The sequence below is a fragment of the Pseudomonas sp. PA-6-3C genome, from assembly GCF_021605825.1.
GTDB lineage: Bacteria > Pseudomonadota > Gammaproteobacteria > Pseudomonadales > Pseudomonadaceae > Aquipseudomonas > Aquipseudomonas edaphica.
Map to the genome: position 1 here is coordinate 168797 of NZ_WKDV01000003.1, position 55620 is coordinate 224416.

Annotated in this window: 61 protein-coding genes (2 of these 61 only partly in view); 11 read left to right on the forward strand and 50 right to left on the reverse strand. The window is 53.6% G+C overall.

The window, feature by feature from the left end:
* Positions 1–568: the 5' portion of an alpha/beta hydrolase family protein gene (locus tag GIW48_RS03920; protein WP_017135976.1), read on the reverse strand. It extends 188 nt beyond the left edge of the window; only the first 568 of its 756 coding nucleotides appear in the window; the start codon lies at positions 566–568; the stop codon falls past the left edge of the window.
* On the reverse strand, positions 558–1667 hold the full coding sequence (locus tag GIW48_RS03925) for a DUF3182 family protein (RefSeq protein ID WP_236460140.1): 1110 nt from the start codon (positions 1665–1667) through the stop codon (positions 558–560). Before GIW48_RS03925 ends, GIW48_RS03920 begins: the two co-directional genes overlap by 11 nt.
* A 249-nt stretch (positions 1668–1916) precedes the next feature.
* Between GIW48_RS03925 and GIW48_RS03930 the strand changes: the two genes are divergently transcribed.
* The gene (locus GIW48_RS03930) at positions 1917–2480 is read left to right on the forward strand and encodes a cysteine hydrolase family protein (RefSeq protein ID WP_236460141.1); all 564 of its coding nucleotides are present in this window, start codon (positions 1917–1919) and stop codon (positions 2478–2480) included.
* Positions 2481–2500: 20 nt separating this feature from the next.
* On the opposite strand, the gene tam is transcribed toward GIW48_RS03930, so the two are convergent.
* Positions 2501–3262: a trans-aconitate 2-methyltransferase gene (tam, locus tag GIW48_RS03935; RefSeq protein WP_138449351.1), complete on the reverse strand. Its 762-nt coding sequence runs from the start codon at positions 3260–3262 to the stop codon at positions 2501–2503.
* A gap of 102 nt (positions 3263–3364) precedes the next feature.
* Between tam and GIW48_RS03940 the strand changes: the two genes are divergently transcribed.
* Positions 3365–4273 (forward strand): LysR family transcriptional regulator, encoded by a 909-nt coding sequence (locus tag GIW48_RS03940; RefSeq protein ID WP_236460142.1) that lies wholly within the window; start codon positions 3365–3367, stop codon positions 4271–4273.
* A 413-nt stretch (positions 4274–4686) separates the two neighbouring features.
* Here GIW48_RS03940 and GIW48_RS03945 read toward each other — a convergent pair whose 3' ends face one another.
* Positions 4687–4956 carry a helix-turn-helix domain-containing protein gene (locus tag GIW48_RS03945; protein WP_236460143.1) on the reverse strand — a complete coding sequence of 90 codons (270 nt, stop codon included), beginning with the start codon at positions 4954–4956 and terminating at the stop codon, positions 4687–4689.
* A gap of 84 nt (positions 4957–5040) precedes the next feature.
* On the opposite strand from GIW48_RS03945, the gene GIW48_RS03950 reads away from it, so the two are divergent.
* The gene (locus tag GIW48_RS03950; protein WP_236460144.1) at positions 5041–5490 is read left to right on the forward strand and encodes a hypothetical protein; all 450 of its coding nucleotides are present in this window, start codon (positions 5041–5043) and stop codon (positions 5488–5490) included.
* Between the two features lie 771 nt (positions 5491–6261).
* Here GIW48_RS03950 and GIW48_RS03955 read toward each other — a convergent pair.
* The 3 genes from GIW48_RS03955 to GIW48_RS03965 all read right to left on the reverse strand — a co-directional run bounded on the left by GIW48_RS03955 (position 6262) and on the right by GIW48_RS03965 (position 7483).
* Positions 6262–6615, reverse strand: a complete 354-nt coding sequence (locus tag GIW48_RS03955; RefSeq protein ID WP_236460145.1) for a hypothetical protein — start codon at positions 6613–6615, stop codon at positions 6262–6264.
* A complete protein-coding gene (locus tag GIW48_RS03960; protein WP_236460146.1) occupies positions 6605–6943 on the reverse strand; it encodes a hypothetical protein in 339 nt (112 codons plus the stop codon). The genes GIW48_RS03955 and GIW48_RS03960 overlap by 11 nt, the downstream gene beginning before the upstream one ends.
* A 207-nt stretch (positions 6944–7150) precedes the next feature.
* Complete coding sequence (locus GIW48_RS03965; protein ID WP_236460147.1) at positions 7151–7483, reverse strand: hypothetical protein; 333 nt, start codon at positions 7481–7483, stop codon at positions 7151–7153.
* Between the two features lie 574 nt (positions 7484–8057).
* Here GIW48_RS03965 and GIW48_RS03970 point away from each other — a divergent pair.
* Complete coding sequence (locus GIW48_RS03970; protein ID WP_236460148.1) at positions 8058–10343, forward strand: restriction endonuclease; 2286 nt, start codon at positions 8058–8060, stop codon at positions 10341–10343.
* 623 nt (positions 10344–10966) lie between these two features.
* The gene (locus tag GIW48_RS03975; RefSeq protein WP_236460150.1) at positions 10967–12100 is read left to right on the forward strand and encodes an HNH endonuclease; all 1134 of its coding nucleotides are present in this window, start codon (positions 10967–10969) and stop codon (positions 12098–12100) included.
* Between the two features lie 357 nt (positions 12101–12457).
* On the opposite strand, the gene GIW48_RS03980 is transcribed toward GIW48_RS03975, so the two are convergent.
* The 3 genes from GIW48_RS03980 to GIW48_RS03990 all read right to left on the reverse strand — a co-directional run bounded on the left by GIW48_RS03980 (position 12458) and on the right by GIW48_RS03990 (position 15825).
* Positions 12458–13741 (reverse strand): hypothetical protein, encoded by a 1284-nt coding sequence (locus GIW48_RS03980; protein WP_236460152.1) that lies wholly within the window; start codon positions 13739–13741, stop codon positions 12458–12460.
* 119 nt (positions 13742–13860) lie between these two features.
* A complete protein-coding gene (locus GIW48_RS03985) occupies positions 13861–15174 on the reverse strand; it encodes a PDDEXK-like family protein (RefSeq protein ID WP_236460153.1) in 1314 nt (437 codons plus the stop codon).
* A gap of 393 nt (positions 15175–15567) precedes the next feature.
* Entirely contained in the window at positions 15568–15825 is a 258-nt protein-coding gene (locus tag GIW48_RS03990; protein WP_236460155.1) for a hypothetical protein, read from the reverse strand.
* A gap of 117 nt (positions 15826–15942) precedes the next feature.
* On the opposite strand from GIW48_RS03990, the gene GIW48_RS03995 reads away from it, so the two are divergent.
* The 4 genes from GIW48_RS03995 (at position 15943) to GIW48_RS04010 (ending at position 20665) form a co-directional block, all read left to right on the forward strand.
* The gene (locus tag GIW48_RS03995) at positions 15943–16815 is read left to right on the forward strand and encodes a helix-turn-helix transcriptional regulator (RefSeq protein ID WP_236460157.1); all 873 of its coding nucleotides are present in this window, start codon (positions 15943–15945) and stop codon (positions 16813–16815) included.
* A 135-nt stretch (positions 16816–16950) separates the two neighbouring features.
* Entirely contained in the window at positions 16951–17982 is a 1032-nt protein-coding gene (locus GIW48_RS04000; RefSeq protein WP_236460159.1) for a hypothetical protein, read from the forward strand.
* 12 nt (positions 17983–17994) lie between these two features.
* Positions 17995–19593: a hypothetical protein gene (locus GIW48_RS04005; RefSeq protein ID WP_236460160.1), complete on the forward strand. Its 1599-nt coding sequence runs from the start codon at positions 17995–17997 to the stop codon at positions 19591–19593.
* Positions 19594–19945: 352 nt separating this feature from the next.
* Positions 19946–20665 carry an SDR family oxidoreductase gene (locus GIW48_RS04010; protein WP_236460161.1) on the forward strand — a complete coding sequence of 240 codons (720 nt, stop codon included), beginning with the start codon at positions 19946–19948 and terminating at the stop codon, positions 20663–20665.
* A gap of 220 nt (positions 20666–20885) precedes the next feature.
* Here GIW48_RS04010 and GIW48_RS04015 read toward each other — a convergent pair whose 3' ends face one another.
* Positions 20886–21662 (reverse strand): class I SAM-dependent methyltransferase, encoded by a 777-nt coding sequence (locus GIW48_RS04015; RefSeq protein ID WP_137220439.1) that lies wholly within the window; start codon positions 21660–21662, stop codon positions 20886–20888.
* 105 nt (positions 21663–21767) lie between these two features.
* On the opposite strand from GIW48_RS04015, the gene GIW48_RS04020 reads away from it, so the two are divergent.
* Entirely contained in the window at positions 21768–22661 is an 894-nt protein-coding gene (locus GIW48_RS04020) for a LysR family transcriptional regulator (protein WP_137220440.1), read from the forward strand.
* 318 nt (positions 22662–22979) lie between these two features.
* On the opposite strand, the gene GIW48_RS04025 is transcribed toward GIW48_RS04020, so the two are convergent.
* The 7 genes from GIW48_RS04025 to GIW48_RS04055 all read right to left on the reverse strand — a co-directional run bounded on the left by GIW48_RS04025 (position 22980) and on the right by GIW48_RS04055 (position 33620).
* The gene (locus GIW48_RS04025) at positions 22980–26078 is read right to left on the reverse strand and encodes a TrlF family AAA-like ATPase (RefSeq protein ID WP_236460162.1); all 3099 of its coding nucleotides are present in this window, start codon (positions 26076–26078) and stop codon (positions 22980–22982) included.
* Positions 26079–26328: 250 nt separating this feature from the next.
* Entirely contained in the window at positions 26329–26778 is a 450-nt protein-coding gene (locus GIW48_RS04030; protein ID WP_236460163.1) for a hypothetical protein, read from the reverse strand.
* Positions 26778–28778, reverse strand: a complete 2001-nt coding sequence (locus tag GIW48_RS04035) for an integrase (RefSeq protein WP_236460164.1) — start codon at positions 28776–28778, stop codon at positions 26778–26780. Before GIW48_RS04035 ends, GIW48_RS04030 begins: the two co-directional genes overlap by 1 nt.
* Positions 28771–30318, reverse strand: a complete 1548-nt coding sequence (locus GIW48_RS04040; RefSeq protein WP_236460165.1) for a site-specific integrase — start codon at positions 30316–30318, stop codon at positions 28771–28773. Before GIW48_RS04040 ends, GIW48_RS04035 begins: the two co-directional genes overlap by 8 nt.
* The gene (locus tag GIW48_RS04045) at positions 30315–31559 is read right to left on the reverse strand and encodes a tyrosine-type recombinase/integrase (RefSeq protein ID WP_236460166.1); all 1245 of its coding nucleotides are present in this window, start codon (positions 31557–31559) and stop codon (positions 30315–30317) included. Before GIW48_RS04045 ends, GIW48_RS04040 begins: the two co-directional genes overlap by 4 nt.
* A gap of 129 nt (positions 31560–31688) precedes the next feature.
* On the reverse strand, positions 31689–32216 hold the full coding sequence (locus GIW48_RS04050) for a single-stranded DNA-binding protein (RefSeq protein WP_017135971.1): 528 nt from the start codon (positions 32214–32216) through the stop codon (positions 31689–31691).
* 9 nt (positions 32217–32225) lie between these two features.
* Positions 32226–33620 (reverse strand): MFS transporter, encoded by a 1395-nt coding sequence (locus GIW48_RS04055; protein ID WP_236460167.1) that lies wholly within the window; start codon positions 33618–33620, stop codon positions 32226–32228.
* Positions 33621–33798: 178 nt separating this feature from the next.
* On the opposite strand from GIW48_RS04055, the gene uvrA reads away from it, so the two are divergent.
* Positions 33799–36633 (forward strand): excinuclease ABC subunit UvrA, encoded by a 2835-nt coding sequence (gene uvrA, locus GIW48_RS04060; RefSeq protein ID WP_026013597.1) that lies wholly within the window; start codon positions 33799–33801, stop codon positions 36631–36633.
* A 65-nt stretch (positions 36634–36698) separates the two neighbouring features.
* On the opposite strand, the gene bfr is transcribed toward uvrA, so the two are convergent.
* The 32 genes from bfr to fusA all read right to left on the reverse strand — a co-directional run.
* Positions 36699–37163: a bacterioferritin gene (bfr, locus tag GIW48_RS04065; RefSeq protein WP_015886133.1), complete on the reverse strand. Its 465-nt coding sequence runs from the start codon at positions 37161–37163 to the stop codon at positions 36699–36701.
* A gap of 155 nt (positions 37164–37318) precedes the next feature.
* A complete protein-coding gene (locus tag GIW48_RS04070) occupies positions 37319–38758 on the reverse strand; it encodes a catalase (RefSeq protein ID WP_419789518.1) in 1440 nt (479 codons plus the stop codon).
* 247 nt (positions 38759–39005) lie between these two features.
* The gene (gene rplQ / locus GIW48_RS04075; RefSeq protein ID WP_017135967.1) at positions 39006–39392 is read right to left on the reverse strand and encodes a 50S ribosomal protein L17; all 387 of its coding nucleotides are present in this window, start codon (positions 39390–39392) and stop codon (positions 39006–39008) included.
* Between the two features lie 41 nt (positions 39393–39433).
* Positions 39434–40435 carry a DNA-directed RNA polymerase subunit alpha gene (locus tag GIW48_RS04080; protein WP_003176403.1) on the reverse strand — a complete coding sequence of 334 codons (1002 nt, stop codon included), beginning with the start codon at positions 40433–40435 and terminating at the stop codon, positions 39434–39436.
* 22 nt (positions 40436–40457) lie between these two features.
* The gene (rpsD, locus tag GIW48_RS04085) at positions 40458–41078 is read right to left on the reverse strand and encodes a 30S ribosomal protein S4 (RefSeq protein WP_003210056.1); all 621 of its coding nucleotides are present in this window, start codon (positions 41076–41078) and stop codon (positions 40458–40460) included.
* Positions 41079–41096: 18 nt separating this feature from the next.
* Positions 41097–41486 carry a 30S ribosomal protein S11 gene (gene rpsK / locus GIW48_RS04090; RefSeq protein ID WP_002555466.1) on the reverse strand — a complete coding sequence of 130 codons (390 nt, stop codon included), beginning with the start codon at positions 41484–41486 and terminating at the stop codon, positions 41097–41099.
* Positions 41487–41516: 30 nt separating this feature from the next.
* Positions 41517–41873 carry a 30S ribosomal protein S13 gene (gene rpsM, locus GIW48_RS04095; protein WP_003210063.1) on the reverse strand — a complete coding sequence of 119 codons (357 nt, stop codon included), beginning with the start codon at positions 41871–41873 and terminating at the stop codon, positions 41517–41519.
* A 129-nt stretch (positions 41874–42002) separates the two neighbouring features.
* Complete coding sequence (gene rpmJ / locus GIW48_RS04100; protein ID WP_002555468.1) at positions 42003–42119, reverse strand: 50S ribosomal protein L36; 117 nt, start codon at positions 42117–42119, stop codon at positions 42003–42005.
* Between the two features lie 28 nt (positions 42120–42147).
* Entirely contained in the window at positions 42148–43476 is a 1329-nt protein-coding gene (gene secY / locus GIW48_RS04105; protein WP_017135965.1) for a preprotein translocase subunit SecY, read from the reverse strand.
* The gene (rplO, locus tag GIW48_RS04110; protein WP_003176407.1) at positions 43477–43914 is read right to left on the reverse strand and encodes a 50S ribosomal protein L15; all 438 of its coding nucleotides are present in this window, start codon (positions 43912–43914) and stop codon (positions 43477–43479) included.
* A gap of 3 nt (positions 43915–43917) precedes the next feature.
* Complete coding sequence (gene rpmD / locus GIW48_RS04115) at positions 43918–44094, reverse strand: 50S ribosomal protein L30 (protein ID WP_003176408.1); 177 nt, start codon at positions 44092–44094, stop codon at positions 43918–43920.
* 2 nt (positions 44095–44096) lie between these two features.
* Positions 44097–44597, reverse strand: coding sequence for a 30S ribosomal protein S5 (gene rpsE, locus GIW48_RS04120; protein ID WP_003176409.1), 501 nt, complete (start codon positions 44595–44597; stop codon positions 44097–44099).
* 3 nt (positions 44598–44600) lie between these two features.
* Positions 44601–44951, reverse strand: coding sequence for a 50S ribosomal protein L18 (gene rplR / locus GIW48_RS04125; protein ID WP_236460168.1), 351 nt, complete (start codon positions 44949–44951; stop codon positions 44601–44603).
* Positions 44952–44961: 10 nt separating this feature from the next.
* Positions 44962–45495, reverse strand: a complete 534-nt coding sequence (gene rplF / locus GIW48_RS04130) for a 50S ribosomal protein L6 (protein ID WP_003176412.1) — start codon at positions 45493–45495, stop codon at positions 44962–44964.
* A 12-nt stretch (positions 45496–45507) separates the two neighbouring features.
* Positions 45508–45900 carry a 30S ribosomal protein S8 gene (gene rpsH, locus GIW48_RS04135; protein ID WP_010566853.1) on the reverse strand — a complete coding sequence of 131 codons (393 nt, stop codon included), beginning with the start codon at positions 45898–45900 and terminating at the stop codon, positions 45508–45510.
* 208 nt (positions 45901–46108) lie between these two features.
* A complete protein-coding gene (rpsN, locus tag GIW48_RS04140; protein ID WP_003176414.1) occupies positions 46109–46414 on the reverse strand; it encodes a 30S ribosomal protein S14 in 306 nt (101 codons plus the stop codon).
* 13 nt (positions 46415–46427) lie between these two features.
* Positions 46428–46967: a 50S ribosomal protein L5 gene (gene rplE, locus GIW48_RS04145; RefSeq protein WP_003176415.1), complete on the reverse strand. Its 540-nt coding sequence runs from the start codon at positions 46965–46967 to the stop codon at positions 46428–46430.
* 20 nt (positions 46968–46987) lie between these two features.
* Positions 46988–47302, reverse strand: a complete 315-nt coding sequence (rplX, locus tag GIW48_RS04150) for a 50S ribosomal protein L24 (protein WP_003176416.1) — start codon at positions 47300–47302, stop codon at positions 46988–46990.
* Positions 47303–47313: 11 nt separating this feature from the next.
* On the reverse strand, positions 47314–47682 hold the full coding sequence (gene rplN, locus GIW48_RS04155) for a 50S ribosomal protein L14 (RefSeq protein WP_002555479.1): 369 nt from the start codon (positions 47680–47682) through the stop codon (positions 47314–47316).
* Positions 47683–47705: 23 nt separating this feature from the next.
* Positions 47706–47972, reverse strand: coding sequence for a 30S ribosomal protein S17 (gene rpsQ / locus GIW48_RS04160; protein ID WP_003176419.1), 267 nt, complete (start codon positions 47970–47972; stop codon positions 47706–47708).
* Positions 47973–47974: 2 nt separating this feature from the next.
* Positions 47975–48166, reverse strand: a complete 192-nt coding sequence (gene rpmC, locus GIW48_RS04165) for a 50S ribosomal protein L29 (RefSeq protein WP_002555481.1) — start codon at positions 48164–48166, stop codon at positions 47975–47977.
* Complete coding sequence (gene rplP, locus GIW48_RS04170; RefSeq protein WP_003232424.1) at positions 48166–48579, reverse strand: 50S ribosomal protein L16; 414 nt, start codon at positions 48577–48579, stop codon at positions 48166–48168. Before rplP ends, rpmC begins: the two co-directional genes overlap by 1 nt.
* A 12-nt stretch (positions 48580–48591) precedes the next feature.
* Positions 48592–49278 carry a 30S ribosomal protein S3 gene (rpsC, locus tag GIW48_RS04175; RefSeq protein ID WP_003176422.1) on the reverse strand — a complete coding sequence of 229 codons (687 nt, stop codon included), beginning with the start codon at positions 49276–49278 and terminating at the stop codon, positions 48592–48594.
* Positions 49279–49291: 13 nt separating this feature from the next.
* Positions 49292–49624 (reverse strand): 50S ribosomal protein L22, encoded by a 333-nt coding sequence (gene rplV, locus GIW48_RS04180; RefSeq protein ID WP_003103908.1) that lies wholly within the window; start codon positions 49622–49624, stop codon positions 49292–49294.
* An 11-nt stretch (positions 49625–49635) separates the two neighbouring features.
* Positions 49636–49911, reverse strand: a complete 276-nt coding sequence (gene rpsS, locus GIW48_RS04185) for a 30S ribosomal protein S19 (RefSeq protein WP_002555486.1) — start codon at positions 49909–49911, stop codon at positions 49636–49638.
* A gap of 16 nt (positions 49912–49927) precedes the next feature.
* Positions 49928–50752 (reverse strand): 50S ribosomal protein L2, encoded by an 825-nt coding sequence (gene rplB / locus GIW48_RS04190; protein WP_003176423.1) that lies wholly within the window; start codon positions 50750–50752, stop codon positions 49928–49930.
* Between the two features lie 14 nt (positions 50753–50766).
* Positions 50767–51066, reverse strand: a complete 300-nt coding sequence (gene rplW, locus GIW48_RS04195) for a 50S ribosomal protein L23 (RefSeq protein WP_002555488.1) — start codon at positions 51064–51066, stop codon at positions 50767–50769.
* Positions 51063–51665, reverse strand: coding sequence for a 50S ribosomal protein L4 (gene rplD / locus GIW48_RS04200; RefSeq protein ID WP_017135963.1), 603 nt, complete (start codon positions 51663–51665; stop codon positions 51063–51065). Before rplD ends, rplW begins: the two co-directional genes overlap by 4 nt.
* A 12-nt stretch (positions 51666–51677) precedes the next feature.
* A complete protein-coding gene (gene rplC / locus GIW48_RS04205) occupies positions 51678–52313 on the reverse strand; it encodes a 50S ribosomal protein L3 (RefSeq protein WP_003194649.1) in 636 nt (211 codons plus the stop codon).
* An 81-nt stretch (positions 52314–52394) separates the two neighbouring features.
* Complete coding sequence (rpsJ, locus tag GIW48_RS04210; RefSeq protein WP_003186070.1) at positions 52395–52706, reverse strand: 30S ribosomal protein S10; 312 nt, start codon at positions 52704–52706, stop codon at positions 52395–52397.
* 159 nt (positions 52707–52865) lie between these two features.
* Complete coding sequence (gene tuf, locus GIW48_RS04215; RefSeq protein ID WP_003176426.1) at positions 52866–54059, reverse strand: elongation factor Tu; 1194 nt, start codon at positions 54057–54059, stop codon at positions 52866–52868.
* A 30-nt stretch (positions 54060–54089) separates the two neighbouring features.
* Positions 54090–55620, reverse strand: the 3' portion of a protein-coding gene (gene fusA / locus GIW48_RS04220) for an elongation factor G (protein ID WP_010206921.1). The gene runs 575 nt beyond the window's last position; only the last 1531 of its 2106 coding nucleotides appear in the window; the start codon falls outside the window, past its right edge — the gene reads right to left on this strand; the stop codon is at positions 54090–54092.

Here is a 55620-nt window from a genome sequence, read left to right on the forward strand (position 1 = left end):
GCACATGGTCGTCGGTTTCCGACTCGACGATCAACACATCACCGCTGAACTTGGCGCAGGCATGCAGGGCGCGATTGGTCTCGGCGTGTACCAGGGTGCTGCGGTAATCCATCAGGTCGGCCTTATCCAGATCGCGCTTGGGCTTGAGCCACTCCTGGTCGCGATACAACGCCGGCACGCGCAGCGCCAACCAGCGTACCGGGCGCAATGAGGTGAGAATCGCCGCCAGATAGCCGCCATAACTGGTGCCCACCACGGCCACGGCCGAGGTGTCGATGGCAGGGTGTGAGAGCAGCCGATCATAGGCCGCCAGCAAATCGCGCAGGTTGTCTTCACGGGTGACGCGGGACAAGGGAATGCCGGTGCCGGCGTGGCCGCGCAGGTCGAAGGTCAGGCACACGCAGCCTAAGCCCGCGATGCCTTTGGCGCGCTCCAGGTCGCGTTCCTGGCTACCGCCCCAGCCGTGCACAAACAACACGCCGGGGACTTTGGATTTTGGACTCAGGAAGGTGCCGCTCATCTGTTCGTCGTCGATATCGATCGCAATGCTTTCGCTTCTAGCCGTCATAAGATTTAACCGTCACATACTTGAGAAGAAAGTCGCTGTTTTCGGCCGGGCCGCGATACACCTCAATAGCGTGCGCCGGCAGCGGTTGGTCCACATAGGCCTCTACCGAGGACACATGAATCGCCCGCAGGCCGGGGTTATTGATAAAGCTTTGCAGCGCGGCGACTTCCGCGCTGCTGGCCCCACCCATGCGCCAGGATTGTTCGAGCACGCCGCTACGGCGTTGGCCGTCACTGTCCAGGCCTTGGGCAATGTCGTAATTGCGCCGCGAGGCATAGAAACCAGGGTAGGCCTCATCGGCGGCACTGTCGAAGACCTGGGCTTGTTGGATGGCTTCGCGCACATCGTCGGGCAAATCGAGCTCAAGCAGGTCGTCATAACCACCGGGCACTACCAGCAAGGTCGAGCCGCCGTAAACCTCTTCACCGTGCCCGTCCTGGGTGAGGTATTGCTCGCCGCAGTAGCTGATCACGTGATCGCCGATAAAGCTCTGGCCTACGCTATGGGTGGTGACGTCGTGCAGATCCTGCTCCAGCACTACGCCGTCGTTGAACAGCTGCGCCGCTTCGGGTCGCGCCAGCAAAGCCTCGAATGCGTCGAGGCTGTGGATAACTTCCTGGCCGCGTCCGGCACAGGCATGCACCGGTTTCATGCGAATCGGCCCGCTGTAGAGCAAGCGCGTGGCGGCAGGCAATGCGTCTTCAAGGGCAAACACGCTGAGCCCGTCGAGAACAACCGTGCGCACACGCTCACAGAACGCTGGCGACCAGCCTTCAGGCGCCGTGGCGTCAGGACTTAGCAGGCCGTGGGTGATCGCTTTGGTACAGATGAATGCGTGATCGACATAACCGCCCCACAGATCTTCCGGCCCTTTGATATTAAGCGGTCGCGCTTGAGCGGGGCCGACCAGGGTTTGGGTGGGTAACACATACAAGTCGAGACCGGCGTGTAACTGCGGGTCATAGCTGCCGCCGAATTTAAGCCCAAGGATCTGCGCCAGCCAGCGCGCGAGGGCGCGATTGGTTTCGACTTCATGCTGCGGCGCCCCTTCTCTTGTGGAGTGGGCGACTACGCGTTTTTTGCGTTGAATCGGGGTCATGCGTCCCCCTTGGCGATCCTGCCATGTGTGTGCGAGGAAGGTTGCATGGATCACGCCAAGGCAAGGCTGGGGAGGATGGCCGTTAAATCAAACAGTTACTGACACAGCGATGGCACTAGGCCTGTTTTATTCTGCACGACAGGGGTTTAAACGGACGGTGTTCTGCACGACGCCTCCATCAAAGCTGCTGCGTGGATGGCGACGGGCCAGCTAAGATGCAAGGCACTGCCAACCATCATAAGGACACCCATGGCCAAGCAAGCGCTCATCCTCATCGATATCCAGAACGATTACTTCCCCGAGGGCAAGTGGCCGCTCGATGGCGTGGAAGCCGCGGCGGACAAGGCCGCGCAGGTGCTGCAGGCGTTTCGCCAGGCGGGCAACGCCGTTGTCCATGTGCGCCATGAGTTCACCAGCGAAGACGCGCCCTTCTTCACGCCAGGCTCCGAGGGCGCGCACCTGCATGCCAAGGTACTCAACGAGGGTAATGAGCCGGTGGTGCTTAAACACTTTGTGAACGCGTTTCGCGGGACAAACCTGCGCACCGTGCTGGAACAACGCGCCATCACTGACGTGGTGGTGGTCGGCAACATGAGCCATATGTGCATCGACGCTGTGGTGCGGGCCGCGGCGGACCTGGGCTACAAGGTCACGCTGATTCACGACGCCTGCGCAACCCGCGACCAGACATTCAATGGCCAGGTGATTGCGGCCGCGCAGGTGCACGGCGCTTATATGGCATCGCTGGCTTTCGGGTATGCCAGCGTGGTGTCGACGGATGAATACTTGAAGGCGCAAGCGGCGGCGCAATGACCACCGCTTGTTTGCGGCCCTCAGCGGGTTGCGATGATGAACAGACGCGGAAAAGGCAGTAATACAGTGCCGTCAGCCAGGGCCGGGTAAGCCTGGGTAATACGCGCCTGGTATTGCTGTAGGAATGCGGCTTTTTCGCTATCGGTCAACGGTGCAAGAAACGGCCGCAATGCAGAAGCCTTGAACCACTCCACCACCGCCCCGTGATCGGCCAGCGGGTGTTGATAGGTGGTGCGCCACACGTCGACGGTGCTGCAATGTTTGCTCAGCAGCTCGTAGTAGTAACTGGCGGTGTGCCGCTCATTGTGTTTGACCGCTCCGATCTTTGCCGCCCACGGGCCATCTGCCGCCACTTCGCGGGCCAGCCGGTGGGCAGGTTCGTCGAGGTTGTCCGGGGTTTGTACGGCGAGGGTGCCGCCGGGTGTCAGTTGGTCGAGCAGATGCGGATAAAGCGTGGCGTGGTCAGGTAACCATTGCAGGGACGCGTTGGCGAGGATCACATCGAACTTCTGGCCTGGGTTCCAGGCGGCGATGTCTGCCAGCTCGAAACTCAGTTTCGGCAAACGCTTGCGGGCGTCGACCAGCATGTCGTCGGAGCTGTCCATGCCCGTAACGTGCGCCTGCGGGAAACGCTCGGCCAACACTTCAGTGGAATTGCCAGGGCCGCACCCCAGGTCGACGGCGCTACGCACATCGGTATTGGGAATGGCCGCGACCAAGTCACGGACCGGGCGGGTGCGTTGCTGTTCAAACATCGTGTATTGCTTGGCAGACCAGGTCATCGCGGCTTTCCTTCTTTGTTAGCGGTGACCACAGCCTAAGTCTTGTGAGCCATGAGAACAAATGCCAGGATTGGCAAACTCCCATACCTTGAAAGTATCCTTATGTTGGAGCTTCGCCAGCTTAAAGCCTTCGTGGCTATTGCCGAGGAAGGCTACATCACCCGCGCTGCGGAACGCCTGGGCATGCAACAACCACCCTTGACGCGCTTGCTGCAGAGTCTTGAAACGCAATTGGGTGTGGTGTTGATGGAGCGCCTGCCCCGCGGCGTGCGCCCAACCACTGCCGGCCTCGCGTTGCTGGACGAGGCGCGTGACATCCTGGCGCGGGCCGAGGGTGTGGCCGACGTGGTGCGCCGTGCCGCCCGGGGTGAACGGGGCCGACTCGCTATCGGCTTTACCAGCTCGGCGGCATTGCACCCGTTTGTGCCCAGCGTGCTGCGGCGGTTTCGCGAGGCCTTTGTGGGTGTCTCGGTGGTACTGGAGGAAGCGGGAACCGGCGAACTGCTGGACGCGCTGGTGCAGGAAAAACTGGATGCCGCGTTTATCCGCTCACCGCTCAGTGGCACGCAACAGTTGCAGGACGAACCGATCCTGGTGGAGCCGATGCTGCTGGCGCTGCCGACCGATCACCCGCTGGCACTCGACGCTGGAGGCCCCCTACCCTTGGCGGCGCTGGCGGATGAAGCCTTCGTGCTCTATCGCCGTCGCGTGGGGCTGGGTTTGTATGACGCCATTCTGGTGGCCTGCCGTGAAGCGGGGTTCAGCCCGCAAGTGGTGCAGGAGGCGCCACGCATGACAGCGACCTTGAGCCTTGTGGCTGCGGGGCTTGGCGTCTCCATCGTGCCCGCCTCCATGCAGCGGCTGCGCGGCGATGGCATTGTTTATCGCGAGCTGACCGAGTGCCAGAGCCTGGTGGCGCCGTTGCATTTGGCCACGCGTATTGGCGACAGCTCAGCGGTATTGCGCAGGTTCAAGGAGATGGTGGTCACAGCGGCCGCGACAGAGGCTTGATCACAGGCATTAAAAAACCCCCGAGACTTTCGCCTGCGGGGGTTTTGCTCGTTCCGGGCCTGGGACCTTAGAACGGGAAAGGACAGCTGAGACCACCAATGTAAAATTTTGCCCCGTCACCCTTGGCATTTATGAGCGAATAATTATCATATTCGCGTGAAAAATGTAAAGAAATGACGACTTAGCCCACAAAAAATTTACTTACTTTTCTTTCTATCCGCTCTGAGGCTAGCAATTTAAGAATCCCGGAGTAACCCCGCATTGATACAACTCTGAAGCGGAGGTAGCTCATCTAGTGAGCTAGGGGTAGCTCATCCGTGAACGCTACCGTTCACGGATGAGCGATAGCGCTAATTAAACATATGGAGCAGAACGCTTTTTGCAGAGGCGCGTATGCCAAAACTCCCAAAAACTCACTTAAGCTGAGTCTTGACCTCTTGTAGCAGAGCGTCCTGCGCCTCTATACCGCCCTCCCGAGTATATACAGCAACCAGCAACGTCACAGGATGCACGCCAATCACGGCGGCAAGATCCTCTAGCTTTTCCAAGGTAGGGCACTTAAGGCCACGCTCCAACGTACTGAGATAAGTCCGACTGCTAACCAAGGAAAAATCTTCCTGAGTGAGCCCCTTCTCAATTCGCATGCGCTTCAAGGTGAGACCGAAGGCTCGCTTCAATTCCATGGTTTCGTCCCACAAAACAGAAGATAAAGCGCTAGCGAGCTCTATAGAGCTACAATCTATAGGACTCATTCATGGAGCTTAAGCATGTTTCGTACGCATACCTCCACCTTGCTGGGATCGCCCGCCGTCGAGAGCGACTGTTTTTTTTGGGGGTGCATCGAGCACAGTCTCGCCTTGCCATGGTTCTATGTCACTCTTATAGGCCATGAAACCCAGACGACAACAATGCTTCAGGTGATGGACCCTAAGATTTTCATTGAATTATTGGAGCAACATCAAAAATCACTACAGATAAAAAAAGTGCAACTTGTCACTCCACCGCACATAAATGGCGGATCACTTTGGCAAATGGAAAAGCTTTTAGAGTTCTCTTACTGCCATGATTTAAAACTAGGCAGCTTTGAGCTTTATAAAGTCGAAGGCTGTTGCTTTTATACAACTCTAGAGCGAGACCAAACGCTCGACGTTGCCAGCTTAGAGAAAACTATAGTATACCGCAGATCAATGCTACAACGTAGAGCACCAACACATTGAGTGACCTCTTACAGGATACCTCCGCAAAAAACATCAGCTGCCAAAACCACAATACAAAGTTTAGCCACCTAACGCATCAGCAATTCTTCGACGGGATGATGCGTTTTTCTCGAAGCCGTGCCCGCATCCAACTTCCGTCCTTTCGCATCTCCGACCTTAAGGAAACTAGCTCTTCAGACGTGAGTATCGAAATTTGTCCGTAGATCGCATGGTTAATCCGAGCTATCGTAGTAATACCAACAGAATTAAAACAGCTTGAAACCATAAACAAAGAAAAGCCCGTTTGGCAGACTATTTGGGTCTGCGATAGCTTTCGCGCAGCAAGCAAAACAATATATGCATTGCATAATCCACGTACTGAATAATCATTTATTCCAGAATCCGGAGATAATTCGGAAAGCTGGGTAAGGCTTAGAACTATGATATTCCTCATACGTCCCCTTCAAAACACATGTTATAGCAGGTTCAAATCTCTTGATCGCACACTGCACCACCTATTGGTTCAAGAATAGCATCATCCGATGAGATCTATGTTGTAGCATTGGACCTAGTAGCTAGCGAACTCAACAGCCATCAATATCCTGCTTCTGTAGGCTGGAATGCGTCAAGCAATAGCAGCAGGTTCCTAGCAATTTTCAGCGGAGGGAGGGTACTCATGTACTCGTTATGGGGAGGATAGCTGAAAGGTACTACATTCGATTGGCGGCTTACGCGAAGTGTCCTCCCGGTTGCTACTGTAAATTTTGGCAACCGGGACGGCTCCTGTTATCTCTACTGTGCAGCGACAGTCTGCAACGGTTGGCGTTGTAAATTGTTAGCCGCAGCAATAATCATACTCTGTACGATTGCCGGAGAGGTCAGACCGACTTGGAATGCGAGAACAGAACTAATCTTGTCACCGTTAGCCAAGTAGATCAGCAGAACTATTGTCCCGAGGCTTGGCAAAACCAATAACAAAAATACAAACCAGATCGTATAGCGCCCCCACGAGAGCTTGTTCTCCGGCGCTCGATTGAAATGCTCGGCGGCCTTCAACCCAAAAAGAACTAAGCCACCGACACTAGCAATAAAAAAAAGCGTACTATGAGTTTGAAAAATTTCCAACAAGGATTGCTCAGCTGGCATCTTCTAGGCTCACCTGATTGGTAGAAAAGAAGTCGATAAACTTATCTTTCAAAGATGCTTTTTCTTTAAAGTTACTTTTGGTAGTCAGTAACAACTGCCCCTTACCATTTCGACGAGGATAGACTTTTACGTACATACGAAGATCTTTGTCATGTACGATCACATCAACAACCTGTCTCGGCGCAATATGCACTTCCTTGGCTATACCGCTCACAGTCCGCGCAATGTAATCTTTATTATTTAAAGCGCGCAGAATTTTTTCGCGAAGATCTTTCGCTGTAGTCACGCTTGCTTTCGTAGCTTTTTTTTTCGCAGCCCTATTCGTCATCGGAGTACACCTGAAAGTTCCAACTGCCACCTAAAGAGGGCAATCGATGTGTCTGATGGCTTTTTATCAGTACACGAGCCACCCTACCTCTTACGCAAGCAGAAGACAAGCTGGGATCAAGGACCGTTCGCTCCTTAAAAAGCCTGAAGACTACAATGCAGCATGTGTTGGAATACCCGATAGGTCGCTAGCCTCGTGAAAGCCCACCTACATCGATTTAATCGACACCACTTCCACAAATCGGAATTTTCTCTTTGCCGCCCTAGTAGCTTCTTGCTCAGCTAGGAGGGTACTCAACGTATCGGCCTCATGGATCAGTTCCTGCGTTTTGCCTTCAAATTCATTTCCCACCCGTAGCGTGACCCTCAGCCTGGGCGTGAATGATTTCGCGACCTTCTTTTTTTCCATCACATCCGCTGGCTGCTCGACCACGATATTCGAGAGAGACTTTTGCACCTGGGGCGGGCTGTCCTGAGTAACACGTTCGCCGGCACCGAATAGCGCCCAGCGCATCTCTTCTTCAGTTAAATCTTGGTTCATTCCAATTCTCTGGGGAGGGATATTATGAGTAGCTAGCACGATTCTCAGCAGGATGAGTCCCTACGTGAGTCTTAGGCATCCGGCCTAACTCAAATCGGCGTCAGCTGTGACTTCTGCCAAGCAGTAAACCAGACCAATCACACGGGACCAGGTAACCGCCAGCTCAGGCGCTGGCGAATTGGCCCAGGTGATTAATATTCGGACTGCGGTTGGCTGAGACTATGTCCGGATGGGATTACCATGCTGCCTAAGTAATAACATGGTCCTTGCATCCATCCGAATTCTCTCTAGACCGAAATAGGCCTGTTGGATCTAGTAACGTGGCTAAGATTTCAGTAGAGAAATTCAATCGATTTGACGTCATTTAATAACCTCTTGCTGCCCTGAACATCGTTGTAGTATCAGGTGGCAGCGCGAAATCGTCGATCCTCCGGGTACTCCGCCTCGCCTCCTAACCCACGCACCATGCTGATCGCATCCGGTTAGGTTCCACGGCAAAGGTACATGTGGATGATCTTCTGTCTGACGAGTATTAGTGACCTGACCTTGGCGCGGATTGGAGTAATGATGCAGCATGAGCTACGACTTCAGAAATCTCTCATCGGCGGATTTTGAGGATCTCGTCCGGGACCTCATCGGAAAAGAAGAAGGGCTTCGCTTTGAGGCATTCTGCGCAGGCCCAGATGGTGGTATTGACGGTCGGCACGCGCACGCCAGCGGGAACGTTGTTCTACAGGCGAAGCATTATGAAGGTTCGCCGTTCAGCAAATTAACGGCGGCTATGAAGCGTGAACGCTCTTCAATCGATAGGCTGGCTCCTACCCGCTACATACTCGCGACCTCCTGTAGGTTTACTCCGCTTGGCAAAAACAGGCTCTCCCCACTCATAGGGCCGAGTCTGAAATCTGAGGCGGATATTTTTGGTCCGGAAGACCTCAACGGTCTTCTCCGGAAGTACCCAGACATCCTCAAGTCACACATCAAACTCTGGCTCTCAGGTGTGGGTGTTTTGGAGCGGGTCGTACATGCAGCGGCCCATACCTTTGCAGCGTTAACACGTGAAGACATCGAACAAAAGGTTCGTGTCTACGCTTCAAACCCCAGCTTCGACGAATCACTGGCTACGCTTGAAAAGCATCGGCTTCTCATCATATCCGGGCCGCCGGGCGTCGGCAAAACCACACTGGCCGAGATGCTTTGCTACACCTTTCTAAGCGAGGAGTGGGAGCTTATTCCCATCCGTAGTCTGGAAGACGGCTTCGCCGCCATTACCGACAGCAAGAAGCAAATATTTCTTTTCGATGACTTTCTTGGAAAAGTCGCCCTCGATCGACAAGCTTTGGCGCATAAAGATTCTGACCTTGCACGTTTCATGAGCCGCGTACGTCGCTCACCGAATGCCCGTTTTATTCTGACAACGAGGGGTTATATATTTGAGGAAGCACGCAGAGTCTCTGAACATCTTGGTGATCAGCGCCTCGATGTGACGAAGTACGTACTCGATGTTGGCATCTATACTCGTCGAATCAAGGCGCGGATTCTCTACAATCATCTTTTCGTGTCAGAGACACCGCAGTCGCATATCCGGGCGTTACTGGAAAGTAAGAGGCTCCCGGAAATCGTTGATCACAAGAACTATAACCCACGTGTCATCGAGGCAATGACCGATGCATTCCGCGTTGGTGACATTGAACCCGCCAACTATCCCGCTGCCTTTATCGGCGCCCTGAACAATCCAAGCCAGATATGGGACACCGCTTTCCGAACGCACATTGATCATCGGTGCAGGCATCTACTGATGGGGATGTTTTTCCTCTCAGAATACGGGGTTTCAATCACGACTCTTCGCTCATCTTTCGATACCCTGCACACCTCGATGAGCACGTCCTACGGCCTGACACACGGCCCTAAAGACTTCGAAGAAGCCCTTCATATTCTGGAAGGTAGCTTCGTCAATGTCGTCAACATCGACGGACCAACGGTTTCTTTTCTCAACCCTTCGCTCAAAGACTATCTCTCAACCTACCTGTTGGACACAGATCTCCTTATTCGCCTTGTCCCCACGGCGATCTCAATCGACTGGCTGTCGAGCCTTTGGGACTTCGCGCATCCGTCTGGGCTTAGCGAGGCCGACCAAGCGAAGATCGCCAGAGCCTGCGCTGAAATGGTCGAGATGATCGAAAAGCGCCCGAACTGGCGCCCGCGAGCCGGTGACGCCCGCTCACTTGAATACAATGACGCCGCAAACTCCAGGCGGCTCCGGATGCTGATGGATTGGTGGGAGATCACTGACGACAGGCGGTTTGCCGACAGCATCATCAAGATCGCGCGCAATCCACAGCAGGGCTTCAGTGCATGGTCAGATGGGGAGGCTCTGATCGAGTTCTGTTCTATGCGGGACGGTAGGGGTTGTGGCCGGCCGTTCATTTATGAAGCCGAATTCCTAGAGCTCATCGAAAAGGCGCTGACCGACGCCATACGGTGGAGTTCAAGTGACATGCTCTCCACCCTTGTAGATGCAGTGGACGCTGCGAATGGGCTGCCCGACAGCATTACTTGTGCCTTGCAGACTGCTGTGCTCGAAGAGTTCGAGGATAACGCTAGTCGCATTCGCGAGGATGATAGCGAGTCCTCCCTATCGGACCGGATCGATGCCTTGAAAAAGTTCGCGCCGCGTTTTGGTGTGCTGGAAGCTGAGTTGAATAGCGCCGTCTCAGCCATCGAGGATCGCATAGGCGAGATTGAAGAGCGAAGCAGTCGCGCCTCCTCTCCGGGTATCCCGTCGTCTAGCAAGCGGGACGGGGAAAAGTTTGACGACCGTGCTCTTCGAGACCTTTTTACCCCTCTCCTTGATCGCTAGTCCTGCTCCGCGGAACAGGCGCGTCGCCCTTCGCTCACGAATTGTGCGAAGTTGCATAGACTTGACCACCCATTTGCATTCGACTTGACCAGTCGTTTGCATCGGATTTGACCAGCACACTGGGTGGCCTTGATCGGCAAAAAACGGCCAAAAGCGGACGCTCGACTTGTTCCGCTTTCCCGAATCTCGTTCAGTAAAAAGCCTATACCCAAGCGTCAGTCCCACGTGTGACGTAGGTCTGCACAAACACGCCCACCTCTGCTGTCATATTCCACCGGTGACACAGAGGACACCGCCCACCAGGTCTGGCGGCGCACGTGTACGCAGTGTTGTAGCCCACCTGTGGGAGGTGCGGGGGCTGAGCAACCAGCAGTGGGGGAGCTAGGATCGTCTCCTTAAGTCGATTGTGCGGGCACAGAGCGGTGTGCCCCTTCGTACAAGTCGCATCTATTTGTGCGTAAATGCGACCACCTCACCAGTGTTTCTTTGTGACTATAACCGGACCCGATGCAGAGGAGGCTTGGTGGCCCTGCTCGGTTAGTGCATCCTTCAAACAAGAAAGCGCTGGTTGCGGGAAACACCTCCGAACCATCAATAAGCCCCTTATCCTTGAGGAGTACGCGTTGGACAATTTGCAGGTCCCCTCCGAAGTACAACCCGAAACCAAGTGTATGTATTGCTGGATATTGAAGCCTGCGAGCGACATGACCTTGGAGCATGCGATTCCTCAGAGCTTGGGCGGTGCACAGACCCCCCAACGCTACAAAGTCCGAGCGGCATGTCGTAAGTGCAACAGCAGCTTGGGGTTGCACGTCGATGCGAGCTTCGAAAAGTCATGGTTGCCCTCTATCGCCTTGGGTGAGGCCGCCCGACACCTCTCCAAAACAAACGACAAAGTCGTACCTCCCTTGGTGTGCACAGGCATTATCCATCTCGACATCCCGGGGCTACTCGAAACCGAAGTCTGTGAATGGTGGACTGGATCTCAGGCCGAGCACGTTATCCTGATCCGTCCCGTTGACGAAGAACGCTACTGGTACATGGGCGGCAACCCCATCGCTTTAAAGCAGGTATCGGCGAATGCGAGGGCATACTATTTTTTCAATGAAAACGCCGATCCGAATCGCTCATTGTTAGAATTCAAAGAGTCGTTCAAGCGTCGGAAGGTGAGAAAAATCTCAGGCACCACGGTCGACGGGATATCACTGGCTGATTACGGCTTTTCGCCTCCCGACGAGGCTGACTCCACAGCCGTTGAATGGATATGGAACAACGTATTTTCAGGGGAAAACATAGAAGGAGCCGTGCCGTTTAATTCGGAGTTTGATACCCGTTTTATGTGTAAACTCGCATTGGCCGTGGCGTATTGCGAGTTCGGCGAAGGGTATCTCGAAACCGATTATGCGAAATTACTGCATGCGGGACTATGGCATCGTGGGGAGGGCGAGGCTCCAGATATTCCTGGGGCACGCCCTTCCAACGCGCCAGTCGACGAAACTCTCAAAAAATTCACCTGCGACCCTGGTGCAGTGTCCTTACTGATCATGCCAGCAGGGGAATATTTGCAATTAACCCTTAACATTCATCAAAAACACACCTGGACAATCGCAATCGCGGCAAAGTCTGAATTAACCGCTGAAGAATTTGGGCGTTTCACAGATGGCAAGCTATTGATGCTATCCGGTCCAACTCACTCCTCCTATGAAATCGATTTTCCTGATTACCTATCCCGTCGACTTCATCCCGAAGGGGTGTAAGTAAAAAAGCCCAGTCATGGGGTTTTTTCATATCAGAAGGTGGTTGGTTCGGCGAAGGATCGGATCACGGCCATGAAATCGCGCTGCGGGCCAATTTTGCCGAGTGCCAGCCAACGCCTGTCCGGCAGATGGTCGTGCGTCCTGGCGAACTCGCAGCATTAGAGTTTCTCGAAGGCCAGGGTGTTGCCCTCGTTCATCAGGTCGATTCGACTTGAGAAAGTTTCGGGTAGATGGCGATTTTGCTGTATTGATTGTCTACGGTGAAATTTGCACTGACTTGCCCACCTATTTTCATTCGATCTGACCAGCCATTTGCATCGGTTTTGTCCAGACCGCTTCACGACCATAACCCCCCCATCACATCAGCAGCTTACGCACTATATTTTCTTCTGTGTTCTTCTCAATAGCGATGAAATTCTTCAGAAGGTGCTCGTCCACAGATGCTGTAGTCGGGTGGTTATATCCTTGGTGTGTCCCGGCAGAGAAGAACGCGGGAGATCCGGGCACACAGTCAACAACAGACCTCGCGCTTGCTAAATCCCCGTGATGGGGAACAATTACCGCACTGTAGATCTCGCTGAGCAGTTCCTGAATGCCCGTATTGGCATCGGTAGCAAACCGATGATAAGCGTAATCACCTGGGGCTAAGGCAAGCTTGCCGCCTTTGTAGAACGTAGTAACCAAGCATTGGCCATTGCTGTCTGAGTGGCTAGGATCGCTCCGATAAATGCGAAGAAAAGCGTCTGCGGCAAGCCTTATGAAGGTGTCACTTACTTGAACAATTTTTTTCTTAATATTTTTGTCATTGAAAACTGGTGGCCGATCACCTGAAGGTACGTAGATGTTTTTAATTTTATTCCTCAGCTTCGTATCCCACGCTAGAATTCTCCAATGATCCGAATCAAAGTGCGACATTAGGAGGTTTAGCTCCTTCAATTTGTCCGTCACAAGGTGTAGATCGTTACTCAATGTAGGGTATTTAGGCCGAAGGACCGGTTTTCCTGCCCCCATATCAAGAAGCATTCCCCACGTGCCGTCGTGAACTATTGAGCACATTCCCTGACCTACATGAAATGACTCTAATACGAAGTCGCCACCGAAATATTTATCCTCCAAGCGCAGATCCAATGAAGCGGTTTGCGGGTTATCCACAATCCATTGTCCGGACGAGATCAGAGATGATCTTATAGAGGAAAGCGACTGGTTTGGTGGCCTGACGTCCAACCCTGGCTCCTCAACAACTCCAAGCTCTTTTATTTCAAAATATCTAGGTGGATCCTCCGAAAATGTTGAGTAGAGGTAGTTTCGCGCATAATTACTCGGTTCGATGCGTAATGCATACCATCGATTGTGTTGCTCTGGGAGGCTCTCGAAAGCATATATAAAATGCCGAGTATCTCTATTAGGATTTCGTTTGTGAAGAATCTCTGCAAATTTCCATAGGTCAACATCCACAATAAATGTCTCGACACCCTCATCATGATTCAAAATATTTCGGTTCGCGGCCTCTATACCTATGAATCTTACGCACAAGCCTCCTTGCAAATAATCTTTGGTTGCACGAAACGTATCGACCCTACAATAAAAAAGATTGTCTTCTGTATATTCTTCTGACGGTGCACTTTCCATAGCTGCTTCCATAGCTGCTCTCTTCTAAAATCGTAAGCATTCAAAGACACGTAACCTTGTTGCATTACAGTCGGTCGTCACCGGCAGAAATTGGCTGGGTGCCTCCGGTCACGACATGCGACTTTAGACGCTCATGGTGCCTTAAGATATTCCTTGAGTCTTTGTTCTAGTCTTTCAATGGTTTCCGCGGCCACAGCTATGGCCTCAGTGGGCGTAACATGCTCAGCCAGCATGATGCGCCTTCTATCCGAACTGGCGCGCTTGCCAAGCTCTTTAAATTCAGGCTCAAAGTAATCGCGCAATGCAACTTCAGAGCATGTAGATGGATCGAAGGCACTTTTCACCCAAACGAGTTTTACATTGAATTTAGGAGATTTAGCTGTTGAAATTTGATTTAGGCGATATAGATCAATATAAATCGCCCAATGGTCTTCCCGTTCAATTTTCTGGGCCGATGGAGGCTTTATGACAAACCAATAACCACCTTCTTCAATACAGCCCACAGGTAACGACGGCATCGCTTTTTTTAGCTTCGGCAGGATGCTAGCCACACCTTTAATGCTTATTAGCTTTTGGCAGACCACTTTGTGTTGGGCCAAGAAGAGGGTCAATTCACCTTCATGCCCCTCCAGCGTTGATGAAACCCAGCGATCCATCGCGGTTCCGCTAAGCTTACGGAGGCACTCTATAACGGTTGGGTGAGAAAGTGCTAAATCCGCCATTATTTCGGCGATTTCCTTTCTCGCTGGATCTTCCCAATTTGTGACACTTTGACAGTAGGCTGCAAGCATTTGTGCTGCTTGATTTCCCCGAGTAAGGTTGTGCCGTGCTCGATTAGCAGACAGCTCTAGCCATTTATAATCCATTAAAGCCCATCGCTTACCCAATGCGCCGAGCTGTTCTTCTGTATAAGCCTCCAAGTCTTTGTCTAGTACAATGAAAGCAAGGTGATACTCAGAGAAAACCTTTCGAGAAGATAGCTGAGCTTTGACTGCGGCCACATACTTTTCAAGTTGGACAGCATTAAGCGACGCCTTTACCTTGTTTTCTATAGTGATAAGGATTTTGTTTTGGGGGTCGACCAAAAATAAGTCAAGCCTGCCGTTTGCAGTACCATCGTCCACTTTGATACTTAGCTCGCGCGTCACAAACGCGGCGCCGAAACTTGTAGTTCTAATTCGCCCAGGTGTCCATTCGGCGAAGAACTTCTTATTGTCGTAGGTGCAACCCTCGCTAGCTGCGTATGCGCTTTCGAGAAAGTCACGTATCACCGCATCACCTTGTGCATGGCCTTCATTGGGATTCATGCACCATGCAAGCATACTCGAATTTTGATTTTCGCCGAGCTTAACAATATCGAAAATGTTATTTGAAATTTTATTTAGTTCAATTAGCTCAAGCAGCTGCGGATCTCTCAGAAAACTGTATAGCTCATGTGCGTCCATGTCTAACCCTGTATTTGCAATCTGCCGACGGCGCAAATCAAATTCATCAATTGCCTAATAGTATCATATGGCCACTGCCGTGACCCATGCTTGAAACCCGTCTCGGCAAGAAGCTTTTGCCCGACGACTGACGAATGCGAAAGGCAGCTTTGGGTCGATTTCAGCCGGTCGTGGCAGACAGAAATCGGCCAGACGCGGACGTTCGACTTGGTCCGCTGTCGACTGTGGATTCAACTGCTCGACGCAACGGATTGGCTACTCCCTCATTCATATCTACATGTTTTTGCAAACCACGACCGTGCAAGTATTCCCTCCGCATAGGCTCCGCATCAGTCCCAGGGCATCACAACATGCTCCAACTATCTCGACCATGCGATAGCCTACGGACAGTACTCATTTGGCTTCGGGCAACAACTCCTCCAGCAACGTTACCTTCCTCTGCAACTGATCCACATGCGCCCTCTCAGCACGTAGAGCCGAACGAAGCTCCTTGTTCTCCGACTCATGAATGCGCGCCCAGCGCAAAGTCGTACGGCAGTTGACAATCGTGCCCCACACCTTTTGCAACTCCAGATAATGGGCCAGCAGCAACAAAGCAATCACTACCATCATCAACAGGGCCGCTGTCGAAATCACATCCGTCGTAGTCATGTTCAATCCTTTCGCTAAGTCATTTGTTCCGAAGACAGCCAAAGAATATGTAGTGTTTTATTACACGTATAGATTGTAGACTTGTACAGGTAAACAAACCACGCACATGGACGGGCCATGAAACGTACACAAGAGATCAACCAGGTCCGCTGGGATCTGGCACTTCGCTATCGTTTGATCGAAACCGTGGCTTGGTGGGAGGGCCGCCTTACCACGGGCCACCTGATGCAGAGCTTCGGCATCAGCCGCCAGCAGGCGTCCAAGGACATCAACACCTACATCACCGAACATGCGCCTCAAAACCTTACATATGACAAGCAGATGAAGGGGTATGTACCGAGCAAGCACTTCAAGCCGCTGTTCATTGAGGACAGTGCCAATGCCTATCTGCAGCTGCTGAACCAGACCCACTCCCGGGCGCCGCATGTGGAGGGATTGGCACTGGCTTATGCGCATACCAAAGTACTGGAGGTACCGGACCGCACGATTCGTCCGCAAGTACTGCGGCCACTGCTCAAGGCGTGCCGCAATGGCGAGGTGATCGCCATCGAGTATGTGTCGCTGTCCAACCCCGTGCCGGAGACGCGGCTAATATCACCGCATACCCTGGTCTACACGGGCATGCGCTGGCATGTGCGGGCTTATTGCGAGAAGAATCGCAAGTATCGGGATTTTGTGTTGAGCAGGTTCCGGGGGGAGCCGGAATTCGAGCGGATGAGCGAGAACCTGATCGGCGAGGATGAGGAATGGAACACCCGTGTCGATGTGGTCATAGAGCCGGACTCGCGTTTGAAGCTCGAGCAAAAGGCAATCATTGAGGTCGACTTTGGGATGGAGCACGGTGAGCTGGTGATACCGACGCGGTGTGCGCTGGTGGGTTACGTGTTGCAGCGGTACCAGATCGATCCAAAGAAGCTTGAGCCCAAGGCGTCGGCACAGCAGATTGTGGTGAAGAACCTGGAGGCGTTGAAGCCTTGGCTTTATGAGTAGATACCATGCAAATGACGGGTAGCCTTCGTATCGCAAGAACAGAGGCCATTCGAAAATGTCACTGCAGGCATATTGACACCATGCACACCCTATGGAGAATCACAGGCACTTTTGTCCACCATGGATGGCCTGCTCATGTATCGACGTATCTTCCTGCAATCGGCTCAAGGCTTCGGTGCCAACCTAGTTAGCCACGAGAGCGAACCGATGGTCCGCAACACATTGAGCTGCACCTTTATTTTCTCGTCCATCGGCGACGCCCTATCCCGAGCTTACGACTCGGCCAAGGAAACCGTCAGCGACGTGGCTGACAAAGTGGCTGATACCGTCTCCGATGCGTATGACGCCACCCGAGAAACCGTTGGCAATGTGGCCGATGCTGTGTCCGACACCGCCTCCAATGTCTATAGCTCCACTGTCGAAACGCTGTCCGACGCGGCAGAAACAGTGGGTGACGCCGTGTCCAATGGCTACGACGCCACTCGCGATTACGTGGGCGACGTGGTCTCCGGTGATAAGGAAATAGACTACCTGAAAGTACTCGGCGGTGCCGCGATCGGCGTGGGGGCCATCGCGGCAGCCCCCTTTACCGGCGGCGGATCGCTGGTCGGTGGCGCTACCCTGCTGGGGTCACTGGCCGGGGCCGGCACCATCGCCGCTGCCGTGGGCGCTGGTGTTGCCGGTGCCGTGGTGGCAGCGAATCTGGACGGAGACGAGCAAGCACGCAAGGCCGGGTTCGATGCGGGCGTCAAGCAAGCCAAAGCCGAGCAACTGGCTGAGATCTCGGTGCTGAGAGACCACCTCGAAAAAGCCATGGAAAGCCTCAAGGCAGCCGGCAATCACTTCAATGCAATCATCGCCCTGAACGCCGTGGCAATCGCCACCGCGCAATGCGACGGCGATATCACACCATCGGAACGGGCAAACATTGAGCTTTTCATCAATGGCCTAGCCGCCGACGCCATCCCAGAGGCGGTCAAAGCCAAAATCGAGTCCCTCTACCAGCAACCGCCAACGGTGAAGGAAGTCTTCGAGCTGGCGAAAAAATCGGGCATGAGCCTGTCCATCTTCGACGAAATCATCCACCTGGTAGTGCTCTCGGACGATATCGTACACCCGCAGGAAGCGGCTTTCATTCAAGCCTGGAACAGCCAGAAAACCGCGTAAGGAAAGCGCCCGATGAGCAAGCTCGAACAGTTCAGAAAACAGCAGGCCTTGCGCGAGCAACTGGCCAAGCGCCCGCTGCTTCACGCCGCTGCCGCTCCTGAAGATGTAGCAGCGCTGCTGGCCATGCGGGCCGACAGCGCACGTCTCGCCAGCCTGGACTACCACGCCTCGTTGAGCCTCACGCTGCAGGCCGCCCCACAGGATGCTCGCGAGCTGCTGAGAGAGCTCGAACAGGAATTCGACCAGTCTCGGGTGAACGAGCTGCTGTCCAAGGCACAGCGCGACATTATTGGCTCCATTGCCGGTCCACTGGGACTGGGTAAATTCCTTGCGGTGTACGACAAGCAAGGGGGTAATGTGACGACCGTTCACAATGCCCAGCAGGACATCTATGCCAATCCTGACGAAGAAAAATACAACCGTGACCATTACGACAAAGGCAGGAACAGCGACGGCAAAAAATTCTCTGGAGACAGCAATTCTTCGGTAGGCGCCAGCTTCACCAAAGGTCAACTGGACAACAAGGGGCAACTCACCGACGGCTACACGGGCGAAACGGTGATGGGCAAATACACTAGCCCCGACCACATCGTGCCGCTGAAGACTTACCACCAAAACGGTGGGTTCATGCAGTCAAAGACCCAGCGCGCCGACTTCGCGACCGACGCCGAGAATCTCATCTCCACCCAGCGCAACATCAATATCTCAATGAGCGATGATGAAAAGCTGGTGTGGCTGGAAAAGAACTCGAACGGTCGCAATGTTACTAACGAAGAATATTACGGTGTTGATCGCAAGCGCGTAGAGGCAGCACTGGAACGAGGCCATGCGACTGCCGAACGCCACGGCCCGAGCACCTCGGAAAAAGCCGCCTACTACACCGCCCACGCCGCCCAGATCGGTGTGACCGAAGGCTTGAAGATGGGCACTCAGCAAGCCTTCGGCATGCTGATGGTCGAACTGTTCAGCAGCGCATTGGACGAGATCAAGGACCTGTACCGCAACGGCCGCCAGAGCGACACCATCCTTGCCGAACTGGGCGAGCGCCTGAAGCGCGTGGGCATCAAGGTAGCGGCTAGGTGGGAACAAATGCTCCACAGTTTCAGCGGCGGCTTCATTTCGGGCTTCGTTTCCAACGCAGTGACCGTGATGATCAACCTGTTCGTCACCACCGGCAAACGTGCCGTACGGATGATCCGCGAAGGGATCTTCTCGCTACTCAAAGCACTGAAGACCTTCTTGTTCCCGCCCAAGGACATGACCTTCGCTCAAGCGGCACATGAAGCCTTAAAGTTGCTTGCTGCAGGCGGCGTCGTGGTGGGTGGCGTGGCCCTGGAAGAGGCTGCCGAGAAGCTTATTCTCGGGGTCCCCCTGTTTGCACCGTTTGCTGGTGTGCTGACAGCCGTGCTAGTGGGGGCGGCGACCGCGCTGAGCATGACTTTTGTCTGCTACCTTCTCGACAAAATCGATCTGTTTGGTGTGATGCGTGCTGAGCGGGACAAGCAGATGATCGGGGCGCTGGATACGCGTATTGATACGCAGATGACGCTGTCGATGTGCGTGATTGAGGAGTTGGACGAGTATTTGCTGACTGCGCCATCCCCGGCTTGAAATACTGCTGCGCTGGGGCGTGTTTATCACAGCTCCAGAGCAGCTTGTTTCCTAACCTGTCGATTACTTCGCCCATCCCCTAATTGCCCGCCATACTGACGTTTCGGGCAAGTCCAGTCTCTTAGCCGAAAGTAGTCCTACGCGACCGTCTGCTTTGGGTCGTTTTCTGCCCCCCCGTGACAGGCAGAAAACGGCCATTAGCAGACGTTCGCTCTGCGTCCGCTTCCGCCCTACCGAGAGGATCACCAGCATTTTCCTACGAGTATCAGGAAAGAGTACCCTTGTTTCTAGGCGATTAATCGTGTGCTTACATACACGCTACGCGGTGGCCGCGTAGGTCAAGGAGGCAATAATGAGAACTTTGGTAGTCGGGGCGAGCAAGGGGTTGGGCAGAGCTCTAATTGACGGATTGGGCGAGCATGGGGACACCTTGATAGGTGTTTCTCGCACCCGCCCCGCGAACCTTACACATAACGCCGGTATCGTTGTGCATTGGGTAGAAGCAGACCTTGGTGAACCCGTAAAGGCTGCTCAAATAATCGAGCAGGCCGTGGTGGATGACGGGCTTGATACGCTGATCTACAACTTAGGAATATGGGAAGAGTTTGCCTTTAATCCCGCATACAACTTCCTGGCAGATAGCGACGACCAAGTGGAAGCTATTGTAAGTTTTAATATCACCTCGACCATTATGCTGATAAAGCGGCTGCTCCCAGTTCTGCTCAGAAGCGCTAATCCAAGGATCATATTAACTGGTTCAACTTCTGGCTTGCCGCAAAGTGGTAGACCGGAAGTCACTTTTGGAGCCTCGAAGTTTGCGTTGCGTGGTATCGCCGATGCATTGCGCGAAGGTTACAGACAGCAACGCCTGGGCGTGACCTGTTTGAACATAGGCGATCTAAATACCGAAGACTCAATGAGCACTCCGAGGGGGCTTGCCGAGCAACGTGGTGAAGGCTACTTGATTCCTGTACATGACGTCGTACAGGTAGTTCGCATGACCTTGAGCCTATCTTCAGCCAGCTTCGTTAAGGAGCTCACCTTGCCCGCGATATTCAATGAGCGCTTCTGATCGGCCAGTTCCTTAGGAATAGGATGCCAAAAAACTAAGTTCGGCTGACGTTTCTATTGAAGCTTACACTGCCACACCAAACTTTAAACAAACTATTGGAAGAACGGTGTTTGGATAGGTTTGGACGTCATCAATGGACTGGATGCGTCCAAACAGTAACCAGTGGGCAGTAGCCTTCGCCCCAGAGCGGTCACTCACTAATTTAAATTAGTAAGCCAGCCTAAGGTTTCTCAGCAAGCCATAATGTCCAACGGTCCATTTCTTTGATCGGCTTATCAGTATCGACACGGGCACCAATGAATGAAATCAATTGGGTCAATTCTTCATCATCAAGTTCGTGCAAAATGGATCGGCCGGTACGGTTGCGCAAGTCAGATTCCAAGTCTTCAAAATTATCGTAGTTCTTTCTGATTTCCCAGAGCTGGATAGCCTGTGGGTTTTCAAACCCGACCTTCAATAAGGCGCTTACAACTCGATCATCAGTAGGCCTTCGGCTGGCTTCAATTTCCAGTAGTCGAGGAAAGCATTCAAAAAAATACCCGCGAATGTGCACAGGCGACCCGGCGCCGTGCGCGTCATCAGGCGTGCGATCCTGAATGAGCAGCTTCCCGCCAGGGGCAAGCACGCGAAAAGCTTCGGAAAAACAAGCGTCGTAGTCTTTGAGGTGGTGAATAAGTGCGCGCTCGAAAACAATATCCATGCTTTCATTCGCCAAGTGCGTGTTCTCAGCGGCGCCCACTTGGAAGGAAACTCCAGGCTGCCCTGCTGATTTTTCCCGAGCGGCGGCGACCATCTCGGCGGAAAAATCGACGCCAGTAACCTGGCTAGCTCCCAGCTTGCTCCATGCGATGGAGTAGATCCCGCCCCCGCATCCGACATCCGCCACGCGTTTACCTGATGGGGCGAGCATGGAATTAATAGCCGTTGCCCATCCGCTGTCGGCGTCTCGGGTGGCATAGGTATACCTGTTGTTACTGGAGTGGAAGTCGATGCTCATAACCAAACCCTGCAAATGATTGCGACTACAAGATGGTATGGACGCTCCTGCGCAATGTAAAATATATCAAAAATATCACAAGCATATATAAAAGGTATTGTCACCATGGAGCTTCGTCATTTGCGCTACTTCGTTGTGGTCGCCGAAGAAGAACATATGACTCGCGCAGCGCAGCGCCTCAATATTCAGCAGCCGCCACTCAGCTCACAAATTCGGGATTTGGAGCGCGAAATGGAGGTGCAACTGTTCGACCGCACCCCTCGCAGCATTCGTCTCAATGCAGCGGGCCATGTGTTCTTAAAGGAAGCTCGAGAGCTGCTGACCAACGTAGATCGGGCGGTCATGCGGGCACAGCAGGCTGCTCGCGGTGAGTATGGACGGATCGCTGTTGGATATACGAGCTCCGCATCCTTGCACCCAAAAGTTCCTCAGCTGATACGGGCATTTCACACAAGATATCCAACGGTCGCGCTTGATACTCACGAAGATACAACGCGGGATTTACTTGACGCGATGTTGGAGGAGTCGCTTGATGCTGTGTTTGTAAGATCAACAACTCTGCGATATCCCATGCTGAAATCGGTTGTACTGTGTCAAGAGCGCATGGTAGTCGCGTTGCCGGTTGGACATCATCTGGCGCAGGAATCCGGTCCCATTGCTTTGTCAGCTTTGAGAGCAGAAGGCATTGTTCTTTATCGGCGAGCTAGTGGACCAGGCATCCAGGACGTGCTTTTTGCTGCCTTTTTAGAGGCCGGGTTCGCGCCGCACATCGTAGCCGATGTACCGAGATTGCTTTCCGCAGTAACGCTGGTTGCAGCGGGCAAGGGGATCACTATCGTGCCTGAGACCTTGAGATCGTTGCATCGAGAAAGTGTGAAATATCGTTATCTTGATACTCAATCCAGCTACACGGTTCCTCTCACACTTGTATATCGACATGCGCCAGAGGACTCACCGCTATATCGGTTTGTTCAGATGGCTCACGAGGATGGCAAGTAATCTGACTTTCAATGAACCGCTCCTGATTTTGTAGAGAATTGAAGGACTGCTTCTGGCCGATTTCTGCCCTTCACGAAGGGACGCTAGGAGTCGACTTCTGCCAATCAGGGCCACCCAGTGTGCTGGTCAAATCCGATGCGAACGACTGGCCGTTACCCAAATTGCGAGCCGTCTCTTGGTATGGTCAGCATCCCGACTGCCTGGTATTGGTCCAAGCTGTGTGAAAACGTTTAGGGGCAGACAGTCTCCCAGAAATAATGCCGAAACCACGCCTCTACTTAAAATCCGACTCAGCCACTGAGAAATTAAGCAGGGCGCTCATCGATGATATTTGAACCTGCGGTTATCGAAGGCAGGCTTCGTCCCCTCAAGTACCTTCACCACATGCCCGTTGATAGCAGGGCTCTCGATGGCTCCCGCGGTGTAGGAGATTTTTTGGCTGTTTGCTCGATCAAAATGAGACCAGATGATTTGCTCCGCATCGCAGACAACCGCAAGGTTCGGGTTGTGCGTAACCATGATGATCTGCCGACGCTTCTTAGCCTCGGTGAGCACTGGCACAAGAAGACTCACTACAGTTTCGTTGTCGAGGTTTTCTTCCGGCTGATCCAGAATTATTGGGTTGCGCCCCCTGTCCACCAGCAGATAGAAGATCAGGAGCAGAGCCCCCCGTTGACCGGGCGAGAGCTGCTCGATTTCAGCATCTTGGAAGGTCAGTGAGTACCGTGGTTCCAGGTAGGAAAGATCAAACAGGAGGTCATAAACCTCATTCGCACTCTTGTCCTTACGCAGCATTGAATCGATGCCGTATTCAACCTTGTCGCCAATCGTAGCGGCCGCAGCTGAGATCCTGTCGTGCAGCGCCTGGACAAAAGCCACAGCCTCTTCACGATTGTCGAAATCAGCAGCTTCGCCCAGTCGGCGGACTGTGTTGAGGCTCTCGTCGTCGCCTCGGAACTCTCCGACGTTCTGCTTCAGTAGGGAGAAGAGGCTGGTAGAAAAAGCGTCGATTGAGCCGCCGAGCTTCGCCTTGAACTGGAGCTTGTACTCCTCGCGAATCAGACTGTTCCCCTGAATTAGCTCTTGAACCGGCTTGAACAGTGCCTCCCTGGCTCGTCGCTGAGCATCGAGGATGTCGTAGAGCTCCCCTGCCAACGCCAGTCGAACGCTTCGATGCGCCTTCAACAACTCTGGTAGAGCATCTATTTGAGCGATCCTAGCCTCCAGTCCTTTCACCGTTTCTGGAGAGTCACCAGCACCAACAAGGTCCAGATACTTCTTCTGCCACTCTTGGACTGCGAGCAGATGATTCTGATAAAGCAGCTGAGCTTGATCCAACTTCGCTTTAGCCTCGACTTGCTTCCCTACGAGTTCCTGGCGCTCACCTTCCGCTGCGGTGGCTCTAATGCTAATAGTCGCTTGCTCAGCCAGAAACGCTTCTTCGAGCCGGCCCAGCGTACCAAGATTTAAGTCGACTTTCGCCAAGTCGGTGACAGCCAATCCCAGTAGGTTGAGATCTTTACTGGTGTCGATCACGAACTGGTCGTAGGTACGCTGGAGCAACCGGACTTGCTCCCTCACGTCCTTGATGGCCTTGCTCTTGGCCGCTAGCTGTGAAGCCTTCTCATTAGCTCTGCTATGTTCATCTTCCAAGCGTTTGAGATTTGCAGCGATTGCCTCAAGAGCCTCGGCCGTCATTTTCTGCTCAGGTGACAGCTCAGCAGAAGGCTTTTCAATCGCCGTTGGCCTCACAGCCTCGTGCTCCGATAGCTGCCGTCGCTTGAGGGTCAGTTGTTCCGTCAGGCTTTTCTTAACTAAAGGATGGAGTTGGTTTTCGTACGTAGCGATCTCAAGATTGACCCGTTTCAGATCCTTACGAAACTCGTTCAGCTGAAAGCGGTACGTACTTTCCTGCTGCTCAATCAGCTGGTCGAAATCCAGTGCGCCTAAACGAATTGCATCATCGGTATGTGAGAAAATGACCGCCCTAAGCTCATTTTCAAAAGCGTGAGATTGGCCAGTAACATGTGCGTTGCAGAGATCTTCGAAGTGTCCTTGAGGGATATACCTCACCATCTCGACCATCTCGGCGGGCGGGTCCGCGTTGAGATTGCAGGTATTAATGGTTCCATCATGCCAGATGATGAAACCCTCGAACTGTCGAGCAGGCTCTCCAGCCTTCCCCCGGAACCGCTCCTTTCGAAGGAAGGAGAAGTGGTTGGTCTGGCGCGAATGGCCCAACAGAGCCAGGACGTCAGCCAGAGCGCTTTTGCCACTCCCCTTGTTCCCAATTATGGCGACAAGATCGGAGTTCAATGGAAGCTGGACATCGCCCAGCCAGTGCGAGGCCAGTGCAGACCCATGCACCTTGCTGATAATGACATGGTCGATGAAATATGTTTTGTTGGCCGCGATATGATCGAGCTTGGGAGGTGACATCCCTATGAATGAGCGCTTTGCGGGCTCTAGTATTGCTTGCTGCAACCCACGGAATGTGGGGTCAGCCTTGATCCAAGTTTTCTTGTCTGACGGAAAGTCGCCGTATCCACGACGATCATTGCTTCCAGGAATACCAACAAAGCAGTGCGCATCACTCCCGGCCACCACTAGGCGAGAGACATCTTTCAATCCCTCTCTTATACCAGCATAAAACTTGGCGTTACCTGGTGTTTCTTCTCCGACAAAGGCAGCACGGACATCTAGATTTCGACTTTCGAAAATCGGAGAGCATCGCACCAGTCCAATGAAATAAGCGTAGTGATCTGTCCATCTGACATCGCTCAGGCCATCGTTCGTATCGTATGGCATGAAGCCGATAGCTTGCTCATCTGGAACTTTCGCGATCGCCTCTTTGTAGCTGTCACAAGTCAACTCGGCGATTTTAGCACCAGCTATGTAGGCCTGCGCATCATCTGCTGCTACCTGCTCAGGCTTGAAGCCGTGATGCCTGAGGAGTGCGTCCGGGGCTTGCTTGGCGAAATCAATGAGAGCCCCGTCTGACAATGGCCTGCTGTTTTCGGCTAGTCGGAGGTGGGATAGAAAATCTTTGAGGATCTGATCTTCAAGCTCATTGGAGAACAGAACATGAGCATTAAGGCGCCCCTTCATAGGGGCAGCCAGCCTTAGCTCAATCCCAGGGAAGACAGTTTTCGTTAACTTCGGGGCGTCCGGCTCACTCAATCTGCGTTTCAGTGCAAACCACCCGTCAAACGTCCAATAATCCATCAGCGCAAAAACATCAGGCTCCGCCTCATTCAGCGCCTTAATCATCTCATCCACAAGGACACTGTTAGCAGGCGAACCCGGGGTCTTCCGATCAAACTTCGTCCCGCTCCACTCGAATGACGCTGGAGTGTGAATATGCAAATCCCACTGCCGCCACTCTGAACCGCGCTCACTGCCGCTCTGAATCGCCATTGCTCACCTTCCTTTGCGTGGAACTGCCCGGTCCATTTCGTTTACGCGCAAATGGATACCCGATGGTATGTCGCGCGGCTATTACCGACAAGTCGGCCATTGTTAGGCATATCTCTTTCGGCTGAGGACGCGAAGATTTTTGCTGAACGGTTCAAGCCATGGATCGATGAGCTATACGACGGTGAGGCCCTGAAATTGCCCGTATCCCCTTAGCGATCACTCCTGCCAATAAAAAAATCCCACAACAAATCTACTTCTCAGCCATAGCGCGCCTTTTCCGTACAATTTTCGCAGGAGCGTCAGACCTTTCTCGATCAATGGCCGGCAAAGGCTTTTCTAACTGGGACTCGTGAAGCCCTGCATTAGACGCGTTATATTGCCAGACCAAAAAACGGCGAAGCAATTGAACATTCTGCTTCTTTACCACCTCTAGCTCAGCTTCCAGCCTTTTAATTCTCTCACCCGCGATTTTAAGACTAGATGGAGAAGGAACTGTTTTGACTTCACTTTTGGCTCGTTGCTTGGCAGAAGTAAACGCATTTTTAATAGATTGATTGGATGACAGAGACTGGCGCGTAGGCACTTTACCAACCAGAGGTTTAACTTGCTGACATAGTAATTCCCAACTTAACTCACCTTCCCAAGCGTAAAGAGTTTCGACTATCGCCTGTATATCAACAGCTGTCAGATGCTTCGCCATTACATCCTCTCCAGCAAGGTAGTTAAGCGACTAGCAGTCGTCTCATCTAGCTGACCTGAAAACTTATCACCTCGCACCATTAGTGCTCGTGTAGCATGGCTTGGCGAATAGTTTTGCTTCAATCGAATAAAGGCGTGTTCGTTTACGTTCAAGTCGTCCATTATACTAACTAACTCACGTAACCGAGCGGCCGACAACAGATGGTGTTCATACCAACGGTCCGCACCGTAGTGCCCCTCGTTCATTGCCGCCTCGGACTCAATAAGCTGCTCCTCAATATCACTTAGTTCTAATTTAAGCATCTCAGCACTTGACGCTCTTTTCTCACAAAGGTGTTCATCGCAATTCAGACAGTCGCGGAACATCCCACAAGGTGCGGCGGAAAAATCATGCACACAAAAACCGTATCTAGTTTTATGGATAGCGCCTTTGGGGGCCAGATCATAAGCAGCTCGGTCAACTGGCTCACAGTGAATCAAGGTAGACTTGTCGTATGCTAAGGATGCCTGAATTTTTTCGTACTTGTCTGCTAACTCAGACGCAGAAACATGGTTGTACACCCTATTCTGCTTGGGATCTGCCCGCCCAGCGAACCTAGCAATCTCATCCTCGCTCATCCCCCCTCTGTGGCCCATGGTATCAATCATATGTCGCATCTGATGAGTTGTGATTTTCATTTCACTACCGTCAGAGTGTTGGAAACCGAAACGCATGAAGATACTTTTGTGTAGTCCTTTTTCCACAGAGTGTCTTGGAGACAAGTCGTTATTCACAATATTGACATCAGGTCTCCAGGGAATAACACGCAGAGTCCCCCTTCGACTATGCAAAGCATTGTCCTGCATGGAAAAAAGAGCGTTACTATATTTGATACCCGCTTGTTTATTAACCCATGGAAAATCTTCGGGCATACGACTCTTTATTGCAGACCAAAGATTATCAATGGTAAGAACCTTACTTCGGTCAAACTTATAAAGATAATAGATTCTTTGGCATGAATCGCTATGATCGAGATGAAAACCCAACGCCGCGCAAGCTTCGATCTCCGTAATTGGCATAGACCTATCATTGCATGGGAAGTCAGGATGCATATACATTGAGTCAGGATTATTCTCCAGCCATAAGGCTAAAGCTCGACCTTCCTCAGTGAGCATCCTAATTCGCGAAATAGCTTCTTGAACCACTGAAACCATTACACTTGGAACCCATTTGACGTTGCCACCAAACCCCTTTCCAGAAAAAAAACGCAGGCCATATACGGAATTACCATCTTTGTCCGTATCATGAACCTCACAATCGGCAGGTAGCTCTAAGACCTCAGTGATCCTCACCGAACCGCTCATTAGCAGCGAAAAAACGCTGGAGGTAAAAATGTCCTTTGGGTCCTCACTTGAGGTCGAAAAGATATCGGCCATTGCCAGAACGGCTTCCGGGGAAGGAAGCTTCCTATCTCTTTCCTCTCGGGCTTTTTTACCGACCCTATCACTGTCTTTTGGTCTTAAAATCGGGTTTCGCCAGTCGCCGCAGGCTTTGCTAACGAGCTTATTCGCAGACACAAATTTGGCTAAACGCTCCAACTCTCTGCCACATTGATAGGCTGTTTTGTCGAAATGCTCTCGTGTGACTTCCACGGCACGGTCAAGCAGTGTGGTGTCAAGCGCCACTATATCGGGAGCCCCACCACGTTCAGAAAGCACAAACTCAAGCACCTTGAGTGCTTTACTTTCATTCTTAGTACCCGTCGGATTATGACCTTGCTGGTAGCGAAAGTAAGCTTTGGCAAAGGAAATAAAGGGTTCGTCCATTCGGTCTTCAACCGAGATAGATCGTGAGCCAGAACCAAGCTTCGTGAAATTGGCGACTTTCGGCCATAACCAATGATCCCAATTCAGATCCGCCCCAAACACGGTAAGATCATCTCGACATTGGGCGATGAATACTTCTAGGTTTTGCCTCGCATCTATCTCAACTCGACTGGAAAAATAAAATAGTTCACTCATTGATCATCTCCCGCTTGCGATCATCACACTTTTGAATGACCTCAGCGACTGCGACTATAGTACGATCCAATACAGCGGCCACAGTTAAGTCTCCAGTTTCACGCAAACATCGCTCACGCTCTTCCAGCAACTCTAAATACAACTCTTCGTGCGGCCCGTCTACCCACGGTTGAAAGCTAACGCAAGTGTAACAAGGCCTAGGAGCGTTCATACCGCAGTATGCAAAGCTACCACAAGTACCTACACCACACTTTCGGTGTTTAACACGACTTGCAGGGTCAGCCCCCCGCAGAGCATCAAGCTCGGAGTCTACAAGATTTCCGGAAAATGCCTGAGCATAGCGAGCCAACTGAAAACCAAGTGCTTCATCAATTTTTTTCAGATGTTCTGGGACATTCAATGTGTAAACGCCAACATGCTGGGTATCAGAATGGTCTAACAGCTCTGCAATAATGTATCTACTCATTCCCTCACGAGCAGCACGAGTTCCCAACGTGTACCTGAAACGCTTAGCGAATACATTCAGTTCTTTATCCGTACGGTGAGATTTTATTCCCACCTTAACAACTGCGCGTTTAATCGCTAGGTTCACGATTTCTGTTCGGGCATGTAAGCTCTCACCAGATAGTGCGGCTGTGAACTCGGCTTCACATGAATATTTCAACCATTTACGTTTCGCAGGAAACAAGGGCACAAGCCCTTTCTGCACGTCACTCAGACTATAATCGTTGTCTGCTAGTGTCGCGTAGAGCTTATTCCTATGACTGCTCAGTACCTCATAGAGTTCACGCGTCAACTGGAATGTTTTGAACTCATCTCGAAACTCTCCTCCCTCTTGCTTAGCTCTTGGGATGTGTAAGAAATAAGTTGAAATTCCATCTTGCGAAATAACCTCCACGAGGTCTTTGCATTTGAGATGAGTAATTTGTACCGGTCTTCGTCCCGTACAACTGACTAGCAAACATATCGCCAGATCATAAAGCGTTAAACGGCCACCCTCGTATGCAAAAATGGCGCCTTCGTTATATGCAGAAAGTTCAAAATCAGAAAGTGGTCCCTCAGTGGAATCTAGACGTTTGACAGCCTCTCCCTTAGCGCCACCTGGCAGCTTCCAACTATCGACCATTGCAACGAGATCTTTCGACACTCCTGGATAGCCAAATGCCAACCAGCGGCGAAGAAACGGCCTTAGTCGATGAAGATGATCATAATCGCCATCTAATGAAGACTTGAAATTTATCAACTGATGAGTATCTAGTGTGCCGTTAGTTCTCGAAAAATAAACATAAAGCGAGTTCGCAACGCTTAGCGTTGTACCTCCAGAGAATGTAGTAGCATAGTGCTGCAATAACCTCTTCACATAAGATTTATACTGCTCAGGAGTACGCTCCATCACCAACTGTATATTCAAACTATTATCTTTAGATAGTTTCCAAATAGGCGTCGCCGTATGGAATTCGTATCCTAAGACCGAGCGTAGAACTTTACCTTCCACATCTGACACGTTGCTCGCGGGGATAATCGTGTAGGGCGCGCTCATTTATTGTCTCCTTTAATCGGCCGAAGTCCTTTTTGTTGGAGCTTGAAGCTCACCTCCGCTGCTTTTTGCGCTACAAACCGCTTCATATATGTTGCCGCCGTACCGCTCCCGAAGCTCCATCCCATTAGCTGGGAGCGTAATTGCTCTTCTTCGGCAGGAGACATCCCAATTTCATCAGATAGCTCCGAGAACCGGTGATTCCAGTAGTGCCTCAAATCATGCCCAGAGAAATTTTCAAGGGGGGAAATTCTTTCTCTAATAGAGCTGACAACATCCTTATAACCAGAAATAGTCAGCGGTAGACCCTGAGTAGGGCCAGCCTTATGTGTAACGAACAGAAAACCATGCTGACGTGCGCCTGGAACCTTTCTTCGAAAGTTGTTTATATAGTCAAGTAAGTCACGAGCAAGGGAAGACTTAACAACCAACTCTCTATCTCTTGTTTTCACAAGTGGTTGGTCAGCGCGCGGATCGCTTTTTTCGTCGGCACGCCTCATTATGTAGATTCGATTTTTACGAAAATCCACATCTTCACATCGCAAGTTTAATAGTTCACCTCTGCGAATACCCAGCTCGTATAAGACAGTAAGCATCACATGATTACGAGCCTGGATGCCTTCATCCTCCCAGATATTGAAATCCGAGCCTGGCCTGAGAAGCTCCTTCACCGCAATGGCAGAAACGGTGTCCAGGCCTTTCTGGCGATTGAGAGTATTTCTGTTCTTATTGATAGGGCGGATGTCTCTAATCGCCTTAAGCACGCCTCCCAACCGCTCTGGATCGGCTGGGGCTTTCAAATACCTACCAGCGAGCCATTCAATGTATTTGGCAGCAACGTTCACACGAGCGTGCACAATTTCCTTCGAAACATACACTCCCACCGCAAAGCAACTTGGCACTTTCCCGGCGGCATCAGGTAGGAGTCGTTTTTGCAAATCGCCTCGAAGGCTTTCTATCTCGTGGGACTCAAGCAGACATCCCATTGAAAAGCGATCAATGAGATCTATACGCCGCTCCTCCAAAATCTGGAGAAATACGCATATGTCCCCTGCCACATTCGCAATTGTGGATGAGGACAAGCTCCTATTCCGTACTTGGGTGGTCAGGTAGAGGTTCGGGTAGTAGAGAGGCATCCCATCGAGATCAACGACAACACAGCTACGCTCCCCATCTTCAAACATGACGCTCTTAGCCTTCGCAACTCTCCGAGGCATGTTGATCGAAGTTTTCTTTACATTCATGTCTAGCTATCCCCCTGCGCCGAATACCCGGCGTTTATTTTACTTTTTCAGGGGCCAATAAAAAGCCCCAAGAGCTTGCGCCTCGGGGCTTTCAGGATAAAACTTTACACTTTTAGTCTAAGCCGTATCCTAGAACGGGATATCGTCATCAAAGCTGTCGAAATCCGGAGCCGGCTGTGGCGCGGCCTGCTGTGGAGGCGGTGCCTGGCGCGACTGTTGCGGAGCCGACTGCTGCGGGCGCGGAGCCTGCTGGCGTGGGGTCGGAGCGGACTGCTGGTAGTTATTGCCCCCGCCCTGTTGGTCGCCCTGCTGTGGACGGCCGCCCAGCAGTTGCATGGTGCCTTGCATGTCCACCACGATTTCGGTGGTGTAACGCTTGATGCCGTCTTTTTCCCACTCGCGGGTTTGCAGTTTGCCTTCGATGTAGACCTGCGAACCTTTGCGCAGGTATTCACCGGCGATTTCTGCCACCTTGCCGAACATCGACACACGGTGCCATTCGGTTTTCTCGACCTTCTGGCCAGTCTGCTTGTCGGTCCACTGTTCGCTGGTCGCCAGACTCAAGTTGGTCACGGCGTTACCGTTAGGCAAGTAGCGAACTTCGGGATCCTGGCCGCATGTACCGACCAATATGACTTTGTTAACCCCACGGGCCATAACGTTCTCCTAGGCTGGGCGCGCTGTCGGCACTGGGTTGACCAGTTGCTCGAGCGTCGCGCGATCCAATAATTCGGTGTCTAATTTGATGTAGATGGCGGCTTCTTCTGCAATAACCACGGCATCTGTAACCCCGGTAACGGCCTTGAGGCGCTCAACCAGACCGGCTTCGCGGATCGCTTCTGACGATAACGGCAAACGCAGGCTCGTCACATAGGGAGGTTCGCGCATGGTAACAGCAAAGGCCAACCAAAGTGCAGCCAGCCCGGCGCATCCGAGGAACACAACCGACAAACCGCCATGCTGGAACATCCAGCCGCCCATGATGCCGCCAAGCGCGGAGCCGAGGAACTGGCTGGTGGAATACACCCCCATCGCCGTGCCCTTGCCACCGGCCGGTGAAACTTTACTGATCAGCGAAGGCAGCGAAGCCTCCAGCAGGTTGAACGCGGTGAAGAACACCACCGTGCCGATTACCAGCGCCCGCAGGCTGTCGCCGAACTTCCAGAAGAATAGCTCAGTGAGCATCAGCGTCGCGACGGCGCCGAGCAAAACTCGTTTCATTTTGCGTTTCTTCTCGCCATAGATGATGAACGGGATCATGGCGAAAAATGAAATCAGCAGTGCGGTGAGGTACACCCACCAGTGCTGTTCCTTGGGCAAACCGGCTTTTTGCACCAGTGCCAGGGGCAGCGCGACGAAGCTGCACATCAGCATTGCGTGCAACACGAAGATACCTAAATCCAGACGCAGCAGGTCCGGGTGCTTGAGCGTCGGCAACAATGCCTTGCGTGCGACGCCGGACTCACGGTGCTGCAAGGTGCCGGTGGAGCGCGGCACCATGAAGGCCACGATCACGATGCCGAACAACGCCATGCCGCCGGTGGCGAGGAACAGCCCGTGCAAACCGAAGGCACGGGTCAGCAAGGGGCCGACGACCATCGCAACGGCGAATGAAAGGCCGATGGTCATGCCGATCATGGCCATGGCCTTGGTGCGGTGTTGTTCGCGGGTCAGGTCCGAGAGCAGCGCCATCACCGCTGCGGAAATCGCCCCGGCGCCCTGTAGGACGCGCCCGGCAATCACCCCCCAAATAGAATCAGACTGGGCCGCGAGCACGCTGCCGAGGGCGAACACGATCAGCCCCAGGTAGATGATGGGACGACGGCCGATACGGTCGGAAATGATCCCGAACGGGATCTGAAAAAGCGCCTGGGTCAGGCCATAGGCGCCAATCGCCAGGCCGATCAGTGCGGGGGTCGCTCCTGCGAGATCCATTCCATAGGTCGCCAGCACCGGCAACACCATAAACATGCCTAGCATACGGAACGCGAACACCAGGGCCAGACCGCTTGCTGCTCGGGTCTCGCCGCTACTCATGCGTTCGCTGTGGGGATCGTGCATGGAAAAACCTCGTGTGAACCGGCGGCGATTCTACCAGTCCCATCGATTGAGAGGGTATATGCGGCGCTTTGCCGCGCAGCTTTCATGTAAGGCTGCACCCGGCACTTTGGCAGTGTATATTCATCCAGTCTTTAGCCGTATACTCCTGCATTATTTACGCCCGCCGTGCGAGGCCATCTTGGACAAGATCCTGATTCGTGGGGCTAGAACCCACAACCTGAAGAACATCGACCTGACCCTGCCCCGGGACAAACTGATCGTCATCACCGGCTTGTCCGGCTCGGGCAAATCGTCACTGGCGTTTGACACGCTGTATGCCGAGGGCCAGCGCCGCTATGTGGAATCGCTGTCGGCCTATGCGCGACAGTTCCTGTCAATGATGGAAAAACCCGACGTCGACACCATTGAAGGCCTGTCGCCGGCGATTTCCATCGAACAGAAGTCGACCTCCCATAACCCGCGTTCCACCGTGGGCACCATCACTGAAATCTACGACTACCTGCGCCTGCTGTATGCGCGCGTAGGTATTCCACGTTGCCCGGACCACGACATTCCGCTGGAAGCCCAGACCGTCAGCCAGATGGTCGACCTGGTGCTGGCCCAGCCGGAAGGCGCCAAGCTGATGCTGCTGGCGCCGGTGATTCGCGAGCGCAAGGGTGAGCACCTGTCGGTGTTCGAAGAGCTGCGTGCCCAGGGCTTTGTGCGGGCGCGCATCAACGGCAAGCTGTATGAGCTGGACGAAGCGCCGAAGCTCGACAAGCAGAAGAAGCATTCGATTGATGTGGTCGTCGACCGCTTCAAGGTACGCGCCGACTTGCAGCAGCGTTTGGCGGAATCGTTCGAGACCGCGCTGAAGCTGGCCGATGGTATTGCCCTGGTCGCACCGATGGATGACGAACCGGGCGAAGAGATCATCTTCTCCGCACGTTTTGCCTGCCCGATCTGCGGCCATGCGATCAGCGAGCTGGAACCCAAGCTGTTTTCCTTCAACAACCCGGCCGGGGCCTGCCCGACGTGCGATGGCCTCGGGGTGAAGCAGTTCTTCGACATCAAGCGCCTGGTCAACGGTGACCTGACCTTGGCGGAAGGTGCCATACGCGGCTGGGACAGGCGCAACGTCTATTACTTCCAGATGCTGGGGTCGCTGGCGTCGCACTATAAATTCAGCCTGGAAGTGCCGTTCAACCAACTGCCAGCCGAGCAGCAGAAAGTCATCCTGCACGGTAGCGGCTCGCAGAATGTCGATTTCAAATACCTGAACGACCGCGGCGATATCGTCAAACGCTCGCACCCGTTCGAGGGCATCGTGCCCAACCTGGAGCGGCGCTACCGCGAGACCGAATCGGCGAGCGTACGCGAAGAGCTGGCGAAATTCCTCAGCACCCAACCGTGCCCCGACTGCCGCGGCACGCGCCTGCGTCGTGAGGCGCGGCACGTATGGGTAGGCGAGAAGACGTTGCCGGCAGTAACCAACCTGCCGATCGGCGATGCCTGTGAATACTTCGGTGTACTCAAGCTGACCGGCCGCCGTGGGGAAATTGCCGACAAGATTCTCAAGGAAATTCGCGAGCGCTTGCAGTTCCTGGTCAACGTCGGCCTGGACTACCTGTCGCTGGATCGCAGCGCGGATACCTTGTCCGGTGGTGAGGCCCAGCGGATTCGCCTGGCCAGCCAGATTGGTGCCGGCCTGGTGGGCGTTCTGTACATCCTCGACGAGCCGTCGATCGGCCTGCACCAACGTGACAATGATCGCCTGCTGGGTACGCTGAAACACCTGCGCGATATCGGCAACACGGTGATCGTGGTTGAGCACGACGAAGACGCGATTCGCCTGGCCGATTATGTGGTCGACATTGGTCCTGGTGCGGGTGTGCATGGCGGGCATATTGTCGCCGAGGGCACGCCTGCCGAAGTGATGGCTCACCCGGACTCGTTGACCGGCAAGTACCTGTCCGGTCGCGTGAAAATCGAAGTGCCAGCCAAGCGCACGCCGCGTAACAAAAAAATGGCGCTGCACCTCAAGGGCGCGCGCGGAAATAACCTGCGCAATGTCGACCTGGAGATTCCGCTGGGCTTGCTGACCTGCGTGACCGGTGTTTCCGGCTCGGGCAAATCGACGCTGATCAACAACACGCTGTTCCCACTGAGCGCCACCGCCCTGAACGGCGCGACTACCCTGGAAGCGGCTGCACACGACAGCATCAAGGGCCTGGAGCACTTGGACAAGGTGGTCGATATCGACCAAAGCCCGATTGGCCGCACACCCCGCTCGAACCCTGCGACCTATACCGGGTTGTTCACGCCGATACGCGAACTGTTTGCCGGCGTGCCAGAGTCGCGCTCACGGGGCTATGGGCCTGGCCGGTTCTCGTTCAACGTCAAGGGTGGCCGCTGCGAAGCTTGCCAGGGCGATGGCCTGATCAAAGTGGAAATGCACTTCCTGCCGGACATCTACGTGCCGTGCGATGTGTGCAAGAGCAAGCGCTACAACCGCGAAACCCTGGAGATCAAGTACAAGGGCAAGAGCATCCACGAAACCCTCGAGATGACCATCGAGGAAGCGCGGGTGTTCTTCGACGCAGTTCCAGCATTGGCGCGCAAGCTGCAGACGTTGATGGATGTGGGCCTGTCGTACATCAAGCTGGGGCAGTCAGCGACCACGCTGTCGGGTGGCGAGGCGCAACGGGTGAAGTTGTCTCGTGAGCTGTCCAAACGCGACACGGGCAAGACCCTGTATATCCTCGATGAGCCAACCACGGGCCTGCACTTCGCGGACATTCAGCAATTGCTCGACGTTTTGCACCGCTTGCGCGACCACGGCAACACGGTGGTAGTCATCGAACACAACCTGGATGTGATCAAAACGGCCGACTGGCTGGTGGACCTCGGACCGGAAGGCGGTTCAAAGGGTGGCCAGATCATTGCGGTGGGCACGCCGGAGCAGGTCTCCGAGATGCCACAGTCGCATACTGGTTACTACTTGAAGCCACTGCTGGCACGCGACAGAGCCTGATTTATCGGGCTCATGAAAAAGCCCCTGTCACTTTGCGGTGACAGGGGCTTTTTTGCAGCCGCAAATCAGAACTGCGATTGCAGGTAATTCTCCAGACCGACCAACTTTATCAGCCCCAACTGCTTTTCAAGCCAGTAGGTGTGATCTTCTTCGGTGTCATTCAACTGCACGCGCAGAATTTCGCGAGTGACATAGTCGTTGTGCTGCTCACAGAGCTCGATGCCCTTGCAGAGCGCGGCACGCACCTTGTACTCGAGACGAAGGTCGGCAGCGAGCATGTCAGGTACCGTGGTGCCCACGTCCAGGTCGTCGGGACGCATGCGCGGCGTACCTTCGAGCATCAGGATACGGCGCATCAGCGCGTCGGCGTGCTGTGCCTCTTCTTCCATTTCGTGGTTGATACGCTCGTAGAGCTCGGTAAAGCCCCAGTCTTCGTACATACGCGAATGGATGAAATATTGGTCACGAGCTGCCAGTTCGCCCGTCAGCAACGTGTTGAGGTAATCGATTACGTCGGGGTGACCTTGCATCGCCCTACATCTCCCTGCTTGAAAGTCTGTAGTTTGAACCATGCTGACTCGAAGGTCACGGGACAAACGGCAGAAAAGCGAAGATATTCAGAGAAAAGTGGCGGAAATAACGCAAAAACCGCCCGAATGAGGGCGGTTCTGCTTCTCGTTTAGAGTCAGCTAAGCGTTACGCCCAATGCAGTTGCAATGCCCTGGCCGTAAGCTGGGTCAGCCTTGAAAAAGTGCTGAAGCTGGCGCTGAACCACATCACTGCTGACGCCGGCCATCGCGCCGGCGATGTTGTTAATCAGCAGCGCTTTCTGAGCGTCGTCTTGCAGGCGGAACAACGCACCGGCATGGCTGTAGTAGTCCGTGTCTTCACGTTGATCATAACGGTCAGCAGCACCGTTCAGCGCCAGAGGCGGCTCAGCGTACTGTGGCGCCTGCTTTGGTGTATCCGCCACGCTGTTGGGCTCATAGTTAGGAGACGCACCACCGTAACCAAAGGACATGGAACCATCGCGCTGGTTGTTATTGACCGGACTCAATGGGGAGTTGATCGGCAACTGCTGATGGTTGGTGCCAACGCGATAGCGGTGGGCGTCCGCATAAGCGAAAACACGGCCTTGAAGCATACGGTCTGGCGACAGACCAACACCCGGAACCATATTGCTTGGGCCGAAGCATGCCTGCTCGACTTCAGCAAAGTAATTCACTGGATTACGGTTCAGCTCCAGCTCACCCACCTCGATCAACGGAAACTCCTGCTGCGACCAGGTCTTAGTCACGTCGAACGGGTTTTCATAGTGAGCAGCGGCCTGAGCCTCGGTCATGATCTGGATGTTGACGCTCCACTTCGGAAAGTCACCGCGCTCAATCGCATCAAACAGGTCACGCTGCGCGTAATCAGGATCGGTACCGGCGATACGTGTCGCCTCCTCGGGTGTCAGGTTTTTGATCCCTTGCTTGGTTTTATAGTGCCACTTGACCCAATGGCGCTCGCCTTTAGCGTTGATAAGGCTGTAGGTATGGCTCCCGAAGCCGTGCATGTGACGATAGCCGTCTGGAGTGCCACGATCCGAGAACAGAATGGTGATCTGGTGCAGCGCCTCTGGGGACAATGACCAGAAGTCCCAGACCATCTGTGCACTTTTGAGGTTGGTTTGCGGCAACCGTTTCTGGGTGTGGATAAAATCTGGAAACTTGAGCGGGTCGCGAATGAAGAACACCGGGGTGTTGTTGCCAACGATGTCCCAGTTACCTTCCTCGGTGTAAAACTTCAAGGCAAAGCCGCGCGGGTCACGCGCAGTATCTGCCGAGCCACGCTCACCACCCACCGTGGAAAAACGCAGAAACGTTGGAGTCTGCTTGCCTACGGACTCAAACAGCTTGGCGCGGGTGTATTGGGTAATATCCCGAGTCACTGTAAACGTACCGTGTGCACCAGAGCCTTTGGCGTGCACACGACGCTCAGGAATGTTCTCACGGTTGAAGTGCGCAAGCTTCTCGATGAGATGAAAATCATCGAGGAGCAGTGGCCCACGCGGGCCGGCAGTGCGGGAGTTCTGGTTATCTGCGACGGGAGCGCCGCTGGCGGTGGTCAGAATTGTACTCATGCTCAATCTTCCTCAGGTCAGGCTTAGAACTGCCGGCTAATCGGCTGGAGGGAGTATTGACCATCAAGATGACACCATCAAATGCATTAAATTATGGACTTTGATAGAAAATAACTAATAACCCGTCAGGGCGAATAGAGTTTGGATTAATAAGGGAACCGGCAGCGACTTGAGGAATATAGACGACTTTCCTATCGCCCACAAAAAACCGGGCACTAGGCCCGGTTCTTCGTTGCAGCGTGTCGTCTTACTCGGCGCTTACAGCTTCGCCGGCAGTAGCACGATCAACCAACTCGACATACGCCATAGGCGCGTTGTCGCCAGTGCGGAAGCCGCACTTGAGGATGCGCAGGTAGCCACCCTCACGGGTAGCGTAACGCTTGCCCAGGTCGTTGAAGAGCTTACCAACGATAGCTTTCGAACGAGTACGGTCGAAAACCAAACGGCGGTTAGCCAGGCTGTCTGTCTTGGCCAAAGTGATCAGCGGCTCAGCAACGCGACGCAGTTCTTTAGCTTTCGGCAGGGTAGTTTTGATCAGCTCGTGCTCGAACAGCGACACCGCCATGTTTTGAAACATGGCCTTGCGGTGCGAGCTGGTACGGCTCAGGTGACGACCACTTTTACGATGACGCATGGTTCATTCCTTACCAAACTCACGTTCGGTGATTACGACGATCAGGCAGTCGCCTTGTCGTCCTTCTTAAGACTTGCAGGCGGCCAGTTGTCGAGGCGCATGCCGAGGGACAGACCGCGGGAGGCCAGAACGTCCTTGATTTCAGTCAAGGATTTCTTGCCCAGGTTCGGAGTCTTCAACAGTTCTACTTCGGTACGCTGAATCAGGTCGCCGATGTAGTAAATGTTTTCCGCCTTAAGGCAGTTAGCCGAACGTACAGTCAGTTCCAGATCGTCAACCGGGCGAAGCAGGATCGGATCGATCTCGTCTTCCTGCTCGATTACCACTGGTTCGCTGTCACCTTTGAGGTCGACGAACGCAGCCAACTGCTGTTGCAGAATGGTTGCAGCGCGGCGGATAGCCTCTTCAGGATCCAGAGTACCGTTGGTTTCCAGATCAATAACCAGCTTGTCCAGGTTAGTACGCTGCTCGACACGGGCGTTTTCCACCACGTATGCGATACGGCGAACCGGGCTGAACGAAGAGTCAAGCTGCAAGCGACCAATGCTGCGGCTTTCGTCTTCATCGCTCTGACGCGAGTCGGCCGGTTCATAACCACGACCACGAGCTACAGTGAGCTTCATGTTCAGGGCGCCGTTAGACGCCAGGTTAGCGATTACGTGATCGGGATTAACGATCTCGACATCATGATCCAGCTGAATATCGGCAGCGGTAACCACCCCCGAACCCTTCTTCGACAAGGTCAGCGTAACTTCGTCACGGCCGTGCAGCTTGATAGCCAGACCTTTAAGGTTCAACAGGATTTCAATTACGTCTTCCTGTACACCTTCGATGGCGCTGTACTCGTGGAGCACACCGTCAATCTCGGCCTCGACTACTGCACAGCCGGGCATTGAGGACAACAGGATGCGGCGCAGCGCGTTGCCCAGGGTGTGGCCAAAACCACGCTCGAGAGGCTCGAGAGTGATCTTGGCGCGGGTTGGACTGACAACCTGCACATCAATGTGGCGGGGTGTCAGGAACTCATTTACCGAAATCTGCATGGATGCACCTATTTTCTAGCCCTTACTTGGAGTAGAGCTCGACAATCAGGCTTTCGTTGATGTCGGCGGACAGATCACTGCGAGCAGGAACGTTCTTGAAAACGCCCGACTTCTTCTCAGTGTCTACTTCTACCCATTCTACGCGGCCACGTTGGGCACACAGATCGAGAGCTTGGACAATGCGAAGTTGGTTTTTTGCTTTCTCGCGAATCGCGACCACGTCACCAGCACGAACCTGGTAGGACGGAACGTTAACGGTTTGGCCGTTTACGCTGACGGATTTGTGCGATACCAGCTGACGGGATTCGGCACGAGTCGAACCAAAGCCCATACGGTATACAACGTTGTCCAGACGGCATTCGAGCAGTTGCAGCAGGTTTTCACCGGTTGCACCTTTCTTGCCAGCAGCTTCTTTGTAGTAGCCGCTGAACTGACGCTCGAGAACGCCGTAAATACGACGGACCTTCTGCTTTTCACGCAGTTGGGTGCCGTAATCGGACTGGCGACCGCGGCGTTGGCCGTGGATACCAGGTGCTGCTTCAATGTTGCACTTCGATTCGATCGCGCGCACGCCGCTCTTCAAGAAGAGATCGGTGCCTTCGCGACGAGCGAGTTTGCATTTTGGACCAATGTAACGAGCCATTCTTTACAATCTCCTGGATTACACGCGGCGCTTCTTCGGCGGACGGCACCCGTTGTGCGGGATTGGCGTCACGTCGGTGATGCTGGCGATCTTATAGCCACAGCCGTTCAAAGCACGGACAGCAGACTCACGACCTGGACCTGGACCTTTGACGTTAACGTCGAGGTTTTTCAGGCCGTATTCCAGCGCAGCTTGACCAGCACGTTCAGCAGCTACTTGAGCAGCAAACGGGGTGGACTTGCGGGAACCGCGGAAACCCGAACCACCAGAGGTAGCCCAAGACAGCGCGTTACCTTGACGGTCGGTGATGGTCACGATGGTGTTGTTAAAAGATGCATGGATGTGGGCGATGCCATCAACCACTGTCTTTTTAACTTTTTTACGAGGACGAGCAGCAGGTTTTGCCATGATAATTTTCCTGTCGATTCGCGTGGGCGATTACTTGCGGATCGGCTTACGCGGACCTTTACGGGTACGCGCGTTAGTCTTGGTACGCTGACCGCGTACTGGAAGACCACGACGATGACGCAGACCACGGTAGCAACCGAGGTCCATCAAACGCTTGATTTTCATGTTGATTTCGCGACGCAGGTCACCTTCAGTGGTGAACTTCGCCACTTCGCCACGCAACAGCTCAATCTGCTCGTCGCTCAGATCTTTGATCTTTGCGGCTGGGTTTACCCCAGTGTCTGCGCAAATTTTCTGCGCAGTAGTGCGACCAACACCATAGATGTAGGTCAGCGAGATAACAGTGTGCTTGTTATCTGGAATGTTAACGCCTGCAATACGGGCCATTCAGTGGGACTCCAATTGACAGCTACCTACGCCCCGGAAGCCAAGAAATAGGGCGCGAGATAATATCGCTGTAATAACAAATAATCAACCCGGCAGCGCACTAGCTGCCGGGCTTCAAGCGGATCACACTCAGCCTTGGCGCTGTTTGTGACGCGGTTCCGCGCTGCAAATTACTCGAACAACACCTTCGCGGCGAATAATCTTGCAGTTACGGCACAGCTTTTTCACCGATGCACGAACTTTCATCACCAACTCCTCGAACCTTATGGGGTACTCAGCGCAACATGCCGCTGCCGTAGCCCTTCAGGTTGGCTTTCTTCATCAGGGATTCGTACTGGTGCGAAACGAGGTGCGATTGTACTTGGGACATGAAGTCCATCACAACCACGACCACGATCAGCAACGAGGTCCCGCCAAGGTAGAACGGAACGTTTGCTGCAACCACCAGGAACTGGGGAAGCAAGCACACGGCCGTCATATATAGAGCACCGAACAGGGTCAAACGAGTCAGAACGCCATCAATGTAGCGTGCCGACTGCTCACCTGGACGGATACCCGGAATAAAGGCACCGGACTTCTTCAGGTTTTCCGCTACGTCTTTCGGATTGAACATCAACGCCGTATAGAAGAAGCAGAAGAAAATAATCCCTGCACTAAACAGCAGAATATTCAACGGCTGACCAGGAGCGATCGACTGAGAGAGGTCCTGCAGCCAGCCCATATTTTCAGACTGACCAAACCAGGTACCCAACGAAGCCGGAAACAGCAAAATGCTGCTCGCGAAAATTGCCGGAATAACACCGGCCATATTCACTTTCAGCGGCAAGTGGCTGGTCTGCGCAGCAAAGACCTTACGGCCCTGCTGACGCTTGGCGTAGTGAACAGCAATACGACGCTGGCCACGCTCAATGAACACCACAAAACCGATAATCGCTACTGCCAGCACACCGATGGCAACCAGGGCGAAGATATTGATATCACCCTGACGTGCAGACTCGAAAGACTGCCCGATTGCTCTCGGAAGACCGGCGACGATACCTGCGAAAATCAACATCGAGATACCGTTGCCAACACCACGCTCAGTAATCTGCTCACCCAGCCACATCATGAACATCGCGCCAGCCACAAACGTGGATACCGCGACGAAATAGAAGCCAAAGTCACCAGTGAACGCAACGCCCTGCCCCGCCAGGCCAACGGACATGCCGATAGCTTGAACCAGGGCGAGAACGACAGTGCCGTAGCGGGTGTACTGGCTAATCTTGCGACGGCCAGCTTCACCTTCCTTCTTCAACTGCTCCAGCTGCGGGCTCACGGCGGTCATCAACTGCATGATGATCGATGCCGAAATGTACGGCATGATCCCCAATGCAAAGATGCTCATCCGTTCCAGCGCGCCGCCGGAAAACATGTTGAACAAGCTAAGAATGGTCCCCTCATTCTGTCGAAACAGGTCTGCGAGTCGGTCCGGGTTGATACCTGGAACCGGGATGTGTGCGCCTATTCGGTAGACGATAATCGCCAGGAACAGAAAACGCAGACGAGCCCAAAGTTCAGACATACCGCCTTTGCCGAGCGCTGAGAGAGCACCTTGCTTAGCCATTTATTCCTCGAACTTGCCGCCAGCTGCTTCGATAGCCGAACGCGCACCTTTGGTGGCGCCGATTCCCTTGCCGATAGTGACAGCGCGAGTCACTTCACCGGACAACATGATTTTCACACGTTGTACGTTGACGTTGATCACGTTGGCATCTTTCAGGGTCTGCACAGTAACGATGTCGCCTTCCACTTTAGCCAGCTCGGACAGACGCACTTCTGCGCGATCCATGGCTTTCAGGGATACGAAACCGAACTTAGGCAGGCGACGATGCAGCGGCTGTTGACCGCCTTCAAAGCCAGGAGCAATGGTGCCACCGGAGCGGGAGGTTTGACCTTTGTGGCCACGGCCACCAGTCTTACCCAAACCGCTACCGATACCACGGCCCGGACGATGCTTTTCGCGACGGGAACCCGGCGCTGGACTCAGATCATTGAGTTTCATCGATTAACCCTCTACACGCAGCATGTAGTAAGCCTTGTTGATCATCCCGCGATTCTCGGGAGTATCCTGGACTTCTACAGTGTGACCGATGCGACGCAGACCCAAACCTTTAACACACAGTTTGTGGTTAGGGATGCGGCCGGTCATGCTTTTGATCAGCGTTACTTTAACGGTAGCCATGATCAGAAGATCTCCTTGACAGTCAGACCACGCTTGGCAGCGATGGACTCAGGAGATTGCATAGCTTTCAAACCCTTGAAAGTGGCGTGAACCACGTTTACCGGGTTAGTCGAGCCGTAGCACTTGGCCAGAACGTTCTGAACGCCAGCAACCTCGAGGACAGCACGCATAGCGCCGCCAGCGATGATACCGGTACCTTCAGAAGCAGGCTGCATGTACACCTTCGAAGCGCCGTGAGCGGACTTCATTGCGTACTGCAGCGTGGTGCCGTTCAGATCAACTTGGATCATGTTGCGACGAGCAGCTTCCATTGCCTTCTGGATCGCGGCAGGCACTTCACGTGACTTGCCACGGCCGAAGCCAACACGCCCTTTACCATCACCTACCACGGTCAACGCGGTGAAAGTGAAGATACGGCCGCCTTTAACGGTTTTGGCTACGCGGTTAACTTGAACCAGCTTCTCAATGTAGCCTTCGTCGCGCTTTTGGTCGTTATTTGACATAACTTAGAACTCCAGCCCAGCTTCACGAGCAGCATCAGCCAGCGCTTTCACGCGACCGTGGTACTTGAAGCCAGAGCGGTCGAAAGCCACTTGCGAGACGCCCACGGCCTTAGCACGTGTAGCGACCAGCTGGCCAACCTTTGTGGCCGCGTCGATGTTGCCGGTGGCACCACCACGCAGTTCTTTATCCAAAGTCGAGGCGCTGGCCAGGACTTTGTTGCCGTCGGCCGAGATGACCTGGGCGTAGATGTGCTGCGACGAGCGGTACACGCAGAGACGCACGACTTCGAGTTCGTGCATTTTCAGGCGTGCTTTGCGAGCGCGACGCAGTCGAGTAACTTTTTTGTCGGTCATTTGCTATGCCCTACTTCTTCTTGGCTTCTTTACGACGGACGACTTCGTCCGCGTAGCGCACACCTTTGCCTTTGTACGGCTCTGGTGGACGGAAGTCGCGGATCTCAGCGGCCACCTGACCTACCAGCTGCTTATCAATACCCTTGATCAGGATATCGGTTTGGCTAGGGGTCTCAGCGGTGATGCCTTCCGGCAGTTCGTAATCCACTGGGTGCGAGAAGCCAAGGGCCAGGTTCAAAACCGTGCCTTTTGCTTGCGCTTTGTAACCAACACCGACCAGCTGGAGCTTACGCTCGAAGCCTTGGCTTACGCCTTGGACCATGTTGTTTACCAACGCACGCGTGGTACCGGCCATTGCGCGAGTTTGTTGATCGCCATTGCGAGCAGCGAAACGCAGCTCACCAGCTTCTTCAACGATCTCAACGGACGAATGGATGTTCAGTTCAAGAGTGCCCTTGGCACCCTTCACCGAAAGCTGTTGGCCTGCGAATTTTACTTCGACACCGGCTGGCAGCTTAACGGGGTTCTTAGCGACGCGAGACATGCTTATCCCCCCTTAGAACACAGTGCAAAGAACTTCGCCGCCGACACCGGCAGCGCGCGCAGCACGATCCGTCATCACACCTTTGTTGGTGGAGACGATAGACACGCCCAGACCGCCACGAACTTTCGGCAGATCTTCAGCGGACTTGTACTGACGCAGGCCTGGACGGCTAACGCGCTTCACTTCTTCAATGACCGAACGGCCTTCGAAGTACTTCAGCTCGATGGACAGCAGTGGCTTGGTTTCGCTGCTGATCTGATAACCCGCAATGTAGCCTTCGTCTTTCAGGACTTTGGCAACAGCTACCTTCAACTTGGAAGATGGCATGCTTACGACGGACTTTTCAGCCATCTGGGCATTACGGATACGAGTTAGCATGTCCGCTAACGGGTCCTGCATACTCATGGGCTAGACGCTCCTAATACAAAAAAATTAGCCTTGCGGCTACATATGTCGCCGAGAATCTCCGGCCATAAAAAACACGGGCTCAGGCGAGCCGCGTATTTTAGACATACTCCGGAAATGAAACAAGCCCCAAAAGGGGCTTGATCCAGATTCAAGGTCACCGGCGGTCAGTATCTTGCGATTCTGCCCACCTGGACGCTGAAAGTACTTACCAGCTGGCTTTAACCAGACCTGGTACGTCACCACGCATTGCCGCTTCACGCAGTTTGTTACGGCCGAGGCCGAACTTGCGGTAAACGCCGTGTGGACGACCGGTCAGGCGGCAGCGGTTACGCATGCGCGAAGCGCTTGCGTCACGTGGCTGCTTCTGCAGAGCAACTGTAGCTTCCCAGCGTGCTTCTGGACTTGCGTTCAGATCAACGATGATTGCTTTCAGTGCTGCACGCTTCTTGGCGTACTTGGCAACCGTGAGCTGACGCTTCAGCTCGCGGTTTTTCATGCTCATCTTGGCCATGGTCCTACTCCAATCAGTTGCGGAACGGGAATTTGAAAGCACGCAACAGGGCGCGACCTTCATCATCGTTCTTGGCAGTGGTGGTCAGGGTGATGTCCAGACCGCGGAGAGCATCGATCTTGTCGTAGTCGATTTCCGGGAAGATGATCTGCTCTTTCACGCCCATGCTGTAGTTACCACGACCATCGAAGGACTTGGCATTCAGGCCGCGGAAGTCGCGAACCCGAGGCAGGGAGATCGACAGCAGACGATCCAGGAATTCATACATACGCTCACGGCGCAGAGTCACTTTGACGCCGATCGGCCAACCTTCACGGACTTTAAAGCCAGCGATGGATTTCCGAGCGTAAGTCACAACGACTTTTTGACCGGTGATCTTTTCCAGGTCAGCAACAGCGTGCTCGATGACTTTTTTGTCACCGACCGCTTCGCCCAGACCCATGTTCAGGGTGATTTTGGTAACGCGTGGAACTTCCATCACGTTCGAAAGCTTAAGTTCTTCCTTAAGTTTCGGTGCGATTTCTTTCCAGTAAATCTCTTTTAGTCGTGCCATGGTCTTCTACCTAGCAGTGTTCAAGCATCAACCGCTTTTTGGGTCGACTTGAAGACACGAATTTTCTTGCCGTCTTCTACTTTGAAACCAACGCGGTCAGCCTTGTTGGTTTCGCCGTTGAAAATGGCGACGTTAGAAGCGTCCAGTGGAGCTTCTTTTTCGACGATACCGCCTTGTACGCCCGACATCGGGTTAGGCTTGGTATGACGCTTAACCAGGTTCAGACCGCCGATAACCAGACGGTTATTAGCGAGAACCTTAAGCACCTTACCGCGCTTACCTTTGTCTTTGCCGGCGATCACGATGATCTCGTCGTCACGACGAATCTTTTGCATGTCGGATCTCCTTACAGCACTTCTGGGGCGAGCGAGACGATCTTCATGAACTTCTCAGTACGAAGTTCACGGGTCACTGGCCCAAAGATACGGGTGCCGATCGGCTCTTGCTTGTTGTTCAGAAGAACAGCAGCGTTGCCATCAAAGCGGATAATGGAGCCATCAGCACGGCGTACGCCGTGACGAGTGCGGACTACAACAGCAGTCATCACTTGGCCTTTTTTCACTTTACCGCGAGGAATTGCTTCCTTCACGGTAACTTTGATGATGTCACCGATACCAGCGTAACGACGATGGGAGCCACCCAGCACCTTGATGCACATAACACGGCGAGCGCCGCTGTTATCGGCCACATCGAGCATGGATTGAGTCTGAATCATATAATTTCTCCGACCCCTAGTCCTTAGACTTCCACAGCGCGTTCGAGAACATCAACCAGTGCCCAAGACTTGGTCTTGGCCAGCGGACGAGTTTCACGAATAGTGACTTTGTCGCCGATGTGGCACTGGTTGGTTTCGTCGTGCGCGTGCAGCTTAGTCGAACGCTTAACATATTTACCGTAGATCGGGTGCTTAACGCGACGCTCGATCAGTACGGTGATGGTTTTGTCCATCTTGTCGCTGACAACACGGCCAGTCAGCGTACGGACAGTCTTTTCGGCTTCAGCCATGATCACTTACCTGCCTGCTGGTTGAGCACAGTCTTCACGCGAGCGATGTCACGCTTAACTTGCGAGAGCAGATGAGACTGCCCCAACTGGCCAGTTGCTTTCTGCATACGCAGATTGAACTGGTCGCGCAGCAGGCCGAGCAGTTGCTCGTTCAGCTGCTGTGCGGATTTTTCACGAAGTTCATTCGCTTTCATCACATCACCGTCCGTTTAACAAAGGCGGTGGCGAGCGGCAGCTTTGCAGCAGCCAGGGCAAAAGCCTCACGCGCCAGCTCTTCAGTTACACCCTCGATTTCATACAGGACTTTGCCTGGCTGAATCTGGGCTACCCAGTATTCCACGTTACCCTTACCTTTACCCATCCGAACCTCGAGAGGCTTTTTGGAGATCGGCTTGTCCGGGAATACACGGATCCAGATCTTGCCGCCACGTTTAACGTGACGGGTCAGTGCACGACGCGCTGACTCGATCTGACGAGCGGTGAGACGACCACGAGCTACAGACTTCAGCGCGAACTCGCCGAAGCTGACTTTGCTACCGCGCTGAGCCAGACCACGGTTGTGGCCTGTCATCTGCTTGCGGAACTTCGTACGCTTAGGTTGCAACATTTGGCGTACCCCTTACTTAGCAGCTTTTTTACGAGGCGCTGGTGCTTGTGGTTTCAGTTCTTCTTGGCGACCACCAATTACTTCGCCCTTGAAGATCCAAACCTTTACACCGATCACACCGTAAGTGGTGTGAGCTTCGTAGTTGGCATAGTCGATGTCGGCACGCAGGGTGTGCAGTGGCACACGACCTTCGCGATACCATTCAGTACGTGCGATTTCAGCACCGCCGAGACGACCGCTCACTTGGATTTTGATGCCTTTGGCACCAATGCGCATGGCGTTCTGTACAGCGCGCTTCATAGCGCGACGGAACATTACACGACGCTCCAGCTGCTGAGCTACGCTCTGCGCAACCAGCATACCGTCGAGCTCCGGCTTGCGGATCTCTTCGATATTGATGTGCACAGGCACACCCATTTGCTTGGTCAGGTCCTGACGCAGTTTCTCAACATCTTCACCTTTCTTCCCGATAACGATACCTGGACGAGCGGTGTGGATGGTGATACGTGCAGTTTGTGCCGGACGATGGATATCGATACGGCTTACGGACGCGCTTTTTAGTTTGTCTTGGAGATACTCACGCACCTTCAGATCAGCGAACAAATAGTCCGCATAAGTCCGACCGTCTGCGTACCAGACGGAGGTGTGCTCCTTGACGATTCCCAGGCGAATGCCAATGGGATGTACTTTCTGACCCATCTCTTCGACTCCGTTACTTGTCAGCAACCTTGACAGTGATATGGCAAGACCGCTTGACGATGCGATCAGCACGGCCTTTGGCACGTGGCATGATGCGCTTCAGCGAACGCCCTTCGTTGACGAAAACGGTGCTGACCTTCAGGTCATCAACGTCTGCGCCTTCGTTATGCTCGGCGTTGGCTACGGCCGACTCCAGCACTTTCTTCATGATCTCGGCGGCTTTCTTACTGCTGAAAGCCAACAGGTTGAGCGCTTCGCCCACCTTCTTCCCGCGGATCTGGTCGGCGACCAAGCGGGCTTTCTGGGCGGAGATTCGAGCGCCCGACAACTTAGCGGCTACTTCCATTTCCTAACCCCTTAACGCTTGGCTTTCTTGTCTGCCACGTGCCCACGATAAGTGCGGGTACCGGCAAACTCGCCCAGTTTGTGGCCGACCATGTCTTCGTTAACGAGAACTGGGACGTGTTGGCGACCGTTGTGTACTGCGATGGTCAGACCGACCATTTGTGGCAGGATCATCGAACGACGCGACCAGGTCTTAACTGGTTTGCGATCGTTCTTTTCCGCCGCCACTTCGATCTTCTTCAGTAGGTGAAGATCAATAAAAGGACCTTTTTTCAGAGAACGTGGCACTGTCGTATCCCTCTATTTACTTGCGACGACGGACGATCATTTTGTCGGTACGCTTATTACCACGAGTCTTCGCGCCCTTAGTCGGGAAGCCCCATGGCGATACCGGATGACGACCACCAGAGGTACGACCTTCACCACCACCGTGTGGGTGGTCAACCGGGTTCATGGCAACACCACGAACGGTTGGGCGAACGCCACGCCAGCGTTTGGCACCAGCTTTACCCAGCGAACGCAGGCTGTGCTCGGAGTTCGAGACTTCGCCCAAGGTCGCGCGGCATTCAGCCAGCACTTTACGCATCTCACCAGAACGCAGACGCAGGGTCACGTAGACACCTTCACGAGCGATCAGCTGAGCCGAAGCACCAGCGGAACGAGCGATTTGCGCGCCTTTACCTGGCTTCAATTCGATGCCGTGTACGGTGCTACCAACTGGAATGTTACGCAGTTGCAGAGCGTTGCCCGGCTTGATCGGTGCCAAAGCACCTGCGATCAGCTGGTCACCAGCACTCACGCCTTTAGGGGCGATGATGTAGCGACGCTCGCCATCTGCGTACAGCAGCAGAGCGATGTGAGCAGTACGGTTTGGATCGTATTCGATACGCTCGACAGTGGCAGAGATGCCATCTTTGTCGTTGCGACGGAAATCGACCAGACGATAATGCTGCTTATGGCCACCACCGATGTGACGAGTGGTAATACGACCATTGTTGTTACGACCACCAGTCTTCGATTTTTTCTCGAGCAGCGGTGCGTGAGGAGCGCCTTTATGCAGCTCCTGGTTGACCACCTTGACCACAAAACGGCGGCCAGGGGAAGTCGGTTTGCATTTAACGATTGCCATGATGCACCCCTTCCTTACTCAGCACTGCTGCTGAAATCGAGATCTTGGCCTGGCTGAAGGGAGATAACTGCCTTCTTCCAGTCATTACGCTTGCCCAGACCGCGAGCAGTGCGCTTGCTCTTACCCAGAACATTCAGGGTAGTAACACGCTCTACTTTCACGCTGAACAGGCTTTCGACGGCCTTCTTGATTTCCAGCTTGGTTGCGTCAGTTGCAACCTTGAAAACGAACTGGCCTTTCTTGTCAGCCAGAACCGTAGCCTTTTCGGAAACGTGCGGGCCAAGCAGAACTTTAAATACGCGTTCCTGGTTCATCCCAGCAGCTCCTCGAATTTCTTCACGGCCGACACGGTGATCAACACCTTGTCGTATGCGATCAGACTAACTGGATCGGAACCTTGCACGTCACGTACATCAACGTGTGGCAGGTTGCGAGCAGCCAGGTACAGGTTCTGATCAACAGCTTCCGACACGATCAAAACGTCGGTCAGGCTCATGTTGTTCAGTTTGCCCAGCAGATCTTTGGTTTTTGGACTTTCAACAGCGAAGTCTTGAACCACGACCAGACGATCAGTACGCACGAGTTCAGCAAGGATGGAGCGCAGTGCTGCGCGATACATCTTCTTGTTGAGCTTCTGAGTGTGATCCTGTGGACGAGCTGCGAAAGTGGTACCGCCGCCACGCCAGATTGGGCTACGGATAGTACCGGCACGAGCACGGCCAGTACCTTTCTGACGCCAAGGGCGCTTACCGCCACCACGTACGTCGGAACGGGTCTTTTGCTGCTTGCTACCTTGACGGCCGCCGGCCATGTAGGCCACGACTGCTTGGTGAACCAGCGTCTCGTTGAATTCGCCGCCAAATGTCAGTTCGGAAACTTCGATCGCTTGAGCGTCATTTACATTTAATTGCATGTCAGCTTCCCCTTAACCGCGAGCCTTGGCCGCTGGACGTACAACCAGGTTGCCGCCAGTAGCGCCAGGAACAGCACCCTTGACCAACAACAGATTGCGTTCAGCGTCGACGCGCACTACTTCGAGGGACTGCACGGTCACGCGCTCAGCGCCCATATGACCGGACATTTTTTTGCCCTTGAATACACGACCAGGAGTCTGGCACTGGCCAATAGAGCCCGGGACGCGGTGGGAAACGGAGTTACCGTGAGTGTTGTCTTGGCCACGGAAATTCCAACGCTTGATCGTACCCTGGAAGCCTTTACCCTTGGACTGACCGGTTACATCAACCAGTTGACCAGCGGCGAAGATTTCAGCGTTGATCAGATCGCCAGCCTGGTAGTCGCCGTCTTCGAGACGGAACTCCATAACAGTGCGACCAGCTGCAACGTTTGCTTTAGCGAAGTGACCTGCTTGAGCAGCAGTCACGCGCGAAGCACGACGCTCGCCGACAGTGACTTGCACTGCACGATAGCCATCGGTTTCTTCAGTTTTGAACTGGGTGACGCGATTCGGCTCGATCTCAATGACCGTGACCGGAATGGAGACACCTTCTTCGGTGAAAATACGGGTCATACCGCATTTACGACCGACTACACCAATAGTCATGTTGTAAACCTCATGAGTGTACGGGGCTTTCACCCGCTATGGCCGCCCATTTCAGAGCGTTACACGACTAAGACCCAAGTCTTAGCCGAGGCTGATCTGTACTTCCACACCGGCCGCCAGATCAAGCTTCATAAGTGCATCAACGGTTTTATCCGTTGGCTGGACGATGTCCAGTACGCGCTTATGAGTACGGATCTCGTACTGGTCACGCGCGTCTTTGTTGACGTGCGGGGAGACCAGAACGGTGAACCGCTCTTTACGGGTAGGCAGTGGAATTGGACCACGCACTTGAGCACCAGTACGTTTCGCGGTTTCCACGATTTCCTGGGTGGATTGGTCGATCAGGCGATGGTCAAAAGCCTTCAACCTGATACGGATTTGCTGATTTTGCATTGGATTTCAGACTCCGGCTGCTATTCCCAGCGAGCGCAATACGCCCGTTAAAAGGAGGCGCAATTCTATAGACGGCCCTGATAGGTGTCAACCCAATAAAAAAGGCCCCCGCTGAGCGGGGGCCTTTTCAAAACATCAGAGCTATCTCAGAAGAGATAATTACTCGATGATTTTAGCTACAACGCCAGCACCAACGGTACGGCCGCCTTCACGGATTGCGAAACGCAGACCGTCTTCCATAGCGATGGTTTTGATCAGGGTGACAACCATTTTGATGTTGTCGCCTGGCATTACCATTTCTACGCCTTCCGGCAGTTCGCAGTTACCGGTTACGTCGGTAGTACGGAAGTAGAACTGTGGACGGTAGCCTTTGAAGAACGGAGTGTGACGGCCGCCTTCTTCTTTGCTCAGCACGTACACTTCAGCTTCGAACTTGGTGTGCGGCTTAACCGAACCTGGCTTAACCAGAACCTGGCCACGCTCAACGTCGTCACGCTTGGTACCACGCAGCAGAACGCCGCAGTTCTCGCCAGCACGACCTTCGTCGAGCAGTTTACGGAACATTTCAACACCGGTGCAGGTGGTGACGGTAGTGTCACGCAGACCAACGATTTCCAGTGGATCTTGAACCTTGACGATACCGCGCTCGATACGACCAGTTACAACAGTACCGCGACCGGAGATCGAGAATACGTCTTCGATTGGCATCAGGAACGGCTTGTCGATAACACGAACTGGATCTGGGATGTAGCTGTCCAGAGTCTCAACCAGTTTACGAACGGACGTGGTGCCCATTTCGTTGTCGTCTTTGCCTTCCAGAGCCATACGAGCAGAACCGATGATGATCGGAGTGTCGTCGCCTGGGAAGTCGTAAGTGCTCAGCAGATCGCGCACTTCCATCTCAACCAGTTCCAGCAGCTCAGCGTCGTCTACCAGGTCGGCCTTGTTCAGGTAAACCACGATGTACGGAACGCCTACCTGACGGGACAGCAGGATGTGCTCACGGGTTTGTGGCATCGGACCATCAGCGGCCGAGCAAACCAGGATCGCGCCGTCCATCTGGGCAGCACCGGTGATCATGTTCTTCACATAGTCAGCGTGACCTGGGCAGTCAACGTGAGCGTAGTGACGGATCAGCGAGTTGTATTCAACGTGCGCGGTGTTGATGGTGATACCACGAGCTTTTTCTTCTGGCGCGCTGTCGATTTTATCGAAATCAACGATTGCGGAACCGAATACTTCGGAGCAAACGCGAGTCAGAGCAGCAGTCAGAGTGGTTTTACCGTGGTCAACGTGACCGATGGTGCCAACGTTGACGTGCGGTAGGGAACGATCAAATTTTTCTTTAGCCACGACAATTAACTCCTTGCCTAAAGGACTGAATCAGCCTTGTTTTTTGGATACAGTTTCAGCGATGTGCGCCGGAGCTGTGTTGTATTTTTTGAATTCCATAGAGTAGCTTGCGCGACCCTGGGACATGGAGCGAACGTCGGTCGCATAACCGAACATCTCACCCAACGGAACCTCGGCGCGAATCACTTTGCCGGAAACCGTGTCTTCCATACCCAAGATCATGCCGCGACGACGGTTAAGGTCGCCCATGACATCACCCATATAGTCTTCAGGTGTAACAACTTCTACCGCCATGATTGGCTCAAGCAACTCACCACCGCCCTTCTGGGCCAGTTGCTTGGTTGCCATGGAAGCAGCCACCTTAAACGCCATCTCGTTGGAGTCGACGTCGTGGTAAGAACCGTCAAAAACGGTTGCTTTCAGGCCGATCAGCGGATAGCCGGCAACAACACCGTTCTTCATCTGCTCTTCGATACCCTTCTGGATAGCAGGGATGTATTCCTTAGGAACAACACCACCCACTACTTCGTTCACGAATTGCAGACCTTCCTGACCTTCGTCAGCAGGAGCAAAACGGATCCAGCAGTGACCGAACTGACCACGACCGCCGGACTGACGAACGAACTTGCCTTCGATTTCACAGTTCTTCGTGATGCGCTCACGATAGGAAACCTGAGGCTTACCGATGTTGGCTTCGACGTTGAACTCACGGCGCATCCGATCAACCAGGATGTCCAGGTGCAGCTCGCCCATGCCGGAGATGATCGTTTGACCAGTCTCTTCATCAGTCTTGACGCGGAAAGATGGATCTTCCTGAGCAAGTTTGCCCAAAGCGATACCCATTTTTTCCTGGTCATCCTTGGTCTTAGGCTCTACGGCAACCGAAATAACCGGCTCCGGGAAGTCCATGCGAACCAGGATGATTGGCTTGGCAGCGTCGCACAAAGTCTCACCAGTGGTGACGTCCTTCATGCCGATCAGGGCCGCGATGTCACCAGCGCGTACTTCCTTGATCTCTTCACGGGCGTTTGCGTGCATTTGCACCATACGACCCACGCGCTCTTTCTTACCTTTAACCGAGTTGATCACGCCGTCGCCGGATGCCAACACGCCCGAGTAAACACGGACGAAGGTCAAAGTACCCACGAATGGGTCGGTAGCGATCTTGAACGCCAGGGCCGAGAACGGCTCGCTGTCGTCTGCATGACGCTCCATTTCTTCTTCCTCGTTATCAGGGTTGGTACCCTTGATAGCAGGAATATCGGTTGGAGCAGGCAGGTAGTCGATCACAGCATCGAGAACCAGGGGAACGCCCTTGTTCTTGAACGAGGAACCGCAAACAGCCAAGACGATCTCACCAGCGATAGTACGCTGACGCAGAGCGGCCTTGATTTCCACGTTGGTGAGTTCTTCACCCTCGAGGTACTTGTTCATCAGCTCTTCGCTGGCTTCGGCCGCAGCCTCAACCATGTTGTTGCGCCACTCGTCAGCCAGTTCCTGCAGTTCTGCAGGGATAGGCTTACGAACAGGAACCATACCTTTGTCGGAGTCATTCCAGTAA

What these genes read in the sequence shown, in the direction of transcription:
- rplP (WP_003232424.1), bottom strand. Translation starts at nt 48,579, where the DNA reads ATGTTGCAACCTAAGCGTACGAAGTTCCGCAAGCAGATGACAGGCCAC.
- rpsH (WP_010566853.1), bottom strand. Translation starts at nt 45,900, where the DNA reads ATGAGTATGCAGGACCCGTTAGCGGACATGCTAACTCGTATCCGTAAT.
- GIW48_RS04015 (WP_137220439.1), bottom strand. Translation starts at nt 21,662, where the DNA reads ATGAGCATCGACTTCCACTCCAGTAACAACAGGTATACCTATGCCACC.
- GIW48_RS04055 (WP_236460167.1), bottom strand. Translation starts at nt 33,620, where the DNA reads ATGCACGATCCCCACAGCGAACGCATGAGTAGCGGCGAGACCCGAGCA.
- GIW48_RS03930 (WP_236460141.1), top strand. Translation starts at nt 1,917, where the DNA reads ATGGCCAAGCAAGCGCTCATCCTCATCGATATCCAGAACGATTACTTC.
- rplR (WP_236460168.1), bottom strand. Translation starts at nt 44,951, where the DNA reads ATGACCGACAAAAAAGTTACTCGACTGCGTCGCGCTCGCAAAGCACGC.
- GIW48_RS04025 (WP_236460162.1), bottom strand. Translation starts at nt 26,078, where the DNA reads ATGGCGATTCAGAGCGGCAGTGAGCGCGGTTCAGAGTGGCGGCAGTGG.
- GIW48_RS04005 (WP_236460160.1), top strand. Translation starts at nt 17,995, where the DNA reads ATGAGCAAGCTCGAACAGTTCAGAAAACAGCAGGCCTTGCGCGAGCAA.
- rplB (WP_003176423.1), bottom strand. Translation starts at nt 50,752, where the DNA reads ATGGCAATCGTTAAATGCAAACCGACTTCCCCTGGCCGCCGTTTTGTG.
- rplV (WP_003103908.1), bottom strand. Translation starts at nt 49,624, where the DNA reads ATGGAAGTAGCCGCTAAGTTGTCGGGCGCTCGAATCTCCGCCCAGAAA.
- rplD (WP_017135963.1), bottom strand. Translation starts at nt 51,665, where the DNA reads ATGCAATTAAATGTAAATGACGCTCAAGCGATCGAAGTTTCCGAACTG.
- GIW48_RS04050 (WP_017135971.1), bottom strand. Translation starts at nt 32,216, where the DNA reads ATGGCCCGTGGGGTTAACAAAGTCATATTGGTCGGTACATGCGGCCAG.
- GIW48_RS04030 (WP_236460163.1), bottom strand. Translation starts at nt 26,778, where the DNA reads ATGGCGAAGCATCTGACAGCTGTTGATATACAGGCGATAGTCGAAACT.
- GIW48_RS03955 (WP_236460145.1), bottom strand. Translation starts at nt 6,615, where the DNA reads ATGCCAGCTGAGCAATCCTTGTTGGAAATTTTTCAAACTCATAGTACG.
- GIW48_RS04035 (WP_236460164.1), bottom strand. Translation starts at nt 28,778, where the DNA reads ATGAGTGAACTATTTTATTTTTCCAGTCGAGTTGAGATAGATGCGAGG.
- rplF (WP_003176412.1), bottom strand. Translation starts at nt 45,495, where the DNA reads ATGTCTCGCGTCGCTAAGAACCCCGTTAAGCTGCCAGCCGGTGTCGAA.
- GIW48_RS03940 (WP_236460142.1), top strand. Translation starts at nt 3,365, where the DNA reads ATGTTGGAGCTTCGCCAGCTTAAAGCCTTCGTGGCTATTGCCGAGGAA.
- rplE (WP_003176415.1), bottom strand. Translation starts at nt 46,967, where the DNA reads ATGGCACGACTAAAAGAGATTTACTGGAAAGAAATCGCACCGAAACTT.
- rpmC (WP_002555481.1), bottom strand. Translation starts at nt 48,166, where the DNA reads ATGAAAGCGAATGAACTTCGTGAAAAATCCGCACAGCAGCTGAACGAG.
- GIW48_RS04045 (WP_236460166.1), bottom strand. Translation starts at nt 31,559, where the DNA reads ATGAATGTAAAGAAAACTTCGATCAACATGCCTCGGAGAGTTGCGAAG.
- rpmJ (WP_002555468.1), bottom strand. Translation starts at nt 42,119, where the DNA reads ATGAAAGTTCGTGCATCGGTGAAAAAGCTGTGCCGTAACTGCAAGATT.
- rpsD (WP_003210056.1), bottom strand. Translation starts at nt 41,078, where the DNA reads ATGGCTCGTTACATTGGTCCAAAATGCAAACTCGCTCGTCGCGAAGGC.
- GIW48_RS04040 (WP_236460165.1), bottom strand. Translation starts at nt 30,318, where the DNA reads ATGAGCGCGCCCTACACGATTATCCCCGCGAGCAACGTGTCAGATGTG.
- rpsJ (WP_003186070.1), bottom strand. Translation starts at nt 52,706, where the DNA reads ATGCAAAATCAGCAAATCCGTATCAGGTTGAAGGCTTTTGACCATCGC.
- GIW48_RS03980 (WP_236460152.1), bottom strand. Translation starts at nt 13,741, where the DNA reads ATGGAAGCAGCTATGGAAAGTGCACCGTCAGAAGAATATACAGAAGAC.
- GIW48_RS04080 (WP_003176403.1), bottom strand. Translation starts at nt 40,435, where the DNA reads ATGCAGATTTCGGTAAATGAGTTCCTGACACCCCGCCACATTGATGTG.
- GIW48_RS03960 (WP_236460146.1), bottom strand. Translation starts at nt 6,943, where the DNA reads ATGACGAATAGGGCTGCGAAAAAAAAAGCTACGAAAGCAAGCGTGACT.
- rplO (WP_003176407.1), bottom strand. Translation starts at nt 43,914, where the DNA reads ATGAAACTCAATGATCTGAGTCCAGCGCCGGGTTCCCGTCGCGAAAAG.
- rplC (WP_003194649.1), bottom strand. Translation starts at nt 52,313, where the DNA reads ATGACTATTGGTGTAGTCGGTCGTAAATGCGGTATGACCCGTATTTTC.
- rpsK (WP_002555466.1), bottom strand. Translation starts at nt 41,486, where the DNA reads ATGGCAAAACCTGCTGCTCGTCCTCGTAAAAAAGTTAAAAAGACAGTG.
- GIW48_RS03970 (WP_236460148.1), top strand. Translation starts at nt 8,058, where the DNA reads ATGAGCTACGACTTCAGAAATCTCTCATCGGCGGATTTTGAGGATCTC.
- GIW48_RS03925 (WP_236460140.1), bottom strand. Translation starts at nt 1,667, where the DNA reads ATGACCCCGATTCAACGCAAAAAACGCGTAGTCGCCCACTCCACAAGA.
- GIW48_RS04020 (WP_137220440.1), top strand. Translation starts at nt 21,768, where the DNA reads ATGGAGCTTCGTCATTTGCGCTACTTCGTTGTGGTCGCCGAAGAAGAA.
- GIW48_RS04070 (WP_419789518.1), bottom strand. Translation starts at nt 38,758, where the DNA reads ATGAGTACAATTCTGACCACCGCCAGCGGCGCTCCCGTCGCAGATAAC.
- rplW (WP_002555488.1), bottom strand. Translation starts at nt 51,066, where the DNA reads ATGAACCAGGAACGCGTATTTAAAGTTCTGCTTGGCCCGCACGTTTCC.
- rpsN (WP_003176414.1), bottom strand. Translation starts at nt 46,414, where the DNA reads ATGGCCAAGATGAGCATGAAAAACCGCGAGCTGAAGCGTCAGCTCACG.
- GIW48_RS03945 (WP_236460143.1), bottom strand. Translation starts at nt 4,956, where the DNA reads ATGGAATTGAAGCGAGCCTTCGGTCTCACCTTGAAGCGCATGCGAATT.
- GIW48_RS03965 (WP_236460147.1), bottom strand. Translation starts at nt 7,483, where the DNA reads ATGAACCAAGATTTAACTGAAGAAGAGATGCGCTGGGCGCTATTCGGT.
- rpmD (WP_003176408.1), bottom strand. Translation starts at nt 44,094, where the DNA reads ATGGCTACCGTTAAAGTAACGCTGATCAAAAGCATGACCGGCCGCATC.
- rpsC (WP_003176422.1), bottom strand. Translation starts at nt 49,278, where the DNA reads ATGGGTCAGAAAGTACATCCCATTGGCATTCGCCTGGGAATCGTCAAG.
- secY (WP_017135965.1), bottom strand. Translation starts at nt 43,476, where the DNA reads ATGGCTAAGCAAGGTGCTCTCTCAGCGCTCGGCAAAGGCGGTATGTCT.
- bfr (WP_015886133.1), bottom strand. Translation starts at nt 37,163, where the DNA reads ATGCAAGGTCACCCCGACGTAATCGATTACCTCAACACGTTGCTGACG.
- rpsM (WP_003210063.1), bottom strand. Translation starts at nt 41,873, where the DNA reads ATGGCCCGTATTGCAGGCGTTAACATTCCAGATAACAAGCACACTGTT.
- GIW48_RS04000 (WP_236460159.1), top strand. Translation starts at nt 16,951, where the DNA reads ATGTATCGACGTATCTTCCTGCAATCGGCTCAAGGCTTCGGTGCCAAC.
- rplQ (WP_017135967.1), bottom strand. Translation starts at nt 39,392, where the DNA reads ATGCGTCATCGTAAAAGTGGTCGTCACCTGAGCCGTACCAGCTCGCAC.
- GIW48_RS03995 (WP_236460157.1), top strand. Translation starts at nt 15,943, where the DNA reads ATGAAACGTACACAAGAGATCAACCAGGTCCGCTGGGATCTGGCACTT.
- GIW48_RS03990 (WP_236460155.1), bottom strand. Translation starts at nt 15,825, where the DNA reads ATGACTACGACGGATGTGATTTCGACAGCGGCCCTGTTGATGATGGTA.
- rplN (WP_002555479.1), bottom strand. Translation starts at nt 47,682, where the DNA reads ATGATTCAGACTCAATCCATGCTCGATGTGGCCGATAACAGCGGCGCT.
- GIW48_RS03950 (WP_236460144.1), top strand. Translation starts at nt 5,041, where the DNA reads ATGTTTCGTACGCATACCTCCACCTTGCTGGGATCGCCCGCCGTCGAG.
- rpsE (WP_003176409.1), bottom strand. Translation starts at nt 44,597, where the DNA reads ATGTCAAATAACGACCAAAAGCGCGACGAAGGCTACATTGAGAAGCTG.
- rpsQ (WP_003176419.1), bottom strand. Translation starts at nt 47,972, where the DNA reads ATGGCTGAAGCCGAAAAGACTGTCCGTACGCTGACTGGCCGTGTTGTC.
- rplX (WP_003176416.1), bottom strand. Translation starts at nt 47,302, where the DNA reads ATGCAAAAGATTCGTCGTGACGACGAGATCATCGTGATCGCCGGCAAA.
- GIW48_RS03985 (WP_236460153.1), bottom strand. Translation starts at nt 15,174, where the DNA reads ATGGACGCACATGAGCTATACAGTTTTCTGAGAGATCCGCAGCTGCTT.
- tam (WP_138449351.1), bottom strand. Translation starts at nt 3,262, where the DNA reads ATGACCTGGTCTGCCAAGCAATACACGATGTTTGAACAGCAACGCACC.
- GIW48_RS04010 (WP_236460161.1), top strand. Translation starts at nt 19,946, where the DNA reads ATGAGAACTTTGGTAGTCGGGGCGAGCAAGGGGTTGGGCAGAGCTCTA.